This window comes from Cognatishimia coralii, from assembly GCF_037478305.1.
Taxonomy (GTDB): Bacteria; Pseudomonadota; Alphaproteobacteria; order Rhodobacterales; family Rhodobacteraceae; genus Cognatishimia; species Cognatishimia coralii.
On sequence record NZ_JBBGAZ010000005.1, the window covers coordinates 1 to 56045 of the forward strand.

At 57.3% G+C, this 56045-nt stretch carries 58 protein-coding genes and 1 riboswitch (1 of these 59 running past the window's edge); of the genes, 28 read left to right on the top strand and 30 right to left on the bottom strand.

The window, feature by feature from the left end; all coding sequences use genetic code 11:
• On the bottom strand, window positions 1-124 hold a 124-nt coding region (locus WG622_RS10215; RefSeq protein ID WP_231704078.1), incomplete at its 3' end, for a GTP-binding protein.
• A gap of 151 nt (window positions 125-275) precedes the next feature.
• Window positions 276-854: an HIT family protein gene (locus tag WG622_RS10220; protein WP_339403488.1), complete on the bottom strand. Its 579-nt coding sequence runs from the start codon at window positions 852-854 to the stop codon at window positions 276-278.
• A gap of 202 nt (window positions 855-1056) precedes the next feature.
• On the opposite strand from WG622_RS10220, the gene WG622_RS10225 reads away from it, so the two are divergent.
• Entirely contained in the window at window positions 1057-2373 is a 1317-nt protein-coding gene (locus WG622_RS10225; RefSeq protein ID WP_339403712.1) for a cytochrome P450, read from the top strand.
• Between the two features lie 67 nt (window positions 2374-2440).
• On the opposite strand, the gene WG622_RS10230 is transcribed toward WG622_RS10225, so the two are convergent.
• Entirely contained in the window at window positions 2441-4750 is a 2310-nt protein-coding gene (locus WG622_RS10230; protein WP_339403489.1) for a DNA topoisomerase IV subunit A, read from the bottom strand.
• 191 nt (window positions 4751-4941) lie between these two features.
• On the opposite strand from WG622_RS10230, the gene WG622_RS10235 reads away from it, so the two are divergent.
• The 6 genes from WG622_RS10235 (at window position 4942) to WG622_RS10260 (ending at window position 9086) form a co-directional block, all read left to right on the top strand.
• Window positions 4942-5475: an SH3 domain-containing protein gene (locus WG622_RS10235; RefSeq protein ID WP_339403490.1), complete on the top strand. Its 534-nt coding sequence runs from the start codon at window positions 4942-4944 to the stop codon at window positions 5473-5475.
• A 55-nt stretch (window positions 5476-5530) separates the two neighbouring features.
• Window positions 5531-6361, top strand: coding sequence for an SDR family NAD(P)-dependent oxidoreductase (locus tag WG622_RS10240; RefSeq protein ID WP_339403492.1), 831 nt, complete (start codon window positions 5531-5533; stop codon window positions 6359-6361).
• 71 nt (window positions 6362-6432) lie between these two features.
• The gene (locus tag WG622_RS10245; protein WP_209355348.1) at window positions 6433-6636 is read left to right on the top strand and encodes a twin transmembrane helix small protein; all 204 of its coding nucleotides are present in this window, start codon (window positions 6433-6435) and stop codon (window positions 6634-6636) included.
• Window positions 6636-7214, top strand: coding sequence for a cob(I)yrinic acid a,c-diamide adenosyltransferase (locus WG622_RS10250; protein WP_339403493.1), 579 nt, complete (start codon window positions 6636-6638; stop codon window positions 7212-7214). Before WG622_RS10245 ends, WG622_RS10250 begins: the two co-directional genes overlap by 1 nt.
• A gap of 184 nt (window positions 7215-7398) precedes the next feature.
• Window positions 7399-8157 carry an electron transfer flavoprotein subunit beta/FixA family protein gene (locus WG622_RS10255; protein WP_209355346.1) on the top strand — a complete coding sequence of 253 codons (759 nt, stop codon included), beginning with the start codon at window positions 7399-7401 and terminating at the stop codon, window positions 8155-8157.
• Window positions 8157-9086 (top strand): electron transfer flavoprotein subunit alpha/FixB family protein, encoded by a 930-nt coding sequence (locus tag WG622_RS10260; protein WP_339403494.1) that lies wholly within the window; start codon window positions 8157-8159, stop codon window positions 9084-9086. The genes WG622_RS10255 and WG622_RS10260 overlap by 1 nt, the downstream gene beginning before the upstream one ends.
• A gap of 33 nt (window positions 9087-9119) precedes the next feature.
• On the opposite strand, the gene WG622_RS10265 is transcribed toward WG622_RS10260, so the two are convergent.
• A complete protein-coding gene (locus tag WG622_RS10265) occupies window positions 9120-9965 on the bottom strand; it encodes a DUF6473 family protein (RefSeq protein ID WP_339403495.1) in 846 nt (281 codons plus the stop codon).
• A gap of 156 nt (window positions 9966-10121) precedes the next feature.
• On the opposite strand from WG622_RS10265, the gene WG622_RS10270 reads away from it, so the two are divergent.
• On the top strand, window positions 10122-10997 hold the full coding sequence (locus tag WG622_RS10270; RefSeq protein WP_339403496.1) for a 3-hydroxybutyryl-CoA dehydrogenase: 876 nt from the start codon (window positions 10122-10124) through the stop codon (window positions 10995-10997).
• A 118-nt stretch (window positions 10998-11115) separates the two neighbouring features.
• Here the strand turns inward: WG622_RS10270 and WG622_RS10275 are convergent, their stop codons facing one another.
• Genes WG622_RS10275 through WG622_RS10305 form a run of 7 tightly spaced genes read right to left on the bottom strand, consistent with a single transcriptional unit; the run spans window position 11116 to window position 16495 of the window.
• Window positions 11116-11991: a lysophospholipid acyltransferase family protein gene (locus WG622_RS10275; protein ID WP_209355342.1), complete on the bottom strand. Its 876-nt coding sequence runs from the start codon at window positions 11989-11991 to the stop codon at window positions 11116-11118.
• Window positions 11992-12029: 38 nt separating this feature from the next.
• Entirely contained in the window at window positions 12030-12308 is a 279-nt protein-coding gene (locus WG622_RS10280; RefSeq protein ID WP_209355341.1) for an HPr family phosphocarrier protein, read from the bottom strand.
• Between the two features lie 26 nt (window positions 12309-12334).
• Window positions 12335-12727, bottom strand: coding sequence for a PTS sugar transporter subunit IIA (locus WG622_RS10285; protein ID WP_339403497.1), 393 nt, complete (start codon window positions 12725-12727; stop codon window positions 12335-12337).
• A 15-nt stretch (window positions 12728-12742) separates the two neighbouring features.
• On the bottom strand, window positions 12743-13642 hold the full coding sequence (gene rapZ / locus WG622_RS10290) for an RNase adapter RapZ (RefSeq protein WP_339403498.1): 900 nt from the start codon (window positions 13640-13642) through the stop codon (window positions 12743-12745).
• Window positions 13639-14094 carry an HPr kinase/phosphorylase gene (locus tag WG622_RS10295; RefSeq protein ID WP_339403499.1) on the bottom strand — a complete coding sequence of 152 codons (456 nt, stop codon included), beginning with the start codon at window positions 14092-14094 and terminating at the stop codon, window positions 13639-13641. Before WG622_RS10295 ends, rapZ begins: the two co-directional genes overlap by 4 nt.
• Before the next feature lie 5 nt (window positions 14095-14099).
• Window positions 14100-15791 (bottom strand): sensor histidine kinase, encoded by a 1692-nt coding sequence (locus WG622_RS10300; RefSeq protein WP_339403500.1) that lies wholly within the window; start codon window positions 15789-15791, stop codon window positions 14100-14102.
• Window positions 15791-16495 carry a response regulator transcription factor gene (locus WG622_RS10305; protein ID WP_339403501.1) on the bottom strand — a complete coding sequence of 235 codons (705 nt, stop codon included), beginning with the start codon at window positions 16493-16495 and terminating at the stop codon, window positions 15791-15793. The genes WG622_RS10300 and WG622_RS10305 overlap by 1 nt, the downstream gene beginning before the upstream one ends.
• Before the next feature lie 346 nt (window positions 16496-16841).
• Here WG622_RS10305 and WG622_RS10310 point away from each other — a divergent pair, with 346 nt between their 5' ends.
• Window positions 16842-18440: a phosphoenolpyruvate carboxykinase gene (locus tag WG622_RS10310; protein WP_339403502.1), complete on the top strand. Its 1599-nt coding sequence runs from the start codon at window positions 16842-16844 to the stop codon at window positions 18438-18440.
• A gap of 156 nt (window positions 18441-18596) precedes the next feature.
• The gene (locus WG622_RS10315) at window positions 18597-19376 is read left to right on the top strand and encodes a HalD/BesD family halogenase (RefSeq protein WP_339403503.1); all 780 of its coding nucleotides are present in this window, start codon (window positions 18597-18599) and stop codon (window positions 19374-19376) included.
• A 62-nt stretch (window positions 19377-19438) separates the two neighbouring features.
• Here the strand turns inward: WG622_RS10315 and WG622_RS10320 are convergent, their stop codons facing one another.
• Genes WG622_RS10320 through thiD form a run of 11 tightly spaced genes read right to left on the bottom strand, consistent with a single transcriptional unit; the run spans window position 19439 to window position 27487 of the window.
• Window positions 19439-20176 carry an ABC transporter permease gene (locus WG622_RS10320; RefSeq protein ID WP_339403504.1) on the bottom strand — a complete coding sequence of 246 codons (738 nt, stop codon included), beginning with the start codon at window positions 20174-20176 and terminating at the stop codon, window positions 19439-19441.
• Window positions 20173-20826, bottom strand: a complete 654-nt coding sequence (locus WG622_RS10325) for a TenA family protein (RefSeq protein WP_339403505.1) — start codon at window positions 20824-20826, stop codon at window positions 20173-20175. The genes WG622_RS10320 and WG622_RS10325 overlap by 4 nt, the downstream gene beginning before the upstream one ends.
• A gap of 10 nt (window positions 20827-20836) precedes the next feature.
• Complete coding sequence (locus WG622_RS10330) at window positions 20837-21565, bottom strand: ABC transporter ATP-binding protein (RefSeq protein ID WP_339403506.1); 729 nt, start codon at window positions 21563-21565, stop codon at window positions 20837-20839.
• Entirely contained in the window at window positions 21562-22230 is a 669-nt protein-coding gene (gene tenA, locus WG622_RS10335) for a thiaminase II (RefSeq protein WP_339403507.1), read from the bottom strand. Before tenA ends, WG622_RS10330 begins: the two co-directional genes overlap by 4 nt.
• A complete protein-coding gene (locus WG622_RS10340; RefSeq protein WP_209355329.1) occupies window positions 22227-23162 on the bottom strand; it encodes an ABC transporter substrate-binding protein in 936 nt (311 codons plus the stop codon). Before WG622_RS10340 ends, tenA begins: the two co-directional genes overlap by 4 nt.
• 16 nt (window positions 23163-23178) lie before the next feature.
• A complete protein-coding gene (locus WG622_RS10345; protein ID WP_339403508.1) occupies window positions 23179-24159 on the bottom strand; it encodes a ThiF family adenylyltransferase in 981 nt (326 codons plus the stop codon).
• Window positions 24156-24752, bottom strand: coding sequence for a thiamine phosphate synthase (locus WG622_RS10350; protein ID WP_339403509.1), 597 nt, complete (start codon window positions 24750-24752; stop codon window positions 24156-24158). The genes WG622_RS10345 and WG622_RS10350 overlap by 4 nt, the downstream gene beginning before the upstream one ends.
• The gene (locus WG622_RS10355; RefSeq protein ID WP_339403713.1) at window positions 24752-25522 is read right to left on the bottom strand and encodes a thiazole synthase; all 771 of its coding nucleotides are present in this window, start codon (window positions 25520-25522) and stop codon (window positions 24752-24754) included. The genes WG622_RS10350 and WG622_RS10355 overlap by 1 nt, the downstream gene beginning before the upstream one ends.
• 2 nt (window positions 25523-25524) lie before the next feature.
• Window positions 25525-25722: a sulfur carrier protein ThiS gene (thiS, locus tag WG622_RS10360; protein WP_339403510.1), complete on the bottom strand. Its 198-nt coding sequence runs from the start codon at window positions 25720-25722 to the stop codon at window positions 25525-25527.
• Complete coding sequence (locus WG622_RS10365; protein ID WP_339403511.1) at window positions 25719-26693, bottom strand: FAD-dependent oxidoreductase; 975 nt, start codon at window positions 26691-26693, stop codon at window positions 25719-25721. The genes thiS and WG622_RS10365 overlap by 4 nt, the downstream gene beginning before the upstream one ends.
• Entirely contained in the window at window positions 26690-27487 is a 798-nt protein-coding gene (gene thiD, locus WG622_RS10370; RefSeq protein WP_339403512.1) for a bifunctional hydroxymethylpyrimidine kinase/phosphomethylpyrimidine kinase, read from the bottom strand. Before thiD ends, WG622_RS10365 begins: the two co-directional genes overlap by 4 nt.
• A 65-nt stretch (window positions 27488-27552) precedes the next feature.
• Window positions 27553-27657: riboswitch (TPP riboswitch) on the bottom strand.
• Window positions 27658-27769: 112 nt separating this feature from the next.
• Here thiD and WG622_RS10375 point away from each other — a divergent pair.
• Together WG622_RS10375 and WG622_RS10380 are read left to right on the top strand one after the other, a co-directional pair.
• Entirely contained in the window at window positions 27770-28456 is a 687-nt protein-coding gene (locus WG622_RS10375) for a DUF1045 domain-containing protein (RefSeq protein ID WP_339403513.1), read from the top strand.
• A gap of 113 nt (window positions 28457-28569) precedes the next feature.
• Window positions 28570-29754 carry an alpha-D-ribose 1-methylphosphonate 5-triphosphate diphosphatase gene (locus tag WG622_RS10380; protein ID WP_339403514.1) on the top strand — a complete coding sequence of 395 codons (1185 nt, stop codon included), beginning with the start codon at window positions 28570-28572 and terminating at the stop codon, window positions 29752-29754.
• 1 nt (window position 29755) lies between these two features.
• Here the strand turns inward: WG622_RS10380 and WG622_RS10385 are convergent, their stop codons facing one another.
• On the bottom strand, window positions 29756-30853 hold the full coding sequence (locus tag WG622_RS10385) for a THUMP domain-containing class I SAM-dependent RNA methyltransferase (RefSeq protein WP_339403515.1): 1098 nt from the start codon (window positions 30851-30853) through the stop codon (window positions 29756-29758).
• 98 nt (window positions 30854-30951) lie between these two features.
• Window positions 30952-31908 carry a GlxA family transcriptional regulator gene (locus WG622_RS10390; protein ID WP_339403516.1) on the bottom strand — a complete coding sequence of 319 codons (957 nt, stop codon included), beginning with the start codon at window positions 31906-31908 and terminating at the stop codon, window positions 30952-30954.
• Between the two features lie 80 nt (window positions 31909-31988).
• Here WG622_RS10390 and WG622_RS10395 point away from each other — a divergent pair, with 80 nt between their 5' ends.
• The 4 genes from WG622_RS10395 to WG622_RS10410 are packed head-to-tail and all read left to right on the top strand — an operon-like array spanning window position 31989 to window position 36464.
• Entirely contained in the window at window positions 31989-32699 is a 711-nt protein-coding gene (locus WG622_RS10395; protein ID WP_339403517.1) for a GntR family transcriptional regulator, read from the top strand.
• A gap of 7 nt (window positions 32700-32706) precedes the next feature.
• Window positions 32707-33624 carry a dihydrodipicolinate synthase family protein gene (locus tag WG622_RS10400; protein ID WP_339403518.1) on the top strand — a complete coding sequence of 306 codons (918 nt, stop codon included), beginning with the start codon at window positions 32707-32709 and terminating at the stop codon, window positions 33622-33624.
• A 3-nt stretch (window positions 33625-33627) separates the two neighbouring features.
• Window positions 33628-35127, top strand: a complete 1500-nt coding sequence (locus tag WG622_RS10405) for an aldehyde dehydrogenase (RefSeq protein ID WP_339403519.1) — start codon at window positions 33628-33630, stop codon at window positions 35125-35127.
• On the top strand, window positions 35124-36464 hold the full coding sequence (locus WG622_RS10410) for an NAD(P)/FAD-dependent oxidoreductase (RefSeq protein WP_339403714.1): 1341 nt from the start codon (window positions 35124-35126) through the stop codon (window positions 36462-36464). The genes WG622_RS10405 and WG622_RS10410 overlap by 4 nt, the downstream gene beginning before the upstream one ends.
• Before the next feature lie 78 nt (window positions 36465-36542).
• Here WG622_RS10410 and WG622_RS10415 read toward each other — a convergent pair whose 3' ends face one another.
• From WG622_RS10415 to WG622_RS10425, 3 genes are all read right to left on the bottom strand, one after another.
• The gene (locus tag WG622_RS10415) at window positions 36543-38093 is read right to left on the bottom strand and encodes a trimethylamine methyltransferase family protein (protein WP_339403520.1); all 1551 of its coding nucleotides are present in this window, start codon (window positions 38091-38093) and stop codon (window positions 36543-36545) included.
• A 127-nt stretch (window positions 38094-38220) separates the two neighbouring features.
• Window positions 38221-39327 (bottom strand): Gfo/Idh/MocA family protein, encoded by a 1107-nt coding sequence (locus WG622_RS10420; RefSeq protein ID WP_339403521.1) that lies wholly within the window; start codon window positions 39325-39327, stop codon window positions 38221-38223.
• Between the two features lie 8 nt (window positions 39328-39335).
• A complete protein-coding gene (locus tag WG622_RS10425; protein WP_339403522.1) occupies window positions 39336-40043 on the bottom strand; it encodes a GntR family transcriptional regulator in 708 nt (235 codons plus the stop codon).
• Window positions 40044-40145: 102 nt separating this feature from the next.
• On the opposite strand from WG622_RS10425, the gene WG622_RS10430 reads away from it, so the two are divergent.
• Genes WG622_RS10430 through WG622_RS10455 form a run of 6 tightly spaced genes read left to right on the top strand, consistent with a single transcriptional unit; the run spans window position 40146 to window position 45722 of the window.
• The gene (locus tag WG622_RS10430; RefSeq protein ID WP_339403523.1) at window positions 40146-41300 is read left to right on the top strand and encodes an LLM class flavin-dependent oxidoreductase; all 1155 of its coding nucleotides are present in this window, start codon (window positions 40146-40148) and stop codon (window positions 41298-41300) included.
• Window positions 41300-42190, top strand: coding sequence for an aldo/keto reductase (locus WG622_RS10435; protein ID WP_339403524.1), 891 nt, complete (start codon window positions 41300-41302; stop codon window positions 42188-42190). The genes WG622_RS10430 and WG622_RS10435 overlap by 1 nt, the downstream gene beginning before the upstream one ends.
• Window positions 42191-42195: 5 nt before the next feature.
• Window positions 42196-42711, top strand: a complete 516-nt coding sequence (locus tag WG622_RS10440; RefSeq protein WP_339403715.1) for a flavin reductase family protein — start codon at window positions 42196-42198, stop codon at window positions 42709-42711.
• 39 nt (window positions 42712-42750) lie between these two features.
• A complete protein-coding gene (locus tag WG622_RS10445) occupies window positions 42751-43341 on the top strand; it encodes a TRAP transporter small permease (RefSeq protein ID WP_339403525.1) in 591 nt (196 codons plus the stop codon).
• Window positions 43341-44630 (top strand): TRAP transporter large permease, encoded by a 1290-nt coding sequence (locus WG622_RS10450; RefSeq protein WP_339403526.1) that lies wholly within the window; start codon window positions 43341-43343, stop codon window positions 44628-44630. Before WG622_RS10445 ends, WG622_RS10450 begins: the two co-directional genes overlap by 1 nt.
• Before the next feature lie 33 nt (window positions 44631-44663).
• The gene (locus WG622_RS10455; protein WP_339403527.1) at window positions 44664-45722 is read left to right on the top strand and encodes a TRAP transporter substrate-binding protein; all 1059 of its coding nucleotides are present in this window, start codon (window positions 44664-44666) and stop codon (window positions 45720-45722) included.
• Here the strand turns inward: WG622_RS10455 and WG622_RS10460 are convergent.
• Complete coding sequence (locus WG622_RS10460) at window positions 45719-46573, bottom strand: AraC family transcriptional regulator (RefSeq protein WP_339403528.1); 855 nt, start codon at window positions 46571-46573, stop codon at window positions 45719-45721. The genes WG622_RS10455 and WG622_RS10460 overlap by 4 nt on opposite strands.
• Before the next feature lie 77 nt (window positions 46574-46650).
• Here WG622_RS10460 and WG622_RS10465 point away from each other — a divergent pair, with 77 nt between their 5' ends.
• The gene (locus WG622_RS10465) at window positions 46651-47373 is read left to right on the top strand and encodes a phytanoyl-CoA dioxygenase family protein (protein WP_339403529.1); all 723 of its coding nucleotides are present in this window, start codon (window positions 46651-46653) and stop codon (window positions 47371-47373) included.
• 61 nt (window positions 47374-47434) lie between these two features.
• Here the strand turns inward: WG622_RS10465 and WG622_RS10470 are convergent, their stop codons facing one another.
• Complete coding sequence (locus WG622_RS10470; protein ID WP_209355306.1) at window positions 47435-47905, bottom strand: tetratricopeptide repeat protein; 471 nt, start codon at window positions 47903-47905, stop codon at window positions 47435-47437.
• Here WG622_RS10470 and WG622_RS10475 point away from each other — a divergent pair.
• The 5 genes from WG622_RS10475 to WG622_RS10495 all read left to right on the top strand — a co-directional run bounded on the left by WG622_RS10475 (window position 47894) and on the right by WG622_RS10495 (window position 55387).
• Window positions 47894-49234, top strand: a complete 1341-nt coding sequence (locus WG622_RS10475) for a cytochrome-c peroxidase (RefSeq protein WP_339403530.1) — start codon at window positions 47894-47896, stop codon at window positions 49232-49234. The genes WG622_RS10470 and WG622_RS10475 overlap by 12 nt on opposite strands.
• A gap of 98 nt (window positions 49235-49332) precedes the next feature.
• A complete protein-coding gene (locus WG622_RS10480; RefSeq protein WP_339403531.1) occupies window positions 49333-52539 on the top strand; it encodes a reductive dehalogenase in 3207 nt (1068 codons plus the stop codon).
• A gap of 122 nt (window positions 52540-52661) precedes the next feature.
• Window positions 52662-54347, top strand: a complete 1686-nt coding sequence (locus tag WG622_RS10485) for an acyl-CoA dehydrogenase family protein (RefSeq protein ID WP_339403532.1) — start codon at window positions 52662-52664, stop codon at window positions 54345-54347.
• A gap of 90 nt (window positions 54348-54437) precedes the next feature.
• Window positions 54438-54995, top strand: coding sequence for a TetR/AcrR family transcriptional regulator (locus tag WG622_RS10490; protein WP_339403533.1), 558 nt, complete (start codon window positions 54438-54440; stop codon window positions 54993-54995).
• The gene (locus tag WG622_RS10495; RefSeq protein ID WP_339403534.1) at window positions 54992-55387 is read left to right on the top strand and encodes an META domain-containing protein; all 396 of its coding nucleotides are present in this window, start codon (window positions 54992-54994) and stop codon (window positions 55385-55387) included. The genes WG622_RS10490 and WG622_RS10495 overlap by 4 nt, the downstream gene beginning before the upstream one ends.
• Here the strand turns inward: WG622_RS10495 and recO are convergent.
• On the bottom strand, window positions 55365-56045 hold the 3' portion of the coding sequence (gene recO, locus WG622_RS10500) for a DNA repair protein RecO (RefSeq protein ID WP_339403716.1). 48 nt of this gene lie beyond the right edge of the window; 681 of the gene's 729 nt are visible here — the last part of the coding sequence; its start codon lies beyond the right edge, outside the window; it ends in the stop codon at window positions 55365-55367. The genes WG622_RS10495 and recO overlap by 23 nt on opposite strands.

The following is a 56045-nucleotide window of genomic DNA, read 5'->3' on the forward strand; positions in this document are numbered from 1 at the left end:
ACGCTTTGAAGTCACCGAATTGCTTGGTGATCGCTGCGGTCAGAGTGGTTTTACCGTGGTCAACGTGGCCGATGGTGCCGATGTTGCAGTGCGGTTTGGAACGTTCAAACTTTTCCTTTGCCATAATAGAGGCGCCTTCTGTGTTTGGGGGCCTCTCATTGGCCCAATTACTCTTCGGGCGCGATGTATTGGGTTCAGGAAGAAAAATCAAGCGCCAGTTTTGGGGCGCTTGAAATGGCGCATTTTATTGCGCTTTGAGGCGGGATCAGTGCGACTCAGTTCGCCTCATCCAAAGGCCAGCACTCGGCAAGTTGCTCTTCGGTCGCGTCGTCGGTCATACAGATCGCATTCTCCGCCAAATAGGCCTCGATTTTGCGGGCAGTATTGTTGGCCAGCGTCGCGATTTGTTGATCCCGAGAGCGGGTGTAACCGGTGCCAATCACGGCCCCGTCGCCGAAATTCTCAAAGATCAGCAATTGCTTGGGTTCTTTGGTGAATTTCTCGCCAGCGCGATCATCCCAGACGGTGACAGTGACAACGAAGGCAGATTTCGGTGTGTAAATCAGAGGAATACCGCGCCGCCCCAATGCATAGCCGCCAATGTTGATGCCAAGATGCACCAAGCGGTCCCCATCGTATTTCCCGAGCCGAGCCGCAACGGCCCCTTGCACCGCGGCAATCAATTCTTCGGGTTCGGCATTTCGAGACGTCGGCCCCTTTTGCAAATCAGGCGCGACAACGACATTGTGACCGAGCACAAAGTCGCCAAGATCCAAACGTTCAGCCGTTTCCTCGGGCTGCGAACATGCAGCGACCAAGCCTACCAAAGCCGCAAGGGCGATCCAGCGTTTCATGGTTTTTCCCCGTTGTTTGGTTAACTGACTTAGCCGATCGCCCGCATTTCGACAATCTACAGGGCTGATTAAGCAAGGTTCCGCTGTCAAAACCCAATTTTCGACATAGATTGTTTCTAGCCAAACCAAGTGGAGACCCGTGGTGACAGCCAAAGCCTCGTCAGAAAAGCTGCCCGTTCACATCGACTTAGGTCGCGAACCGATGGGCGTATGGGCCTCTTTGCAAGCGGCGCGGCGCAATGTGCTGAGCATCTTGCCATGGCTCGCCGTGAAGCAGCCGATGGTCTCTGGGCGCACGGGCATTCGATGGCATATGGTGATGGATCCGGATGCGATCCGGCAGATGTTGCTTGAGCGGCTTGAGGATTACCCGAAATCCAACACGACCAAATCTTTGCTCCGCCCTGCCATCGGAGAAAGCCTGTTCATTGCTGAGGGCGCCCATTGGCGTTGGCAACGGCGAGCTGCCGCTCCGGTGTTTTCGCACCGAAATGTTATGAACCTTGCGCCCATCATGACCCGGGCCGCAGAAAACGCATGCGCGCGGATCGAGGCGCAGAAACCCAAAGCGGTGAACCTCTATACCGAGATGGTGCGGGCGACCTTCGACGTGACGTCCGACGTCACATTCTCCGGCAAAAGCGATATCGATTCCCAAAACGTGCACCGCGCGATTGATGCTTATATTGCCGAGGCCGGAAAGGTCTCGCTGTTTGACATTCTCGGCTTTCCCAATTGGGTGCCTCGTCCCGGTCGGCTAATGTCGGGCGCGGCGCTGCGCGAGATGAAACAGATCGCCGATGACTCAATCGAGGCGCGACGCGAACAGGGGCAAGGAGACATTCCTGACCTCTTAGACCTTCTGCTCGCAGGCGAGGACCCCGAGACCAAACGCTCAATGAACATCGCCGAGCTGCGCGACAATCTGTTGACCTTTATCGTGGCGGGTCACGAAACCACGGCACTAGCACTCAGTTGGGCGCTCTATCTCTGCGCCTTTGATCAGGACGTTCAGGATCGCGCCCGTGCTGAGGCGCAGTCTGTCCTGAACGGCTCAGCGACCGGAGAGGACGTCGCGGAGCTACCATTCATCCGCGCCATCATAGATGAGACCCTGCGCCTCTATCCCCCTGCTGGCATCGTCAGTCGTACGGCTCAGGCCAAGGACACACTATGCGGACGGGAGATTTTGCCCGGGGATACTGTCATGATCCCGATCTATGCGTTGCATCGCCATGAGATGCTTTGGGACGAGCCTGACGCTTTCCGTCCTGATCGATTTATGGGAGAGAAACCAGACCGTTACGCCTATTTGCCTTTTGGCGACGGCCCACGCATTTGCATTGGTGCAAGCTTTGCCTTGCAAGAGGCGGTGATAATATTGGCAACCCTCTTGGCGCGGTTCAAGTTCACTCCAATCGAGGGCAAAGACCCAGAACCTGTCATGATCCTGACCCTACGCCCGGAGGGGGGTGTGTGGTTGAATGTGGAGGAAGTTGAGGCGGATAAGGCGGGCTGAAGCCCGCCCTACCCTCGATACAAAAACCCGTAGGGCGGGCTTCAGCCCGCCTCAACCGCCACGTCCATCAATTGAACTTGTTATCCCGCGGGAATCCCCGAGGTGCCATACGGCCCGTGCCAGCGCGTTTACCCGTCCACTCAGCCAGTTCGACTTCGGTCCGCGTGCGACCGGCTGGATCCTTCCAGCTTAGCCCCTCAGACCGCGTAAAGGTCGCTGCATCCGACAAACCGCCATCTTTGTATTTCTGCAACCGAACGCCCTTACCGCGCGCCATGACGGGCAATTCATCCAGATCAAACACCAAGACTTTGCGGTTTTCACCGACACAGGCAACAGAGTCCCCGTCGACGGGCTTACACACCAATGCCTGCGACGGAGCCCGTACGTTCAGAACCTGTTTACCCGTCCGCGTTTGCGCGAGGATCTCGTTTTCCTCGACCACAAACCCATCGCCTGCAGAGGACGCCACCAGCAGCTTCCGATCTGGCTGATGCGCAAAGATATCAACGATATCGGCCTCATTTGGCAGATCGACCATCAGGCGCAGAGGTTCCCCCATCCCGCGTCCTCCGGGCAGGTTCGCCGCGGACACGGTATAGAAGCGCCCGTTGGTGCCAAAGACCAACAGCCGATCCGTGGTTTCCGCGTGGAAGATGAATTTTGGTCCGTCGCCATCCTTGAACTTGAGCTCTCGGGTCAGGTCGATGTGGCCTGACATGGCGCGGATCCAGCCCATTTGGCTGCAAACCACAGTGATCGGCTCTTTGTCGATCATGGCTTCGATCGGCACTTCTTCGAAATCACCAGCCTCGGCAAAGGCCGTACGACGCGCACCGCCATCGAAATCCTTGCCGAATTTCTTCTTGGTCTCGCGCAGCTGTTCCGTGATGCGGCCCCATTGCAGGTCCTCAGAGGCCAACAGATCCTCTAGTCCCGCACGCTCCTCCATCAAGGCGTCGCGTTCCTTGACCAGTTCGATCTCTTCCAACCGGCGCAAGCTGCGCAGGCGCATATTCAGGATCGCTTCGGCCTGAACCTCGCTCAGCTCTCCCTCATCTTTGGCAGGCAAAGGCGAGACGTAATCCGCCTCAGACGTCGCCCGCGCAAAAGCGCCACCCCAGGTTTCAGCCATCAAGGCCTCTTTGGGTTTGTCGTCATAGCGAATGATGTCGATCACACGGTCCAGATTGAGGAAGGCAATGATGAAACCTTCGAGCACCTCAAGACGGTGATCGATCTTCTCCATACGGTGCTTTGAGCGCCGCCCAAGCACTTCGCGCCGGTGATCAAGGAAGGCGCGCAGCACTTCCTTCATCGAGCAGACCTTCGGCGTCACCCCGTCAATCAATACGTTCATATTGAGGCTAAAGCGCACCTCAAGATCGCTGTGTTTGAACATCGTGCCCATCAGGATATCGGGCTCGACGTTCTTAGATTTCGGCTCAAGGATCACGCGAATATCGTCCGCGGATTCATCGCGGATATCGGCAAGGATCGGAACCTTCTTGTTCTGGATCAGCTCGGCGATCTTTTCGATCAGTTTGGATTTTTGAACCTGATAAGGGATCTCAGTGACAACGACTTGCCATTGACCGCGCCCCAGATCCTCGACCTCCCACTTACAGCGCAAGCGGAAGGACCCGCGCCCGGTGGAGTAAGCATTCGCGATGCTTTCCTTAGGCTCGACAATGACGCCGCCGGTTGGGAAGTCTGGTCCCGGTACGTAGTTCAAAAGCGTGTCATCACGCGCATCGGGTGTTTTGATCAGGTGGATACAGGCATCCACTAGTTCCGCAATATTGTGAGGCGGGATGTTTGTCGCCATGCCCACGGCAATGCCCGCAGCGCCATTGGCCAAGAGGCTCGGGAATTCCGCCGGAAGAACCACCGGTTCCGTAAGACGCCCATCGTAATTGTCACGGAAATCAACGGCGTTTTCATCGAGGCCCTGCAGCATCGCCTCAGCGACAAAGGTCATCCGTGCCTCGGTGTAGCGCGAGGCCGCCGGGTTGTCTCCGTCAATGTTGCCGAAGTTGCCCTGCCCATCGACCAGTGGATAACGCACCGCGAAATCCTGCGCCAAACGCGCCATCGCGTCATAGATCGCAGCGTCCCCATGCGGGTGGAAATCCCCCATGGTGTCGCCTGAAATCTTAGCCGACTTCAGAAACTTACCGTTTGAGGCCAGCTTCAGGCGGTTCATCGCATAGAGGATCCGCCGATGCACCGGTTTCAGCCCGTCCCGTGCATCAGGCAGCGCCCGGTGCATAATCGTGCTGAGCGCATAGGTCAGATACCGATCGCCAATGGCCCGGTGTAGCGGTTCTGCAACTTCGTAGGATTCGAATTCGTCGTCGTCTAGGATTTCACTCATGTCACCGTGATATAGTGAGGATGGAATCGCGACAAGCGAGCTGTGGTCAACATAGCCCTTTTTTCTGCATCACGCGGAAAACGTCTAAAAGAACGGTCGCTCGCATCGGGGAAACCCGGGGACAATGCGCTGTATTCTCGAGCAGTCAGTAAGGCCAATTGGTGGGGGCTGAACTGCGTGGAGTAACGAGCGTGAGCCGTTTCATTTTTTTAAGTTTCGCCTTTCTTGGGTGGGCATTTTATGAAGTAAGTGGTGGTCCAGATTTTCAGCCACGCATCTCCGCAGCGATTGCGGCGACCGAAAGCGCTGTTCCATCCAGCTCTACAAGACGCCTCGAACAGCCCACGGCAAGCCTGCGGGAAAACAGGTCGGAAACTTCTGAAACAGGATTGATCGTGACCCGCATGGTGATCGCAGATGAAACTGTTCCAGGACGCGGCATCACCACCTACACCATGTCTGCGACAGATGTTCCCAATGACCGGAAATTGGTGTTTAGCCTCTCCACGGCTGAACCGTCACCGGAAATTCGTCGCATCAAAGCCGACAACGTGAACATGCGCACGGGTCCTGGAACTGAGTTTGTCGTGGTAGACAATCTTGCGGTGGACACACGCGTTAAGTTGCTCGACGGCTCGGTGCGCGGGTGGGTGAAACTCCGGTCTTTAGATTCTGGCCGTGTTGGGTGGGTCAAAAGACGGTTCCTTTCTGCGTTCACCAGCTAGTCATTGCGAAGGCTCCAGCTTGCTTGCATAAAACCTCAAGCGAGCGGAGGGGCACATGGCGCAGAAATCTATATTGATAACAGGCTGTTCATCTGGAATCGGCGCTGACGCGGCGCGTGGCATGCGCGACGCGGGCTGGCGCGTTTTTGCCAGCTGTCGCAAACCAGAGGACTGCGCGGCCTTGCAAGCCGAAGGCTTTGAAAGCCCGTTGATTGACTACGAAGACGAAGCCACAATCACCGCAGGCCTTGCCGAGGTCCTCGCCGCAACCGGCGGCACCTTGGACGCCCTCTTCAACAACGGCGCATATGCGGTTCCAGGCGCGGTCGAAGACCTGCCCTCGGGTGCCTTGCGTGCCATCTACCAGGCCAATGTCATCGGCTGGCACGAATTGACGCGACAGGTCATCCCCGTCATGCGCGCGCAAGGCCATGGGCGCATTGTGAACAACTCCTCGGTCCTAGGATTGGTCGCCGCGCGCTGGCGTGGGGCCTATGTGTCGTCTAAGTTTGCCCTAGAGGGTCTAACCGATGTGATGCGTTTAGAAATGCGCGACACGCCGATCCATTTCATCCTAATCGAACCTGGCCCCGTGACGTCAAAAATCCGTGTCAACTCGATCCCGCATTTTGAGAAATGGATCAACTGGGAGGGCTCTGCACGCGCCGAACATTACCGTCGCGGCCTGCTGAAGCGACTTTATGAGGATCGCGGCAAGGACATGTTCGAGCTGCCAGCCTCGGCCGTCACCGCGAAACTCTTGCGTGCGGTGACCGCAAAGAATCCGAAGCCACGCTACTATGTGACCACGCCGACCTATTTCATGGGGGTCCTGCGACGCATTCTGCCAACGCGCGCATTGGACAACATCATCCGCAGGGTGTGACACAGAAAACCCTCGCAAATTACGCGCCACACTCTAAGTAAGGGGAAACCCGCCCGAACAGGAGCGCATAAATGCTGCAAGACCCTCTTTTTATCATCGCGGCCATCGCTTGTTTTGCGGTGCTGATCGTCCTTATGATCGGCGTCGGAGGCTTCGCCCGCGGCGGTGACTTCAACCGCAAATATGCCAACAAACTGATGCGTTTGCGAATTGCCGCGCAGTTCGTAGCAGTGATCCTGATCCTTGTGTTTGTCTGGTTCGGAGGAGGTCGCTGATGGTTGTTCTTAGCAAAATCTACACGCGTACTGGCGACAAAGGCACCACAGCGCTTGGCAATGGTGATCGCGTCGCCAAACATGATGCGCGCGTCTCGGCCTATGGCACGAGCGATGAGCTAAACTCGCATGTTGGGGTCGCGCGGCTGCATGCCGAAGGCGACATGGATAAGCGGCTGTCCCTGATCCAAAACGACCTCTTTGATCTGGGCGCAGACCTTTGCCGCCCGGACATGGCCAAAGACGCCGAGGCAGAATACCCACCCCTGCGCATGATCGAGGCTCAAGTGAAACGCCTAGAGGCCGAGATCGACGAGATGAATGCCGATCTTGAGACCCTGCGCAGCTTCATCCTGCCCGGTGGATCCCCGCTGGCGGCCTATTTGCACGTCTGCCGCACCGTCGCGCGCCGTGCCGAGCGTTTGGCAACAGAACTCGCGCTTGAAAGCGATGTAAACACTCATGCGGTGACCTATCTCAATCGCCTGTCTGATTGGTTCTTCGTGGCCGCCCGCGTCGCAAATAATAACGGAAAAGACGATGTTTTGTGGGTGCCTGGCGCCACACGCGAGAGCTGACCAAAGGTCAGGTTCCTTTAGGAAATTCTTGCCCCTTTAGCGCAGAGATTCCTAAGAACGCGACGTTCCGGAATACAAACATGACGATTTTGCACTGTTTTGCGGTGCAGCATTTGAGTAAAACCGCCGAGAAAGAGTTTTCCGCGAGTCTTTTTGGCTCGTTAACCTAAGGAGTAAATCGCCCATGAAGGTCCTCGTACCTGTCAAGCGCGTGATCGACTATAACGTGAAAGTGCGCGTCAAAGCGGACGGCAGCGGTGTAGATCTCGCCAACGTTAAGATGTCGATGAACCCTTTCGACGAGATTGCCGTCGAAGAGGCGATCCGTCTGAAAGAAGCAGGCAAGGCAGACGAAGTCGTGGCCGTGTCCATCGGTGTGAAACAAGCTCAGGAAACCCTGCGCACCGCCCTCGCAATGGGCGCTGACCGCGCGATCCTGGTTGTGGCGGCGGACGACGTACACCAAGACATCGAGCCTCTGGCCGTTGCCAAGATCCTCGCAAAAGTTGTCGAAGAAGAGCAGCCTGGTCTGGTCATCGCCGGCAAGCAAGCCATCGACAACGACATGAACGCAACCGGCCAGATGCTGTCTGCTCTGCTGGGTTGGTCCCAAGCGACTTTTGCGTCCGAGCTGGACATCGACGGCGACAGCGCGAAAGTGACCCGTGAAATCGACGGCGGCCTGCAGACCATCTCTGTGAAAATGCCTGCGATTGTCACCGCTGACCTGCGTCTGAACGAACCTCGTTACGCGTCTCTGCCAAACATCATGAAGGCCAAGAAAAAGCCTCTGGATGAGAAAACCGCAGCGGACTACGGCGTTGACGTGACCCCACGTTTGGAAATCGTCAAAACCTCCGAGCCAGAAGCGCGTTCTGCTGGTATCATCGTTGGCTCTGTTGATGAGCTGGTTGAGAAACTCAAAGAGGCGGGAGCTGTATAATGGCTGTTCTTGTACTTGCTGAAATCGCAGGCGGCGAACTGGCCGTTGACGCAACCGCCAAAGCCGTCGCAGCAGCGGCGTCGTTGGGCGATGTTACCGTTCTTTGCGCAGGCGCATCCTGCGGTGGCGCAGCCGAAGCGGCTGGCAAAATCGACGGTGTTGCGAAAGTTCTTTGCGCAGACGACGCCTCTTATGGCAACGGTCTGGCGGAACCAATCGCAGCGCTGATCACCTCTATCGCAGGTGACTACAGCCACATCGCAGCGCCAGCGACCGCATCCGCCAAAAACATCCTGCCACGCGTCGCAGCTCTGCTCGACGTCATGGTGATCTCTGATGTGACCGCGGTTGTCGACGGCGACACATTCGAGCGTCCGATCTACGCGGGCAACGCGATTCAGACCGTCAAATCCTCTGACGCGACCAAAGTCTTCACCGTCCGTACCGCGTCCTTTGACGCAGCTGGCGAAGGTGGCTCTGCTGGTGTTGAGGCGCTGGCTGCTGCTGAAAACCCAGGTCTGTCTGAGTGGGTTGAAGACAAGGTTGCCGAAAGCGACCGCCCAGAGCTGACCTCTGCTGGCGTTGTCGTCTCCGGTGGTCGTGGTGTTGGCTCTGAGGAAGACTTCGCCATCATCGAAGCGCTGGCTGACAAGCTGGGTGCTGCTGTTGGTGCGTCCCGTGCCGCAGTTGACTCTGGCTTTGCGCCAAACGACTGGCAAGTTGGTCAAACTGGTAAGGTTGTTGCTCCTGAGCTTTATGTCGCTGTCGGCATCTCGGGCGCGATCCAGCACCTTGCGGGTATGAAAGACTCTAAGATCATCGTTGCGATCAACAAAGACGAAGAAGCCCCGATCTTCCAGGTGGCTGATTTCGGTCTGGTGGCTGACCTCTTTGCAGCGGTCCCAGAGCTGACCGAGAAACTCGGCTAAGCGATCTCGCAAATCACGATTTGGCAGGCCCCCTCAGTGGGGCCTGTTCTTTTTTGCGATCATGGGTTTCAAAGTTTCTACTAAGGCCTTGGCCGCCTCGGCATGCGCCATAGGGCCGAACATGTGCTGGGCGGCCGGCCATTCCACCGGGCTGAAATGTTTGCCTTTGCAACCCTGTTCCAGTGCTTTCTTTGTGACGCGCACTTCGACGATCCCATCCACATGATCTCGCAACCGGTCGATCATGCCCTTGTCCACAAACCATGGGTCTTTGCCCGGTAAGATCTGGGACTCTTTTGGAGGGCGATGGTCTGAAAACCATAAGAGGACTTTCTTGCCCGGCAATGCGTCAAGCAATTGCAACATGCGCGCGCTCCAGGCGGTGCGCAGTTCTCCGGTGACAAAGGAAAACCGGTCGCTGGCCTGTGCCGCGATATCCTGCAGCATATGGCGCGTGAAGTTGTATTCGGTGAAATCCACCTCGCGGAAGACGGATTTCATCATCGAAGACGCGGTCAGGAACCGGTCATTGCGGCGCGGATGCACGCGATAAAGCCGATTGGACATATTCTGTGCGCCCATCAGTTGAATGACGGTGATTTCGGCACCAGCAGCGAGGGACAGCACTTCGGCCTCGTGGATAAAGGCATCCACGCCAGCGTTCATATAGCCAAGATTGACACAGGTCATACCCAAGGCACGTTCGACAAGATCGGGAAAGGGATCTTGAATGAATTTGCCATAGGTTTCCGAGCCCCCCAAAAAGGCCACATAGCGCCCTGATAGGTCCTTCTTTGGCCCCCTAAACGAAATGCGAGACGTCCCGTAGCGCACGGGATCATAGTTTAACGATCTTTGAACCGAATGATGAAACGACATATTACCCCCAATTTATCACCCATCGGTCACTCTGCGTGATTCCTGTTAGCAATTTGCTAAGGGGACAATTCGACTCGGTTTTTTGACATCTCCGCCCCTTGCAGCCAGCTCTTGCCTATGCGTAAAGTCGCCTCACAGGCGAAGGGGTATTCCAGCATGAGTGTGACATCAGTCGGCATCATTGGCGCAGGTCAGATGGGCAACGGGATCGCGCATGTGATGGCCCTGGCGGGCTATGATGTCGTGCTGAATGATATCTCTGCCGAGGCTCTTGAGGCTGCGATTGCACGCATCGACAAGAACATGGCGCGGCAGGTGAGCCGTGATTTGATTTCCGCGGACGACATGCAAAATGCACTTCGCCGCATCAAGTCGTCTCAGGACGTGGTCGAAGTTGGCCAGACCGATCTGGTCATCGAAGCGGCCACCGAAAACGAAGAGATCAAATACAAGATCTTTGAGGGGCTGGTTCCGCATCTGAAGCCCGACACGATCCTGACCTCAAACACCTCTTCGATTTCGATCACCCGTCTGGCAAGCCGCACGGACCGGCCCGAGAAGTTCATGGGGTTCCACTTCATGAACCCGGTGCCTTTGATGAAGCTCGTCGAGCTGATCCGAGGGATTGCGACCGATGATGCGACTTATCAGACCTGTCTGGGCATTGTGAATGCGCTTGATAAAACCGCCGCCTCAGCCGAGGATTTCCCGGCCTTTATCGTGAACCGTATCCTGATCCCGATGATCAATGAGGCCTGCTATACGCTTTATGAAGGCGTGGGCAATGTGGCCTCCATTGATGCGGCGATGAAGCTGGGTGCGAACCACCCGATGGGACCGCTGGAACTGGCGGATTTCATTGGCCTGGACACCTGCCTTGCGATCATGAACGTGCTTCACGACGGATTGGCCGACACTAAATACCGCCCTTGCCCTCTGTTGACGAAATACGTTGAAGCCGGGTGGTTGGGTCGTAAATCCAAGCGCGGGTTCTATGACTACCGTGGCGAGGTTCCGGTTCCGACACGCTAAGAGGGGCATTGCCCCCTTGGCCTGAGGCCTGGGCTCCGCCCGTTCGACCCTCAAAAGCTCCTCGAGCTTTCGCAGGTCGGGTCTCACCCCAAGAGTACTTAAAGCAAGATGAAACGGCTTATTTACCGAGGCCAAGCGTATGGTCGCGCAGCCAGCTCATGAAACCGCGCGGGTTGCTGTGGAGCGGCTCCATTTCCTCATCTGTCAGAACGGGACCGATGACCGGGCTTTGTGGCTTATTACAGGCTTTTACGATCTCATGAAGCAAGAGACCCTGACGCAGGATCGCAGAGACCCGATTGGCGACCTGATACCAACGCGAATTGGCACCGGGGAAGAAGATCGGCACAACCCGTGCACCAGAACGGCGAATGAGCTGAGCGGTAAAGACATTCCACTCGCGTTCAATGACAGGCCCAAAGGCAGTGTCTGACGACGAAACTACACCCGACGGGAACAGGGCCACGACACCTCCGTCCTTGAGGTAAGCCATAGCCGCCGCGCGCATTTCAACCATCTTGCGTTGCGCTTCCGGATCATGAGGAAAAGGCACCGGGATCATGAAGGAGGTCGCGGTTTCGTCCAGACCAGTCAAAACTGAGCGAGTCAGGATGCGGTAATCTTCGCGCACGCGACCGATCAATTCGGCCAGGATCATCCCGTCAACCATGCCATGTGGGTGGTTCGCAACCACGACAACGGGGCCTTCTTTGGGGATATTCGCCAGTTGTTCATTAGGCGTGGTCAGGTCGATGCCCATCACATCAAGAGCACCCTTCCAGAACCTTTGCCCACGGTGATTGCCGTTTTGACGCTCAAAGCGGCGCACCATGCGCAGGATGGTGATTTTGCCCGTGAACCACTCAATCACGCGGATCGCTGTGGAGGTCCACGGATCGTCAAAAGAGTTCGCATAGGTCAGCGTGCGACGGTCATAGACCTCGATGGTATTGTCGTCCGATGCGACTTTGATCTCAGAGGTCTTATCCAGCAAGCGTCCGTCCCCACACAGATCCCGCGGCCTATTGGCCCCTAGAACCCTTCTCCGAATTTGTCCGCGACCAAGGCTTCGATCGCATCTGCCAAGGCGAGTGCCTCAGGCCCATTAGTTTCCACGTCGATGGTGGTCCCCTTAGAGGCCGCCAGCATCAGAAGCCCCATAATACTGTCGCCCCCAGCACTCAAGCCATCTTTACTGACTTCGGCCGCAGCATCAAAGCCCTCGACCAGCTCGACCAGCTTCGCCGACGCGCGTGCGTGCAAGCCCTTTTCGTTGACAATCGTCAGTGTCCGAGAGGTTGCGTCCGCCATTCTGTCCCTTACAGTCGCCGCTTATTTTAGCCAACTGACATATTCTTGCTGTCAATATACTTGCGCCCTGCCGCCATAGCACGGTCCACTGCATCCGCCAGAGGCAACCGGCGGGATTTGGCCAGTTTGATCAACATAGGCAGATTCGCACCGTAAAGAATGCGCCTGTTCACGGGGCGGCAGGCCTGCAGGCTAAGGTTGCTCGGAGACCCACCGAACATGTCGGTCACCAGAACAACTCCCTGCCCTTCGTCCACGGACTCCGCCGCATCGCAGATCTCGATCTGTTTGGCTGAACGATCGTCCTCGGCCTGAATCGTAATCGCGCGGATGCCGGCCTGTTGGCCAACCACATGTTCGATTGCTGCGAGATACTCTCTCGCCAATCCTCCATGCGCCACGATGACTATTCCAATCACGCTTTTGCTTCTCCGCTACAGGCCGGTTGCGGACTTGGAGTCGGCTGAGTGCGTCCGATCCAGTTCGCGATGCCTAATTGACACTTGCCAGTTATGGTCTGCAAAGGCCTCGGCCAGTTTTTCCGTCACAAAAACCGAACGGTGTTGCCCGCCGGTACACCCGATCGCAATGCAAAGATGGGCTTTTCCCTCTTTTTGATAAGCAGGCAGGAGGAAAAGCGTGATGTTAGTGAGTTTCTCAAAGAATTCATCAAAATGAGAATCCTGTGAAATATATTCGCCGACGGCTGAGTCGCGTCCGTTCAGTGCCCTCAGGGTTTCGTCCCAATATGGGTTCTTGAGAAACCGACAGTCATGCACAAGATCGGCGCCCTGAGGCAAGCCGCGCTTATAGCTGAAACTGGTGAGCGTCACCGCCAAAGGCATCTTGCCATGCGCTGCAAAGCGCGCCTCAAGACGTTCGCGCAACCCATGAACTGACAATTCCGATGTGTCGATCAGTGTATCCGCGCGGTCCCGGATCGGAGACAAAAGATCACATTCCCGGTCGATACCAACGATTGCTTCTTCTTGTGGGGCCAAGGGGTGGCGGCGTCGGGTTTCACTGTAGCGGCGCTGCAATACAAATCGCGCACAGTCTAGGTAAAGGAGCTCTGGGTCATGTTCCTCGAGTTGGTCGAGCAAATCCAAAAGCGCTTGAGGCGAGAAATCACGATTTCGGGTATCAAGACATAGGGCCAGCGGGCGCGTAAGTTTTTGCCCATCCAGTAATGGCGTCACCCAGCGGATCGGCAAATTGTCTATGGTTTCAAAGCCGAGGTCCTCAAGCACCTTGATCGCAGAGGATCGGCCAGCGCCAGACGGCCCTGTGACAAGCACAACGCGATGCGGAGTTTTGGTGAAGTTCAGGGTCATAGATGACCTCGCCCAGCCTTGAGAAATTGCAGGATTGCAGGTGCAAAATGTGGATACGGAACTCGGTACAACAAGGGTACTGTGACCCCAAATCGCGTAAATGTGTAGTGATTTGGCAGTCTCGTGGTTTCTTCTTTGTTTAAATCAATGGCCAAAGCAAGGGGCATGGGCCCTTTGGGCGTTGCCCTTAGGATGCCAACGCCCCGCGCTTCTATGAAGCCGGCGATCGTATTCACTGCGTCCGCCTCAAGGCGATCCGCTCGTAATGTTAACTGCGTACGATCATCTGCAACCAACTCTGCGCCGCGGCTCATGAGGTCCAAGGCCAGCGCGGATTTTCCAGCGCCGGAGGCGCCGAGGATCAAAACGGCCTTGCCATGGGCGGCAACGCAGCTGGCGTGAAGAATGGTTTGAGGCAAAGGCCCGGCGCCGGAAAGATCGTCACCGGGCATGAAGTTTAGACGGGTAGACCGACAACAAAACGTGCGCCCAGAGGCTCTGACGTAATATCGGCGTCGGTTGGGCGAATGTTTTCGGCCCAGATCACACCACCATGTGCCTCTACGATCTGCTTAGAGATCGCCAGACCGAGGCCCGAGTTATTTCCGAAATCATCGGCGGGACGCTGCGAATAGAAGCGGTTGAAGATCTTACCCAACGCTTCTTCAGGAATACCCGGCCCCGTGTCTTCGACAACGACCAACACACGGTTCTGACGTTGACGTGCCCAGACACGGATCGCATCGCCATCTTCACAGAAGCTGATGGCATTGGTGATCAGATTGACAAAAACCTGCGCCAAGCGCGCCTCTAGCCCGTTGATTTCAATAGGTTCACGCGGAAGATCAGAAATAAAGTCGATACCTTTGCCCTTGGCATCTTCACCCAGATACTGACCAAGGTTGTCGATCATTTCGAGCAGATTAAAGGCTTCTTCTTCTTCCTTAACCAACTCTGCATCCAGACGAGACGCATTGGAAATATCGCTGACAAGTCGATCCAAACGGCGTACGTCGTGGTCGATCACATTCAACAGTTTCTCACGATGGTCATCACGTTTCACCATGCGCAAAGAGCCAACGGCAGAGCGCAGGCTCGCCAGAGGGTTCTTGATCTCGTGGGCGACATCGGCTGCGAATTGTTCGTTGCCATCGATGCGCTCGTAAAGCGCACTCACCATGCCACGCAAAGCACCACTCAGGCGGCCAATTTCATCAGGGCGCGCTGTCAGATCAGGGATACGCACGCGACCCGGATTGGCCTTTTTGCGCGCGTCTTTGTCACGACCAATCTCGGCTGCGGCGGCCAAATCGCTGATCGGGTTGGAAATCGTAGAGGCCAGAACCATGGAAAGGCCAATCGAAACCAGCGTCGCAATAAGGAACATCTGCAACACTAATTCGCGCTGGCCACGCACGATCTGATCCACTTCGCCAACCGCGCTGGTCATCACCACCGTGCCCAATTCAGTCCCGTTTTGTTGCAAAAGGGCTGAGGCCGCATAAACACTTTCGCCGTTATCTGCGGTCAGGGTCGCCAGGGCATCTCCACTTGCGGCAAATGAAACAGCCAGCTCATCTAGGTTTGAGGCCGTGGCAAGCGCCTCATCGTCCCCCGCGATTTGCGCCCAAACCCAGGCAATTGCATCCGTCAGGGGGGTCGCTGGGGCATCATCACTGGCAATGCCCATAGGGCCTTCTTTCGCAGCGATCAGATTGCCGGATGTGTCCACAACAAAGACTTGCACACCCGCGCGCAGGTCCATTTTGTCGAGTGTTCCGGCCACATCAACGCCATCCCCAGTCACCAGATTGACTGGCGCACCAGAGGGCATTTGAACCTGCAAAGCGCCGGAAATCAAAGAGGCGCCACTGGCGAGGCTCGCCTTGCGTTCTTCAACGAAATTATCGCGCGCAGAATTCAGATACAGAACCCCCGCAAGCAGCATCACCAAAGCGATCAGATTAAACGTGATGATTTTGCGCGTCAGCGGCGAGCGGCTCAACGGCAGAATACGCCGACGCTCACGACGTCCGCGCATTTCCTTTTCGACCGTAGCTTCAGGGGCCACCCAGTCGTCCCCGAGAACGACTTCCCCCTCGCGACCTTGCGACATGCGTCCCACGCTTATCTGTTCGGCGAGTGCCATTACTCTTCGTTGTATCTATAGCCGATGCCGTAGAGCGTCTCAATTGCAGAGAACTCTGAATCGGCCATGCGCATCTTTTTGCGAAGCCGTTTGATATGGCTGTCGATGGTGCGGTCGTCGACATAGACCTGATCGTCGTAGGCCACATCCATCAGTTGATCGCGCGACTTCACAAAGCCCGGACGTTGCGCCAATGCTTGCAACAGCAGGAATTCTGTGACCGTCAGCGTCACGTCCTGACCTTTCCAGGTCACAGCATGGCGCAGCGGATCCATCGTCAGTTCGCCACGTTGCAGAACCTTGGTTTCCTCGGTCTCGGTCGCGGGCACCACGCCATTCTCGGCGTCCTGACGACGCAAGAGCGTGCGGATACGTTCGACCAACAAACGTTGGCTGAAAGGCTTTTTGACATAGTCGTCGGCCCCCATGCGCAAACCCAGCACCTCATCGATCTCATCGTCCTTGGACGTGAGGAAGATCACGGGCATCGTGGTTTTCTGGCGCAGGCGTTGCAACAGATCCATGCCATCCATGCGCGGCATCTTAATGTCGAGCACCGCCATATCGGGCAATTTGCGATTAAAAGCGTCCAGCGCTTGCTGGCCATCATTGTAGGTTTCGACCTCAAAGCCTTCTGCTTCAAGAGTCATGGATACCGACGTCAGGATATTCCTGTCGTCGTCCACCAAGGCAATCTTGGACATCGGATTATTCCTTATACTGCTCTTTGTGCCTATATTTTGCCTTATTATGGGCCTGTTTTGGCCAATCAATCAATCCCAAACCGCGAATCACCCCTGTCAGGACACTATTTTTTGCGAAATGTGTTAATCTGGCGCTAATGGTTTCCGATGATTTCCGAATGCTTCAATGCGTTTGCGATAACATTGCATTGATTGCGCTAACGACCCGTTTGTGACCTGTTCATCCCCTAAAACGCCATGATAAGAGCTTTCTGCGGCTGCTAAATACGCGCTCTCAGAAGCGACTAATTAACGGCCCGCGTTTTACTTTAATCCCCGCATCGCTTGCGGAAACAGGAGCTGAAAGATGACATTTGGACGGGTAAACCCGCAATTCCGCCTCGAAGATCAAGGGATCGAAGGTCTGGGGAATGTCTATTATAACTATCTGGAACCAGCCCTGATCGAATCCGCACTCGCGCGCGACGAAGGTACGCTGGGCCAAGGTGGCGCATTTCTGACCACCACTGGCAAGTACACCGGCCGGTCTCCTAAAGATAAATTCGTGGTCAAAACGCCAAGCGTGGAAGACACCATCTGGTGGGACAACAACGCACCGATGGATCCAGAGGGATTTGATGCGCTCTACGAAGACATGCTCGCCCATATGAAGGGCAAAGAATACTTCGTACAGGATCTCGTCGGTGGTGCAGACCCGCGCCACTCGATCAACGTCCGTATGGTCACAGAGCTCGCCTGGCACGGGTTGTTCATCCGCACCATGCTGCGGCGCCCAGATGCCGAAGATTTGCAAGACTTCATCGCGGACTTCACAGTGATCAACTGCCCGAGTTTCCAGGCCGATCCGGCCAAGCACGGCTGCCGTACTGAAACCGTGATCGCGATGAACTTTGATCGCAAGCTGATCCTAATCGGCGGCACGGAATACGCAGGCGAAAATAAGAAATCCGTCTTTACCCTGCTGAACTATCTGTTGCCGGAAAAAGGCATCATGCCGATGCATTGCTCGGCCAACCACGCGAAGAACAATCCAGTTGACGCCGCGGTCTTCTTTGGCCTGTCTGGCACCGGCAAGACAACGCTTTCTGCAGATCCGGATCGCGTGCTAATCGGCGACGACGAACACGGCTGGTCTGATCAGGGCACCTTCAACTTCGAAGGCGGTTGCTATGCGAAAACCATCAACCTGTCTGAAGAAGCAGAGCCAGAGATCTACGCGACAACGTCCAAATTCGGCACTGTGATCGAGAACATGGTGTTTGATCCAGACACCAAAGAGCTCGATTTCAACGACGACAGCCTGACCGCAAATATGCGCTGCGCCTATCCGTTGCACTATATTTCCAACGCGTCCGAATCCGCGATGGGCGGGCACCCAAAGAACATCATCATGTTGACATGTGATGCCTTTGGCGTTCTGCCTCCGATCGCACGTCTGACACCGGCGCAGGCGATGTATCACTTCCTGTCTGGCTTCACCTCCAAGGTGGCAGGCACCGAGCGCGGCGTCACAGAGCCAGAGCCAACCTTCTCGACCTGCTTTGGCGCGCCATTTATGCCGCGTCGCCCAGAGGTCTATGGCAACCTGCTGCGCGAAAAGATCGCCCGCCACGGCGCGACCTGCTGGCTGGTCAACACCGGCTGGACTGGCGGAGCCTATGGCACCGGCTCCCGTATGCCGATCCGTGCGACCCGCGCGCTGCTGACTGCGGCTCTGGATGGCTCTCTGGCCAACGCAGAATTCCGCAAGGACGCAAACTTTGGGTTTGAAGTGCCTGTACAAGTTCAAGGCGTCGCAGAACTGCTGCTCGACCCGCGCCGGACGTGGGACGACAAATCGGCCTATGATGCGCAAGCGGCGAAACTGGTACAAATGTTCAGCGACAACTTTGAACAATACCTGCCTTACATCGACAGCGACGTGAAAGCCGCCGCCATCGGCTAAGCGCACCGCACTTTGCGAAAGTTTTCGGGCCGGTCTCTGCGCAAGAGGCCGGCCCGTTTTCTTTCATCGAAATCGTCCCGTCGTGCCGCAATTAGACGTGATTTGCGGGGGATCACGTGCAAATCTGACGTCACTACACATGTCAGGAGGCAAGCCATGTCCATAGAAGAGATCGTTCAAACGGCCGAATATCCGCTCGCAGATCCGTCCTTCTTAGACCGTTGCAAAAAGGCTTTGGACAGCGCGGGCGTGCTTGTTCTCCCAGACTTCATCACTTCGTCGGCATTGGAAGCTATGCAGAATGAGGCCACGCAAGGCCAATCCAAAGCCTACTTCTGCAAACAGAGCCATTCGGTCTATCTGACACCGGAAAATCCATTATTCGGCGCTGATCACCCGGCGAACCGTCAGGTCGTCTCATCAAAGGGATGCATCTGCGATGATGATGTGGCGTCAGAGTCCCCTCTCCGCGCGCTCTATGACGCACGGTTGTTTCGTGACTTCGTCAAACATGTCACCGGGGAATCCGCGCTGCACCCTTATGCGGACGGCTTGTCCTCAATAAATATCCACTACGCGGAACGGGGTCAGGAATTGGGCTGGCATTTTGACAACTCGTCCTTCGCGATCACGCTCCTGATCCAGAAACCCGACGCCGGCAGCGATTTTGAATACATCAAAGACCTGCGTAACGCAGACGCCGGAGAGATGAACTACGACGGCGTCGCCGCACTTCTGGATGGCAAAACCAAACCCAAAGTCCTCAATATGGATCCCGGCACGTTGGTGTTATTCCGAGGTCGCAATTCGATCCATCGCGTATCCCCAAATGAAAGCGACAAAACGCGTATGTTGGCCGTGCTCGCCTATAACTCCGAACCCGGCATAGAGCTCTCCGAAAGCGCTCGAATGACGTTCTACGGCCGCCTAAGCTGACAACTTTCTCTTGCTAGAAATATCCTGGGTGAATTGGCGCAGCCAAGGGGGCAAAGCCCGACTTAAGCGGGACGATCCAACACCTTACGACAAAACTGATCCACCGCCGCGTGCAAACACAGTGTCAGCACGGCCAAGACAATCAAAGACGCAAACATCAAATCAATCTTGGCACGCCCATTGGCCAACAACATCAAATAGCCAAGCCCTTTGCTGGCCCCAACCCACTCGCCGATAATTGCCCCAATCGGCGCATAGACCGCCGCCAGTCGCAGCCCCGAGGCAAACCCAGGTAAGGCCGAGGGGATCCGAATACGCCACATCACGCGAAACGGCGTCGCGCCCATCACACGCGCCAATCCCAGCCAGTCCTTGTTGGTGCGCATCAAAGCGTCAAAAAATGACGAAGTTACCGGAAAATAGATGATGATCAAAGCCATCGCCACCTTGGACCAAAGCCCATAGCCTAGCCAAAGCGTCAGGATCGGCGCCAAAGCAAAGACCGGAACCGCCTGGCTAAAGACCAGCATCGGCCGCACCAAGGCCCGCGCCATCGGCGACGCTGCTAAGCCAATCGCGGATAGCCCGCCAAGTATCGCGCCAAGCACCAGACCAACAAGCACCTCACTCAATGTCACTAGCGCATTTTCAGCGATCAGCGCGCGGCTTTTCCACAGAGTTTCCGCCACCAAACCGGGGCTCGGCAAAATAAACTTCGGCAGGTCGAAGGTCCAAACCACAGCCTGCCAGATCGCCAAACCCAAGACGGTCGAAGCTATGCCGGCCTGCCAAGGTTTCATGTCGCGACCTCAAAACCGGCCCAGGCCGCGTCAAAAAACGCGCGCTCACAGGCCACAGCCGCAGTAAACATCTCGACAACATCAGACTTTGCGGCCGCATCCAGCCCGTCCCAAACCTGATCCAATTGCCCGCGCAGATGGGCCACGACACCTTCAAAACCCGCACCACAGTGCAACGTAATCCATTCGCCAAAATAGAATGGCAGCGCGTCTGCGCGATCTTCAAAGGGGCGCGCCCACTCCAGATAGACCCACTCTGCCACGACCAAAACCGAGAGCATCACCTCGTAGCGACCAGACCGTGCCGCCTTGCGCATCAGGTTCTGAAACGCAACAGTTTCTTCAGCGGCTAGCGCGTCGCTTTGGGCGCTCAACGCCTCAAAGCTGCGTAGAAAGTAGGTGTTCTCCGGCCCAGAGATCACACCCATGAACTGCGCCGCTGGGATGGCATCCGGCAAGGTCGGCGCATGCGCAATGGCTGACGCCAGAAGTCGGACGAAATCCTCAATGAACAGATAGTCCTGCTGCAGATACCCGACCATTTTTTCCAGGTCCAAACTGCCATCGGCCAGAGCGTCGGTAAACGCATGGGTCGTGGCCGCGGTCCAGTCGCTCTGGCATTGCTCTTTAAGGTAGTCGGTCGCGCGCATATGGGTCTCTTTAGTCAGGGGTTTCGGCACAGAGCAAAGCCAGCATGTCACCCTGCGCGCGCAGCACGTCAGGATCAGTTGCAGCACGGGGTGCGTCGCTTTGTGGAGGGGTAATTGCTTGGGTGCTTTCTTCGGTCATCAAAATGATCTGATGGCCCAATCGCGCGGCTTCAGCAGGGTCATGGGTCACCAAAAGCACAGTGCGGCCCGCGAGAAGCTCGCAAGCCAGATCCTGCATTTGTGCGCGTGTCTTGGCGTCAAGCGCAGAGAAGGGCTCGTCCAGCAATACAATCGGACGATCCTCCATCAAGGTCCGCGCCAGCGCGACGCGTTGACGTTGCCCGCCTGAAAGCTCAGCAGGTTTTTGACCCGCCTTTTCCGACAATCCAACGCGCTCAAGCACGCCCAAAGCACGCATTGTGTCAGGCTTATCGCCCCGCAAACGCGCCCCGAGCAGCACGTTTTCAAGGGCCGTCAGCCAGGGCATCAACAGATCATCCTGCGCCATCAGGGCGACTGATCCATCCAAACTCATCCCCTCGGCACCCAATTGCCCTTTAAAGTCTACCTGATCCGCCAGTCCAGCAAAGAGTTTGAGGATGGTAGATTTCCCAACACCGCTAGAGCCCAGCAAACAAGTCCATCGCCCCGCCGCGACCTTCAGATCCAGCCCCGAGAACACGGGCGTATCCTCAAAAGAGGCTGATCCAGAAAGATAGAGCGCCGGGGCCTCGCTCATGGTTTCAGCCCCATATCCCAAAAGCTGACCTCAAGCTTGGTCGCCATTGTGAAATGCTGGCAGAGCCGCGCCCAGCGCGGGCTTTGTTCGGGAGTCTCTCCCAAACGCCGCGCCACAGCCGCGTCAATCAACGCGCCAACCTCATAGCAAACGCCCTGATAGTCCTCGGCCCCATAAGTGCCGATCCACTCGGCATAATCAGGCGCATGATCCTTGATCAACCGCGCACCGATCTCACCATAGCCCATGACGCATGGCGCAAGAGCTGCCATCAGATCAAGAAAGTCTCCGGAATGCCCCGCATCCAGCACATAGCGCGTATAGGCGAGGTTTTCGGGACGTTCTTCTGCGGCGAAAAGCTCCTCCTCAGAGATCCCAGCCTCAGCACAGGTCTTGATATGCAAAGCGATCTCTTCGTTGATCAGCGCATTCACAGTGCCCGCACAAAGCCGCATTTCCTCGGGCGTTTCCGCTTTGGTGATCGCCAAAGCCCAGGCACGCGAGAAATGGATCAGAAACACATAGTCCTGCACCAGATAATGCAAGAACGCCGCGCGGGGCAGTGAGCCGTCCTTTAAGCCACGCACGAAGGCGTGGTCGGTGTAGGCGGGCCAAGACTGACCCGCCGCCTCACGCCATTTTGGGAAAATGACGCCGTAGCTCATTCTGCACCCAGATCGACGGCCAGATCGGCAACCGGACGTGTGCCTTCGACCAGACCGGACGCTGCCAAGAACGCCTCAAAACGGGTGTACCGCCCCTCATCCAGAGCCTCTGGGCGCAGTGCAAACCGTGGCAGCGTGTCAACCCATGCCATCGCGTTCAGACGGTCTTGCAGTTCTGGGGACGTACCCGAGAAGATCTCCCAGGATTTCTCTGGGTTGTTGACGATGTATTGGGTCGCAAGCTCAGTCGCGCGCAGGAAACGGCGGGTCATGTCAGCGTCCATGGTCGCAGGGTTTGCCACATAGATCAGCTCGTCATAGGTCGGCACGCCCTCTTCTTCGATGTAGAAACACTTGCCGGGCACCTCTTCGATTTCCATCTGGTTCAGCTCGAAATTCCGGTAGGCGCCGATCACGGCGTCCACTTGGCCGGACATCAGGGATGGCGACAGAGACCAATTCACATTGACCAGTTCCACTTCGTCAAAACCAACGCCGTATTTCTCAAGGATCGCGACCAGCAGCGCTTCTTCAACACCCGCGACCGAGAAACCGATCTTGCCGCCTTTGAGGTCCGCAGGGGTTTTGATCGGGCCGTCTTCAAGCACCAAAAGACAGTTCAGAGGCGTCGCGACCAGTGTACCAACGCGCTTCAGCGGCAGGCCTTCCGCAACCTGCAGGTGCAGCTGTGGCTGATAAGAAATCGCGAGGTCTGCTTTGCCAGCGGCGACCAGCTTTGGTGGATCGGCTGGGTCCGCAGGCGCGATCACCTCAACCTCAAGGCCTTGGTCCGCGAAATAGCCGAGTTCTTGCGCGACAATGATCGGGCCGTGGTCGGGGTTCACAAACCAATCCAGCAAAAGTGTCATCTTGTCGGCGGCGAAAGCAGGCGTCGCGGTCAGAAAGGCCGCTGCCATCAAGAGTTTCTTCATGAATTCTATCTCCTGGTTAATCTACAGCGCCGCCGCCCAGGGCGACCAGCGCGATGTTCTCATGTCCGTGTTTCGTTAAAGCGTCCGCGGCCTTCCAAGCCCGCTGGCCTGATCGGCAAGCCAACACAATCCGCGCGCCCTCAGCCGTAGCGGAGGCTCCGTTTTCGGTCAGATCGGCAACGGTGCGGCGTTCGGTTTGAGGGATGGCCGGGCCGTCTTCGTCCTCACCGCGCAGATCAATGACGTGATCTATCGGACTGATCTCTTGTGCGCCAATAAAGCGATACCCGGCTTCGGGTTCAGGTGCCTTATCAAAGCGGAACTGGCTAAAGCGCAGGTTCAGCGCGTCATATCGGACGAGCTGACCCAGCGGGCTTGGCTGGGCTTTGGTTAAGACCCCCAGCGCCATCTGCGCCTGCAGACTGCCGACGACGCCCACAGAGGGGCCAAGCACGCCGTCCGTGTCGCAACTGCCCAAAGTCTCTGGCAAATCCGGGAACAACGCTCGCAGGCTCGGCGCACCTGCACTGAAACCACCCGCGTAGCCTTCGGTCCCCACAACCGAGGCACTTATCAGAGGCAGGCCTGCTTCAAGGCAATAATCACTGGCCCCATAGCTCGCCGCGAAACTGTCGGCGCAATCGATCACAAGGTCGACATCCTGACACAACGTCCACGCCAAAGTCGGATCAAATCGCGCTTTCACCGCATCAATCTCGACCTCGGAATTCAAAGATCCCATATGCGCTGCAACCGCCGTCACCTTAGGCGCGCCAATGTCGTCCTCTCGAAACAAAGTCTGCCGGTGCAGGTTGCTCAGGTCCACGCGATCCGGATCCACCAGCCGGATAAACCCAACGCCAGCCCCCACCAAATACTGCATCACCGGAGCCGCCAACCCGCCCGCGCCAATCACCAGCACGCGTGCTTTGCGCAGGGCCGCTGTGCCTTCAGGCCCAAAGCTGGGCACCGCGGATTGACGCGCGTAACGGCTCATGGGCAGACCTCAAGCCAGGCCTTGATCCGCGCTTCGGGATCTTCGTTTAAGGTAATATCGGTGACCGCAGATACGATATCGGCCCCTGCCTCAAACGCGCCCGTCGCGCGCTCGACCGACATGCCGCCGATGGCCACCAAAGGCACATCACCGACCAGATCTTTCCATTCCGTGACTTTGCCCAGCCCTTGTTGATGCCACTTCATCTTTTTCAGAATGGTCGGATAGACAGGCCCCAAAGCCACATAGTCGGGCTCTTGTGCCAAGGCGCATTCTAGTTCAGGCCCATCATGTGTGGACAGCCCAAGCTTCAGACCCGCCGCTTTGATCGCGCCGACGTCTGCGTCATCCAGATCCTCTTGGCCCAGATGCACCCAGTCGCACTTAAGCTCGATCGCAAGCTGCCAATAGTCATTGATCACCAAGGCACAGTCGTGCGCGCGACAGATCTCTTGCGCTTCAAGGATCTGAGCGCGGATCACGTCCTCAGGCTGATCCTTGATCCGCAATTGCACCAGCTTGATACCCAAAGGCACCAGCCTTTTGATCCAGGCTACATCATCAAAGATCGGATAAAACGCATGCAATCCCATCACAAAAACGCCTTTCCCAACACCGGCGTCGAGGGTGCCGCCATATCGCGCGGCTCCATCGGATCCGCAGCCGCTGCCAGAGCCCCTGCCTCCACGGCCAAAGCAAACCCTTCGGCCATCGCCGCAGGATCTCCGGCTTTAGCAACGGCCGTGTTCAACAAAACCGCGTCATAACCCATCTCGATGGCCTGAGCCGCTTGGCTCGGCACGCCAAGGCCCGCATCAACCACCAAAGGCACATCGGGATAATGGGACCGCAGGGACCGCAGACCGTAAACGTTATTTAATCCCAACCCCGTGCCGATCGGAGCACCCCAGGGCATCAAAACCTCGCAGCCCGCGTCCAGCAGTTTGTCACAGAGCACCAGATCCTCAGTGCAGTAAGGAAAGACCTGAAACCCGTCCTCAGTCAGGATCCGCGCGGCCTCGACCAGCCCGAAGGGGTCGGGTTGCAACGTGTCCGCATGTCCAATGACCTCAAGTTTGATCCATTTGGTGTCAAACAGTTCGCGCGCCATATGGGCGGTGGTGACGGCCTCTCGCACGGAATGGCATCCGGCGGTATTGGGCAGGAGCGCCACGTTCAGCTCTTTGATCAGCTCCCAAAAGGCCTGCCCTGCCTGATCCTCGCCTGCCTCACGCCGCACGGAAACCGTCGCAATGCCCGCACGCGACCGCCGAAACGCATCCGCCAAAATCGCAGGCGAGGGATATTGCGCGGTGCCCAGCATCAAACGCGAGGCGATCTCTGTTCCGTAAAAGACTGGCATCATTACCCCCCTTGCCGCGGCGCGACGATTTCGATCCGGTCGCCGTCACTCAATGCATGTCCGGCCCGCAAGCCGGCTGGCACGAAATCCTCATTCACAGCCGTCGCGACTTTGGCCTCGCCATAGCCCAGCACATCCAGAGCCTCGGCCAGCGTCGCCGCCGCAACCTCTTGAACCTCGCCATTCACAATGAGCTTCATGCCACATCCTTCCAAAGTTCCGGCTGCTTGCCGTCCATCACCAAATCCGCCGTCATCTGCGCCATCGCTGGCGCCAATAGATACCCATGCCGAAAGAGCCCGTTCACGTAAATAACCCCACCCCGCGAGGTGATCCTTGGCAGGTTGTCCGGAAAGGCTGGACGCGCATCAACGCCGATCTCGAGCAACTCTGCCTCGCCAAAGGCAGGGTGCAACGCATAGGCGGTGTTCAAGAGTTCCATCACAGAGCGCACCGTCGCGCGGCTCCGTTCGCCGCTTTCGATCTGCGTCGCGCCCAGCATAAAGATCCCATCGCCGCGCGGTACGATATAGAGCGGAAACCGTGGATGCAGCAGGCGGATCGGGCGGCCCAGCGTCACGTCGGGCGCACGCAGAACCACCATCTCGCCCTTTACGCCACGCAGATCAGCAAGGCTGTCGCGTGCGGAAAGGCCCCGGCAATCAATGACCTGCCCCTCAGGCTCTCCGGAGGTGATTTCTATGCCTCGCTGCGCCAGATCAGACACCAAATGTCCTAACGCCTTTCGAGGGTTCAAATGCGCCTCGGCCTCCATATAAAGCGCGCGGGAAAATCGCTCGGCAAGATGCGGCTCAAGCGCGGACAAAGCCGCTTTGTCGATCATCTCATGATTTTCCGTGCGCCGCGCGAAGCGATCCAGCTCTTGCCGATCGCGACCCAACGCCAATACCAGCGAGCCTTTGTAGGTCACATCCACGCCTTGCGCAGCCCACCACTCGGCAGCCCCCCGCCCCAAACGCACCACAGGCTCCTCGGCCACTTCGCCTTCGCAATCGGGCGCGAGCATGCCGCCGGCCCACCAGCTGCAACCGTGTTCACCGGGAGCGCCATTCGGGTCCAACACGCGCACGGTTGCCCCGCGCCGGGCAAGCTCGGTTGCAACGCAAAGCCCGGCCACCCCGGCGCCTTTTATGGTGAAATCAACACTCACGACCAAAGCGCATGGAAATGGTGAACAGGGCCATGGCCTTTGCCGATGTCGATATCATCGGCAGCAAGGATCGCCTGATGGAGCCAGCTATGGGCCGTGCCAACCGCATCTGTCAGCGCCGACCCTTTGGCCAGCTCTGCCGCAATCGCAGAGGACATAGAGCAGCCCGTACCATGTGTGTTGCGCGTCTCAATACGAGGCGCTTCGAAGGACACCGCATCATCCTGCGTGATCAGCCAGTCGCGACAGATCTCGCCCTCGGCATGACCACCTTTCATCACGACAGCCTGCGCCCCGAGATCCAGAATACGCCGCCCCTGCGCCTGAGTTCCCTCATCCGTGCTGGGCACGTCTTCACTCACGATCCGCGCCGCTTCAGGCAGGTTTGGCGTCACGACCGTTGCGCGCGGAACCAGCACCGAGACCAACGCGTCGACTGCGTCATCCGGCAACAAAGCCACGCCCGATTTCGAGAGCATCACCGGATCCAGAACCACTGGCCCGTCAAACCCCTCAATCGCGCGCGCCACGGTCTCAATCAGCGCCGGAGATCCCAGCATCCCGATCTTGATCGCATGGATGTCGATGTCATCAAGAACCGCCGCAATCTGAGCTGCAATCACCTCGTTAGGCAGGACTTCGACCGCCGTAACATCCACCGTGTTCTGCGCTGTAATCGCTGTAATCGTCGAGGTCCCAAACACGCCCAAAGCAGAAAACGTTTTGAGGTCGGCCTGAATGCCAGCCCCGCCGCCGCTGTCAGATCCCGCAATCGTCATCGCCGCACGTACCATGCGCGTCCTCCAAATATCTTGGGGTCTTATCGGCGGTTTGGGGAAACGGGTGCGGGTTTGGCCGCTATCATCAAGTCTCCGTTTCCTACGCCGGTGCTGACCCCGGATCAGGTTCGATGGGTTGGTCTCTGACCTCTCAGCCTTATGCAAAGGCACCCCAACGGATGCACAGGGCCTACCAAGAGGCAGCACGCTTTGCAAGCCGCCCCATTGAGGATATGTCATCCCTTTGTCACGCAAACCTGCAAGAGCGGGCGTCACAAAACCTATGAGGCCCTCAAGATGTTCAAACGCTACGCCATCTATTTCACCGCAGAGCCAGGCCCCTTGGCAGACTTTGGCGCGGCTTGGCTGGGCTGGGATCTTGAGACCGGCAAGGCAGTGCCACACCCCGACTTGGCCGATCTGCCCATTGCCATTTCGCAGATCACCGCGACACCGCGCAAATATGGGTTTCACGCGACGATGAAGCCTCCGTTTCGCTTGGCGGAAGGCTATGATTTTGAGACACTTAGAGATCAGACAGCCCAGATTTGCACCGGATTAGATAGCGTCACTCTAGAAACGCTTTCCCTGCAACGGATCGGACGATTTTTGGCGCTGACGCCGGTTGGGGAGGAAACCAAACTGAACGCATTGGCCGCGTCCGTTGTTGAGGCTTTTGATCCGTTTCGTGCCCCTGCCCCAGAGGCCGAGATCGCCCGTCGCCGCGCTGCGGGCCTCACGCCAAGTCAGGAAGACAACCTCATGCGGTGGGGCTACCCCTATGTCATGCAAGACTTCCATTTTCACATGACACTCAGCGGAAAACTGGCGAAATCCGAACTGCCTGCTGTCGAGTTACAGCTTGCCAAAGCGATAAAACCTCATCTGCCCCACCCGTTTGAGATTCGCAGCCTAACACTTGCTGGCGAGGCCGAGGACGGTCAGTTTCATGCGATAGAGCGGTTTGCCCTTGGAAGTAATTGAGAAAGTCTCAACAACTATTGCAGCACTGGTTTCGCTTATAAAAACAAGGGTTTTTGTCATGATGAGTTCATAAAACTGGTGTAACTCCGCCTCAAACAGTGGCGAGCAGTTTAATGATTTCTCATCTTTCCCCTTTGCGCCTGACAGGCGCGACTGTCCTGCGCGACGGATCTTTGCAACAGCGTTCGGTAGCAATTGCAAATGGGCTGATCTCTAAAGGCCCATTCCCGGCCGTCGATCTGACCGGTTATCTGATCCTACCTGGCATCATTGACCTGCATGGGGATGCGTTTGAACGGCATATGGCCCCGCGCCCTTCAGCCCCTTTCCCATTGGAAACCGGGTTGCGCGCCACAGACCGGGATGCCGCGGCCAATGGCGTCACAACCGCATGGATGGCCCAAAGCTGGAGCTGGGAGGGTGGACATCGCGGCCCTGACTTCGCCGAAGAATTTCTTGCGGCAGTCGCAGCCTACCGTCCCCGCATGTTAACCGATCTGCGCGTCCAAATTCGCTGTGAAACCCATACAGTGGGCACGCGCGAGCGCCTGTTGGCCGCAATCAAAAAATTTGGCGTCGATTATGTGATCTTTAACAATCACCTCGATGAGGCGATTGAAATGAGCCACGCCCGCCCTGAAGACATCGCCCATTGGGCCAAAAAGAATGGCCGCACCTCTGAAGAACATATGGCTATGGTTTGGGCCGCCCGCGATCAGGACAAGGACGTTCCGCGTCACCTGTGCAAACTGGCCGAGGCCTTTGACCAGATGGGCGTTACCTATGGCAGTCACGATGACCCAGATGGCACCACGCGCGAGACCTATTCTTTGATCGGCGCAAAAGTCTGTGAATTTCCGACTGCGCGCACCCCAGCGGCTTTGGCAAAGGCTGTGAATGACCCAGTGCTGATGGGCGCACCCAATATTGTTCGGGGCGGAAGCCAATCAGGCAATATTGCAGCCATAGATTTGGTAAAGGCTGGACTTTGCGACGTGCTGGTCTCTGACTACTATTATCCGGCCTTGGCGCAGGCAGCTTTTAAACTGGCCGAGGACGACGTCATGCCTCTGGAAAAAGCTTGGGCTATGATCTCGACCAATGCAGCAGACGTGCTGCGCCTGAGTGATCGGGGCGTCATAGACTATGGGAAACGCGCAGACCTTGTGGTGGTGAACGCGGACACCAAGGCGATTGAGGCGACGATTTCAGGTGGACGGATCACGCATATGATGGGCGAAGCCGCCAGCCGTTTTACACAGATGCTCAGTTCCGAAGTGCCGGTCGCGGCTGAATAACCTATAGTTGAGACTGAAACAGCCGCACCTTTAGACCTCCATGCGGCAGAGGCGCGCCGTTTTTCAGGCGCGGCAGACCAGTGGCGCGCGCAAGGCTAGTGTCAGACGTCACAATCCCAACACGCCACCCCTGAAATTGGTCCATCAAGACCTGCCCCATGGATCCATAGAGACCATAGAGAAGCTTCTTGTTGCCGATACGCGCGCCGTACGGTGGGTTGATCATCACAAGTCCCGGCGCTGTGTCCGGCCGTTTTAGATCGCTGATCGCCGCCTGCTCAAAAGACGTAACTGATTGAACACCCGCGCGTTGGGCATTGGCCTGCGCCATCTGGATCGCGCCTGCATTGCGGTCAGATCCAAAGAACCGCAGCGGGATTGGAGTTGGAGATAACGCACGCATATCCGCCAAGGTCTCTGCCTCAAAACCTGCGAGCTGTTCAAACGCAAAGCTGCGCGCACGCCCCGGCGCCAACCCCATAGCCCATTCCGCAGCTTCAATGGGGAAGGTGCCAGACCCGCACATGGGATCCAGCAAAGGTTCCTGTCCGTCATACCCGCAAGAGCGCATAAAGAGCGCCGCAAGCGTTTCACGCATCGGAGCTTTGCCAACCGCTTCTTTATGGCCGCGTTTATGCAAGCTTTCGCCAGAGGTATCGAGGCTGATGGTGACAAGGTCATCCTCAATTCGAACTTTGATCCCAATCGCGTCGTCTCCGCCAATTGGGGCCCCAATCGTTTCAGAGATCGCGCGTTCGACACGTTGTTTGGCGGCCCCCGCATGATAGATTTTGGAACGGCGGCTTGTTGCTTCGACCTTCACCGGAACGTAGGAACGCAGAACCGACGCCCAGTCAAATTTCCGGGCACGTTTATCAAGCTGCGCGAGGTGGAAGGCGCGAAAAGACCCCAGACGCGCTAAAATGCGGGTTGCACCGCGCAGCCACATATTGGCCCGCCACACATCCTGCCAATCACCTGCAAATTCTACACCACCGGGTATGGCTTGCGCACCGGACCAGCCGAGTGAGGTAACTTCCGCAAGCAGGACGTCTTCAAGCCCGGGCGGGCAAACAGCAAAAAGGGTCATTTTGGTCATAGGCTGTGCCTAAGCCTTCGACCACGGGAAAGCTAGAGGCCACGATTTCTTTGAAAGAAATCGCCGACGGAAACTTTCAGAGTTTCCGCCCACTGGCCCTAAGTGAGTTTTGACTTTTGCAGCGAGGGCGCATGCCCAAAAGCCGTGCGATACGCCCGCGAAAAATGCCCCGAGTTCTCAAAGCCGCAGGCCAGCGCAACATCCGTTATGGATTGATCGGTCTGCACCAAAAGATTCCGCGCTTTATCCAATCTAAGTTCCATATAATATTTCTTAGGAGACGTGTTCAGGAACTTGCCAAACAGACGCTCAAGTTGGCGTGTCGAAATACCCAGATCTTCGGCGATGACGGTCGGCGAAACTGGCGTCTCTAGCCCCTCTTTCATCATCGTGATCGCCTTCACCAGGTGGGCATTTCGGATGCCATTGCGCGACTGCAGCGACACTTTCTGCTCGGCGGTCGCCGCGCGCACAGCGTTGTAAACCATCTGGTCCGCCACGGCGAGCGCCAGCTCTTCTCCGTGCTCCGCCTCAATCAGATGCAAAATCAGATCCGCCGTCGCGGTTCCCCCAGAGGCTGTCAAAAAGGGCGCATCTGCCACAAAAACATTGCGCACCAGATTCACGTCCGGAAAGGCTTCGCTGAAACTGTCGTGATACTCCCAGTGGATCGAGGCTTCTTTGCCGTCCAAAAAGCCCGCCTCTGCGAGGATCCACGCCCCGGAGCACAAAGCCCCCAAAGGCGTGCCCATGGCTCTGAGTCGACGCAAGGCCGCCAGCAGGCTTGAGGTCACGTGGTTTTTCATGTGGATACCAGACAGCACAAACAGCCGCGCACTGCTTTGTATGTCCTCAAGCCCACCATCCACCAGCGAAACAGTGCCATTTGAACAGGTCGCTGTCTCTCCGTTTTCGGAAATCAACTGCCAGTCATAGAGCGTCTTGCCGCTGACCAGATTGGCAATTCTCAACGGCTCCACGGCGCAGGAAAACGCGAGATGAGAGAACTCTTCAACAAGGATAAAGGTGAAACGTTGAACAGGCGTGTCGGTCATTTCTGGAACGGGGTCGCAATTTTGTATACATATTGTATATTTCTCAAATACAAGATTCGCAACCTAAGACGAAATGCAAGATGCCTGACACAGACAAAAGCCCCAAACGCGCGCTCGCGGATCACATAAGGTCTGCGGTCCTCACGACGTCGCTCGCGCCGGGTGCGGATTTGGATGAGGCGCAGCTCGCGCAAGAATTCGGCCTGTCGCGCACCCCTCTGCGCGAAGTACTGCGTGAACTGGCAGGCGAAGGGTATCTAACGCTGCAACCCAACCGAGGTGCGCGCGTATCGGACATGTCCTTTGCGACGATGCGCGGCTTCTTTCAGGCCGCCCCCATGATTTATGGTGCGATCCTGCGTATGGCTGCACTCAATGCCACGCGCGCTCAGATCACCGCGCTGAAAGACGCGCAATCCGCGTTCAAACACGCGCTCGACGTAGGCCATGCGGCCGATCGCGCTCTGGCCAACAATCGCTTCCATGAAATCACCGGAGAGATGGCCGCCAATATCTATCTACAGCCCTCCTTCAATCGGCTTCTGATCGATCACGCGCGCCTGAGCATCACCTTCTACAATCCCTCCGCCAGCGCCCTCAGCAAAGAGCGTGAACTGGCCAGCCGCCAACATGACGCCATTATCGAGGCCATCGAGGCGCGGAACGCTGACACCGCCGCGCAACTGGCCATCGACCACTGGAACCTGTCGCGCAATCAGATCGAGCTCTTCGTTTTTCCGGACGCTCTGGACATGCCGCTTGGCAGTCTTCCCCAACATATGCCTGCATGAGGACCAAATGACCCCAATATTCCGATTTGACGGCATCTACACGCCCGTCGTCACCCCCTACCACGCCGATGGCACGCCCAATTGGGACGCTCTGGCTGAGGTGATCGAATTTCTGATTTCTAACGGTGTACACGGCATGATTTCCGGCGGCTCTACCGGCGAGAACTATGCCCAGACGGTGGCTGAACGTGTCGAGCTGGCGCAGTTCACCAAAGACCGCATCAACGGCCGCGTGCCGCTGGTCGTGGGCACAGGCGCGATGCTGACTGCGGATTCCATCGCCCTTGCCACCGCCGCGCGCGAGATGGGTGCCGACGCGATCCTCTTGGCCTCGCCGCCCTATGCCGTGCCGACCGATCGCGAAAACGCGCTGAACGCTTTGGCGATTGACAAGGCTGCGAACCTGCCCGTGATGCTCTACAACTACCCACACCGCACTGGTACCATGATGGGCGAAGAGTTCCTTGACCGCGTGGTCCGGTCTCGCAACTTCTGCGGCATCAAGGAAAGCTCGGGCGACATCAACCGCGTCCACCTTTTGGCACGCGACTACCCGCATATCCAGCTGGGCTGTGGCATGGACGACCAAGCGCTCGAATTCTTCGCCTGGGGTGCGCCTTTCTGGGTCTGCGGTGGGTCCAATTTCCTACCCGAAGAACATGTGGCCCTCTATGAGGCCTGCGTTGTCGAAGGAGACTTTGCCAAGGGGCGCAAGATCATGTCCGCCATGATGCCTCTGATGCGGGTGCTCGAGCAGGGCGGCAAATTCATTCAGACCATCAAACATGGCGTCACCATGAACGGCATCGACGCCGGTGCCATGCGCGCCCCTCTGAAGGGGCTGAACAAAGACGACAAACGCGCGCTGGAACAGGTGACACGCGTTCTCAAATCCACAATCGCAGATATTAAGGCGGGGAAATAAGCTATGGCCGACTTGCTCACACATGCAGAATACAAATCCATCGCCGACAATCTGACCCTGCCGAATGCGGGCTTTGTGGATGGCGGCTATCGACCTGCGGCAACGGGTGCGACCTTCACCACGACCAACCCCGCCAACGGAGATGTCCTGACCGAGATCGCGGCCTATGGATCCGAGGACGTGGATTTCGCCGTCACCAAGGCCCGCGAAGCCTTTGACGACGGGCGCTGGTCTAAAATGCACCCGTCCGAGCGCAAAGACGTTTTGATCCGGCTTTGCAAACTGATGACGCGCAATCAGAACGAGCTGGCGGTAATCGAAAGCCTTGATAGCGGCAAAACCATCTATGACTGCGCCACCGTGGACATCCCTGAAAGCATCCACTGCATCAAATGGCACGCCGAGGCGATTGATAAGATCTACGATCAAGTCTCCCCTGCCTCTGATGACCACATCGCGATGGTCATCCGCGAACCCATCGGGGTCGTTGGATTGGTGCTGCCCTGGAACTTCCCGCTTCTGATGCTGGCTTGGAAAATCGGCCCCGCGCTGGCAGCGGGGTGCTCTGTGGTCGTCAAGCCTGCTGAGGAAACCAGCCTGTCCGCCTTGCGCTTGGCTGAACTCGCGTCTGAGGCGGGCATTCCTGCGGGTGTCCTCAACATCCTCCCCGGCGGCGGCGCTGAGGTCGGCGAGCCCATCGGCCGCCATATGGACATCGACATGGTGTCCTTCACCGGCTCCACCGCCACCGGCAAACGCTTCCTGACCTATGCGGCGGAAAGCAACGCCAAAGAGGTCGTGCTGGAAATGGGCGGCAAGAACCCAGCCATCGTCATGGATGACGCCGAGAACCTCGACCGCGTGGCGCAGCACATCGTCAACGGCGCCTATTGGAACATGGGCGAAAACTGCTCAGCCATCTCACGCCTGATCGTCCACAAGGACGTCAAAGCCGAACTGTGCGAGCGCATCACGCATCACGCTCAGCAATGGAACATCGGAGACCCGCTGAACCCGGAAACCCGCATGGGTGCTCTGGTCAGCAAGGCGCATTTTGACAAGGTCTGCAGCTATTTGGGCGAAGGCGAGGTCATTTTCGGAGGCACATCCCATGATGGCGCCTTCGTCGAAGCCACGATGGTCGAGATCTCTGGCAACGATCAACGTCTGGCGCGTGAAGAGATCTTTGGCCCGATCCTTTCGGTCATCGAGATCTCGGGTCTGGACGAAGCGATTTCTATCGCCAATGACACCGACTACGGGCTCTGTGCGTCGATTTTCACTGCGAACTCCAAACGCGCCATTCGCGGCGCGCGGCAGTTGCGGGCGGGCACGGTGACGGTCAACAGCTTTGGGGAAGGCGATATTTCGACCCCCTTCGGTGGCTATAAACAGTCAGGATTTGGCGGGCGCGACAACTCTATTCACGCCCATGACCAATACACGCAGCTCAAAACCATCTGGATCAACCTGTCTGACGACGACGACGAAGCTGTCGACTGATGGCGTATCGCGCTAAACGCCTGCCGGTCCACCTCGGCCCGGCGGCGTGGAACACCATTCTCGGCCCGCAAACATACGGATCCGTATTGAGCGGATCATACACCGCGGATTTCGTGATTGTCGGCGGAGGCTTTGCCGGCCTGTCCGCCGCGCGCCGCCTAATGCAACTTGCACCAGACGCCTCAATCGTCGTGCTGGAAGCCGGGCATATCGCTGAAGGCGCGGCGGGGCGCAACTCTGGCTTTATGATCGACCTGCCGCATGATCTGACATCAGATGATTATGCTGGCAGCGGTGATGACAAGGCCATAATCCGGCTGAATCGTCAGGCCATTTCCTTTGCGCGCGAGGCCGTTGCAGACTACCAAATCGACCGCAATTACTTTGACGAATGCGGCAAAGTAAACGGAGCCGCCAGCCCGCGCGCCAAGGCCCACAACGACAGCTACGCAGCGCATCTGGCGTCTTTGGGCGAAACCTCAGAAGCACTCGATGCGCAACAAATGAAAGAACTGACTGGCAGCGCGCACTATCAATCAGGTCTCTACACACCGGGCACAGTCGTGCTGCAACCGGCGGGCTATATCCGAGGCCTTGCAGTCGGCCTGCGCGGCGACGGCGTTGACATCTATGAACAGTCCCCCGTGGTGGAAATCGCAAAAGACGCCACCGCTTGGGTGGTCAAAACGCGGAACGGCTCGGTCTCGACCGGCAAAGTCATTCTGTCAGTGAACGGTCATCTAGAAAGCTTTGGCGTTGAAAAAGGACGCCTCATGCAGCTCTTCCTGTATGCTTCCATGACGCCGGATCTGGATGACGAAGCCCTCGCGAAACTTGGTGGTCAAAGCCGATGGGGTATCACTCCTTCAGACCCTATGGGCACCACCATGCGCCGGATCGATACCGCCCAAGGCGGCAACCGCATCGTGACACGCACCTGCGCGATTCTAAAGCCCAACACCAAACCCTCGCCGCGCGACATGGCCCGCGCCGCGCGCGTCATGCAGCGAAAATTCGACAGCCGCTTTCCACAACTTGCAGGCCTCCAAATGGAGCACGTCTGGGCTGGGCATCTCTGCCTCTCCATGAACGGCGTGTCCGTCATGCGCGAGATCGAGAATGGGGTCTATTCGGCCTGTGTGCAGAATGGGCTAGGCACCGCTCGCGGCACGCTGACCGGCATGGGTGCAGCGGAATTGGCCTGTGGAGTCACATCGGACATCACCAATCATTTCACATCAGAGTCGCGCCCGAGCCGCCTGCCCCCGCAGCCTTTCCGCCAGATCGGAGGCAATGCCGTGTTGCGCTGGCAAGAACATCGCGCGCGCAGCGAATAGCCGCCCGCAAAGATGAGTATTTTGGGCAAGATGAAACCAATCTTTCTCTTGCCCAAAATATCCCCACCGGAGGCGCACCTAGTAATCTTGGTTCAGCGCATCCTCTGCTGGGATCTCGCGTTCGCGCCGCGCGATATAATCCAGCAGCTCTTCGTTCTTGGCCACGTCAAGCGTCGGCTCCTGGTATTCGCTCAAGAGCTTTTTCGCGTGCCCCAAGGCCCGTTCCGTGATCTCGATCTCGCCTTCGGCCACCCATTGCTCGATCGAGTTGTTGTCAAAGAGCTCTGGCATGAAAAAGGCTTCCTGGAAGTTGTCCTGTGTGTGCGGATGCCCAAGGTAATGCCCGCCTGGCCCGACGTCTGGAACCGCTTTCAAAGCCGCATCAAAATCACCCCATTTAGGGCCTTCTGCCATGCGATAGGCCATTGCGCATTGCTCCGCATCCACGATGAATTTCGCGACAGAACAGTGCATCCCCGCCTCGTTCCATCCGGCGGAATGCCAGATGTAATTCGCGCCCGCGTGGATCACCGCTTGCAGAGTCGTGGCGCTTTCGTACCCCGCCTGCGCGTCAAAAGTCTTCGCACCGCCAAGCGTGTTGGACGTGCGCCAAGGCACATCATAATAGCGCGCCATCTGGCCGATCATAAAATTCATCAGGCTGATTTCGGGCGTCCCTGCCATGGGGGCGCCGGACTTCATCGAAACCGTGGACAGGTAATGCCCATAAATCGCAGGCGCGCCTTTGCGGATGACCTGCGTATAGGCCAACGCGGACAAAGCCTCCGCGTTTAGCTGTGCCACGGTCGCAGGCACAGAGGCCGGCGTATTCGCGCCGCCCAAGACGAAAGGCGAGCAGAGCACGGGCTGGTTGCGTTTACAGAATGCCCGCATCGCGCCCAGCATGGTTTCATCCCAAACCAGCGGGCTATTGCCGTTGCAATTGCCTGTCGTGACCGGATGGCTGTCGATAAAGTCCTCACCAAAGAGGATCGCGCACATGTCCATGACGTCTTCGGCGTTCTTGGGGCTGGTGGTCATGCCCATGAACATTTTGTCGGAATGCTTCATCGAGGAATAGGTGATCCGTAAATGCCGGTGGCTGATCGGGTGATCATATGGCTCGACAATATGATGCGCCGAGGAATGCAGCGCTGGCAGCATGTGGCTGAGCTTGTGGAACATCGCCAAGTCATCCAGCGTCGGATTGCGGCGCACGTCTTCCAGATCGCGCAAGAACGGCGCGCCGGTCATCGGCACAAAGACCGAGGCATTGCCGCCCAACGCAACGTTCTTTTGCGGATCGCGCGCGTGATAGGTGAACTCAGACGGGATCGTCGCGATCAATTCACGCACCAGGCCGCGATCCAGATAGACCAACTCTCCTTCAACCTTGGCGCCCACGCGTTTCCAATCCGCCAAGGCGATCTCGTCGCGAAACTGAACGCCCACGTTCTCAAGGATATCCATCGAAGCCGCATCAATTGCTTCGACCTGCGCGCCGTCCATCACTTCGCAGAGCGGAATTTTGCGGGTCAAACCCGGCAGCATGTCGAAATTCACGGCTGTGCGCAGCGCCCTGCGGGCGGCACGTCCGCCGCCGCGGCCTCGTTGAAGTGGTGCGTTCATATGGCTCTCCTTTTCACAGAGATCATGCGAACAAGCGGTGCCCAAAGCCTGCAGATTCCCGAAATCTGATTGCAGAAAGCGACACTTCATAAAGGAAAAGAGGCCCCGCAGGGCCTCTGAACTTTGTTTAGAGCAGCTCGCTCATTTTCACGACCCGCTGTTCTGCAATCGAGAGCTGCGCCGCCATGCCCATCAGCACGGCCATCTTGCCGTCGTTGAAGCTGACCTCCGGTTCAGAGCGCTCTCCGCGCACCAGTTCGAGGAACTTCTGGTGCTGGTAAAAGGTCGAGCCATTGTGATCGCCGGCCTCAAGGATGTCAGGATCAACCGGAATATCCCGTACTTCGGGCCCCTTGGGGTTACGCGGACTGATGACAAGCTTCGGCACAGGGGCATCGCCAAGATGCGCTGGCCAGAACCGACCCGGCCCCGGAACTTGTGCCTCGACCTTGCCTTTGGGGCCGACGGCAAAGACCTCTTCCTGATACTCTGCCCCTTCGGCAAACATGCAGAGCTCCAGCATCGCGCGCGCGCCATTGTCGAAATCGACGATGACATAGCCGTTGTCCTGAATATCGCTAGCCACGCCGTCATAGGTTTCCGTCAGATGGTTCACATCCTGCCCGCCTGAGGCCATGACCCGCACGGGCTCGGCCCCAATGGTCAGGCGCATCAGGTCAAAGAAGTGACAGCATTTCTCAACAAAGGTGCCGCCGGATTTGGCGTTAAAGCGGTTCCAGTTGCCGACCTTTGGCAAAAACGGGAAACGATGCTCGCGAATGGTCAGCATTTTGATGCCGCCAGTCGCCTCATCGGCCGCCTCCAGAAAGGCAGCAATCGGCGGCATATAGCGGTACTCCATCGCAACCCAGACCGGTGCCGGGTAGGTCGTAATAAACGCATCCATCCGAGCGACATCCGCCGGATCCGTGAAGAGCGGTTTTTCCACCAGAACCGGCAAAGCGCGTTTTTCGGCCATTAGCTCCAGCTGTTCCACATGGCGAAAGTTCGGGCTGGCGATAAGCACGCAATCCAGGTCCTCAAAGGCCAGCAGATCCTCGATGCTGTCGGCAAAATTCACGTCTGGCTCAACATGCTGTGCCGCCTGACGCATCCCCGCGTCGGGCTCAAAAATCACAGAGACTTTGGCATCCGGCAACAGCGCAATATTGCGCATATGTTCGTTGCCCATCATGCCACAGCCGATGATTCCGTAATGTGTCGTTTTAGACATTCTTGCTCCTAAGTCAGACGCTGCACGTAGAGTGCTTTGTCTGGGTCATACCAAGTGCGGGAGAACTCTATGGGGGCGTCATCCTTGGCCCAGCTCAACCGCTCTACATATCCTGTAATGTCACCGTGGGATTTCCCGAAAGCTTCGGGTGCCCAGTCAGGGACGGTTCCGATCGCTACTCGATCCTCGGCGCGGCTGATCCAGACATCCAGCGCCAAGCGATAGTAGCGGTACATCGAATCCTGCACCTGTTTGGGATCCACGTGACCGGCGGATCCATCGAGCCAAATCTCCTCGACCGCAACCGGAATCTTATCCATGAACCGCAACCGGCGGAATCGCGTGCCCCAGCCTTTGCGTCCGAAGTCCGGCAGGTCCGAGGGTTTCCGGAGTTCATCGACGGAAAGGAACTGCGCCGTCGGCAGCCCGCCGCCCTCATGCAGCTCCAGACGCAGCATCGAATAGATGCTGAGGACTTGATCCTTACTGCGCACATAGTTGCCAGACCCTTGGATCCGCTCCAAAAGGCCTTTTTTCTCAAGCTCTGACAGAGCTTTGCGAAGCGTGCGCACGGTCGTGTTGAACCGCACGGCCAACGCACGTTCTGGCGGCAAACGCGCGCCATCCTCTAGTCGGCCAGAGCCGATCTCGCGGATCAGAGTCTCGCTGATCTGCAAGTAAAGAGGGATCGCTGTTGCTTCGCCGATGGACGTCATGTGACCGCGCTACCGCTAACAAAAAAAATTGATACACCATTGATCTACATCAAAGCGCTGGTTATGCAAGATGAAAATGCCTGCTCGCCTTCGGAGGAATCAATGACCGTCGTTCCAATCACGTCGCCAGACCTAGACGCCGCAGAAGTGTCTTGGTTTTCAGCACTTTGCTCGGACGATTATCAGTTTCTGGGCGTGCCGAATGGCGATCTGCGGTCGTCCTGGAAACATTGCTCTGACATCGTGAAAACCGCAGAGGCGCAGGGCTTTCGCAACATCCTATGCCCCTCTTCCTATCAGGTTGGCCAGGACACGCTGAGCTTTGTGGCCGGCTGCGCGCCCATCACTGAAAAGATCAACCTGCTCGCCGCTGTACGTTGTGGTGAGATGCAGCCGATCATGCTGGCGCGCACCATCGCGACGCTCGATCACATGCTTGAGGGGCGACTGACCGTTAACATCATCAGCTCGGATTTCCCCGGCGAAGTGGCCGAAAGCGGCTTCCGCTATCAGCGCTCTCGTGAAGTGGTTGAGATCCTGAAACAAGCCTGGACGCAGGACGAAATCAACTACAAGGGCGAAGTCTATAATTTCGAAGGCCTCACTACCGATCCGGCCAAGCCCTACCAAACCGGCGGCCCGCTGCTCTATTTCGGTGGCTACTCCCCTGCGGCGCTCGACCTCTGCGGTCAGCACTGCGACGTCTATCTAATGTGGCCCGAGCCCAAGGAAAACCTCGCCCAGCGCATGAAAGACGTGAACGCGGTGGCCGAGAAGTACAACCGCACGCTGGACTATGGGTTGCGCGTTCACATGATCGTCCGCGACACCGAGGCTGAGGCCCGCGAATACGCAGAATACATCGTGTCCAAGCTGGATGACGAATACGGCAAACTGATCCGCGACCGCGCGCATGACAGCATCTCGCTGGGCGTGGCGCACCAAGCGAAAGCGCGCGAGCTGGCGGATAAATTCGGCTACGTGGAACCAAACCTTTGGACTGGCGTCGGTCGCGCGCGTTCGGGCTGTGGCGCGGCCCTCGTCGGCAGCGCAGATCAGGTTCTGAGCCAGATCGAAGAGTACCAAAAGATGGGCATCCGCGCCTTTATCTTCTCGGGCTATCCACACATTGACGAGGCCGAATATTTCGGCAAACTCGTCATGCCACATTTGAAAACCTGTTCGATGCCAGAGGCTTATGGCCGCGTTCCGGCATCAACACCTGCAACGCCACTGGGCGTAGGAGAGCGCAAATAATGGATCGCGTATCCCTCACTTCTGATCTCAGCTTCAGCCGTCTGGTCTATGGCATGTGGCGCATTGGCGATGTCGAAGACACCTCGCCAGCCCATGTCGAGGCAAAAATTCAGGCATGTCTGGACCAAGGCATCACCACCTTTGATCAGGCCGATATCTATGGCGATTATGGCGCCGAAGAGATCCTGGGCGGTGCCCTGCGCGCCAACCCTGCGCTGCGCGACCAGATGGAGATCGTCACCAAATGCGACATCATCGCGCCAATCGGTCGCTGGTCCCATGCGCCGGTGAAATATTACGATACATCTCGTGCCCATATCGAAGCCTCTGTCGACCAGTCGCTCAAAGGCATGGGCATTGATCACATCGACCTGCTGCTGATCCACCGCCCGGATCCACTCATGGATCACGAGGAAACCGGCGCGGCGCTGGATGATCTGGTAAAATCAGGCAAAGTGCGCAGCGTCGGCGTATCGAACTTCCGCCCGTGGGACTGGGATCTGCTGCAATCGGCGATGAGCAATAAGCTTGTCACCAACCAGCTGGAAATCTCTCTGTCAGAAATCTCACCTTTCACCAATGGCGACATCGCGTTCCACCAGAAGAATGGCCAGCCAATGATGGCATGGTCGCCTCTGGGCGGCGGCGGACTGATGACGCAGGACAGCGATCTGGCGAAACGCATGGACGCGATTGCTGCCGAGTTCGGCGTAGATCGGGCGGCCGTTGCCGTGGCCTTCCTCTTGCGCCACCCTGCGAACATTCTGCCGGTGCTGGGTACGAACAATCTCGATCGCATCAAGACCATTTCTGACGCGATGAAAGTATCTTTGAGCCGCGAAGCATGGTTCACTCTCTATGAGGCCGCGCTCGGCAAGGAGGTTCCGTGAACGTCATGACGCAAACCGAAACTCAGGAAAGCTTTGTTCCAGACGCGGACAACACGCGCCTTCTGCGCGATGCTTTCGGTCGGTTTGTCACCGGAGTCACCATCGTGACCGCTATGACCGAAGACGGCCCCATCGGGATCACCGCCAATAGTTTCTCGTCCGTCTCTCTGGACCCTGCCTTGGCGCTTTGGTCGCCGGACAAGGGATCTCGGCGGGCGGTGCATTTTCTGAATGCAAAACACTATGCCATTCACGTTCTGGCCGCAGATCAAGCTGATCTGTGCTGGGCGATTGCGAAAGACGCCTATGGGCTGCGCGATATGGATTTGACGCTCAATCAGGGAGATGCGCCCCTGATCGACGGCTGTCTGGCGCGGTTCGAATGTACCCAAGTCCAAACCATCGATGCTGGAGATCACACGATCATTCTGGGATCCATCGACCGCGCCACGATGCGCAGCGACGGCGAGGCTCTTGGGTTTTTTAAAGGAAAAATGGGAGTCTTCTCGACAAACGACTAAGGGCCGCGGTCCCCTCAAGACCGCGTGGGAGGTAAAAATATGAATTTCTTGCTGGCTTTGGCCACGGTGTTTAAGGTGATCAACGACCTCTTGCTGCGCATTGGTCGTGGCATCGGCGTTGTCGCAGTGGCGGCGATGGTGGTGGCCATCCTGATCCAGGTCTTTTTCCGCTATATTCTGAACAATGCGTTGCCGTGGCCCGATGAGGCCGCGCGGTTCTGTATGCTTTGGATGACCGGCCTCATGGCACCCACAGCCTTCCGCAGCGGAGGATTTGTGGCGATTGATGTGATTGACTCGCTCTTGCCCTCTAAAGCCCTGCAACTCTTGCAGATCATCCTTTTGGTGGTCTGTCTGGTCGTGCTTATCTTTGCCGTCCAGATCGGCTGGAAAGAGGTCAACGGCCTCGGTGGCCGCTTCGCGACAGCGTCGCTTTATGTCCCAACCTCGCTTGGTTTTGACGAATGGTTCCGCGTGCCACGCAGTTGGATGATGTTGTCCTTGTTCATCGGTGTTGTGCTGCTGATCCTCGTAAATGTCGAGCTGATCCTGCGTCGTGTGATTTCCCTGTTCGGCGGAGGCGCGAGCCTGCCCGTCATTGGCGGCCCTGTGTCTGGAGGTGCTGAATAATGTTGCTCTGGTTCCTACCCGTCTTCCTTTTCCTCCTCCTGATCGGTCTGCCGGTGTTCTTCTGCCTCTTGGCAGCCCCCGGCGCGCTTTTGTGGCTGGCCGGTCAGGAACGGGATATCACGCTGCTGTATCGTAACCTCTATAACGGTATGGACAGCTTCCCGCTGATGGCCATCCCCTTCTTTATGTTGGCAGGGGAACTGATGAACCGCGGTGGCATCACCCTGCGTCTGGTCGAATTCGCCCAGGCCCTCATGGGTCACTTCCGCGGAGGCCTTGCCCACGTCAACGTCCTGTCTTCTATGCTCTTTGCGGGGCTGTCGGGCTCGGCGGTTGCGGACACCTCGGCACTTGGCTCCATGCTGATCCCTGCGATGGAGAAACAGGGCTATACCACCCGTTTCGCAGCCGCGATCACCGCCGCGAGCTCGGTCATCGGCCCGATCATTCCGCCTTCGGGCATTATGATCATCTATGCCTATGTGATGGGCGAAAGCGTCGCAGCTCTGTTCCTTGCAGGCATTGTCCCCGGCATTCTCGTGGGTGTTGGCCTTATGCTGATGATCAAAGTCATGGCAGACCGCTATGACTTCCCTGTAGCAACTGAAAAATACACGTGGAAAGCACGGGGTCAGGCTTCGCTGAAAGCCTTCTTCCCTCTGATGACGCCTGTCATCATTCTGGGCGGCATTCTAGGCGGAGTCTTCACCCCGACAGAGGCCGCAGCCGTTGCAGTAGCCTACGCACTGGTCATCGGGCTCTTTGTTCTGAACACGCTAAAAGTCCGTGAGCTGCCAGACGTCCTGACCCGCGCGGGCATCACCTCTGCTGTTGTTTTGTTGCTGGTTGGCGCGGCGATGTCGTTTAAAACCGTCGTCAGCCTCAGCCACGCACCGGAGCTCTTGGCGCAATGGATCCTGACGCTCACAGAGAACCCGCTGCTTCTGTTGTTCCTGATCAACCTTCTGCTGTTCGTCGTTGGTATGTTCCTGGACGCAGGCCCCGCGATCATCATCCTTGGCCCAATCCTCGGCCCCGTGTTCCTGGGCCTTGGTGTCGAGCCGATCCACTTTGCGATCATCATGTCCGTTAACCTGACCGTTGGCCTCGCCACGCCGCCCATGGGGCTGGTGCTGTTCGTGGCCGCGGCGGTGTCCCGAGAAAAGGTGGCCACCATTGCAAAGGCGATCCTGCCTTTCCTTGCGGTGGAAATCTTCGTGATCTTCTTGATCACCTTTGTCCCCGCGATTTCGCTGACTGTTCCGCGTCTGACCGGGTTTTTGAATTAACAAGTAGAAAAGAGCCTATGGGAGGTACCTTAAATGCTCAAAACTATGATCAAATCCGTCGCGATTTCGGCCCTTTTGGCCGGTGCCGCGATGACGGCGACGGCCGCAGACTACAAGCTGCGTGCAACAGCCAACTCCAACGAAAACGACGAAGACTATGACGGTCTGATCGTCTTTAAAAACTATGTCGAAGCCGCATCCAACGGCGCGATTGAAGTCGAGCTGTTCATCGGTACGCAGCTTTGTTCCAACGGTGCGGAATGTCTGCAGGGTGTTTCTGACGGCACCATCGACATCAACATCTCGACCTCCGGTGGTGCAGCAGGCCTGTTCCCATATGTTCAGGTTCTCGACCTGCCTTACCTGATGGCAGACGACCGTGTTGCAGAGCACGTCATGTCTGGCGATTTCACACGCACAATGCGTGACATGGCGCTGGAAGATTCCGGTGGAACCATCCGCCTGATGACCATCGGCAACACCGGCGGCTGGCGTAACTTCGCAAACACGCAGCGCCGCATTCAGAATCCTTCCGACATGGAAGGCCTGAAAATCCGGACTGTTGTGGCCGACCTGCCGCAAGAACTGGTACGTGCCTTGGGTGCATCCCCAACGCCGATCCCATGGCCAGAGCTCTTCACCTCTTTCCAGACCGGCGTTGTTGAAGGTTCCAAGAACGGCATCACCGACATCATGGGTATGAAATTCCCAGATGCGGGTCTGCAGTACGTAACTCTGGACGGCCACGCCTACATGGGTGCGCTGTGGTGGATGAACAACGAAACCTTCATGGGCATGCCAGATGATCTGAAAACTGTTATTGTTGACGGCTTCTATGCACTGCAACAGGCGACTTTCGCGTCTCCTAAGCGTAAGTCCATTCAGGCGTACTCTGACTTTGTTGCCGGTGGTGGTGACCTTTACGTTCCAACCCCAGCAGAAAAAGCTGCATTCAAAGACGCCGCGGCACCTGTTTACGACTGGTTCAAAGCGAACGTTCAAGGTGGCGAAAAAATCTTTGACGCTCTGACCGCAGCTGTTGCTGAAGCAGAAGCAGACATCAACGGAGGACGTTCGAAAGACCTGAACTAATCGTTCACATCTTTTGACAAAATCTCGTGTCGCCCCGGAGCATAATAGCTTCGGGGCGACATATTTCTAAGGTCTCGAAAGACGCGAAAAAACTGAGAGTAGCTGCCGAAGCCAACATCAAGGCAGGCCGTCAACAAGTCCGGCGGGTTGGTCAAGTTCATAAGATCGTCTACGCGCTGCAACCGCCGCTCATTACGAAATTCCAAGGGTGATTGCCCGGTCTGCTGTTTAAACAATCGCGCCAGGCGACCCGGGCTGAGCGGGATAGGTTTGCAAACCTCCTCCCAGCTTTTGGTCACATCCGTCTCTATCGATAAAACGGCTTGGTCCACGGCAGGATGCACAGCGCGCCGTTTGCCCGTCGATGCATTTTGCCAGGCAGTCCAGGCGCGCGTCATCCACCATTGAAAGCCAACCCTTTGCGCCTCGGGATCCGCCGTCTCTTTCACAAGACCGGCTAATCTCGTCAACGCGTCCAAATCTGCACCACTTAACACGCGCGCAAACTGCGCCCCTCCGCGATCATCTTCGGTCAAAGGCGGAAATTGGGGGGACTTGCGCAGCTCCTTGGTCAGAACTCGGTCAGAGATCAACAGCACCCACATGTCAAAATCACTGGAATCTTGCATCAGGAAATGCGCATGCCCCGCAAGCGCCCAGAGCAACGTGCCCGACGTCAGCTCTACTATATTTCCGTCGATGAAATAGCTGGCCTGTCCAGCCGTCGCCAAGAGAACCACAAGCTCAGCATGGCGTTGCGGACGGAAAGCATGGCCCGGCTGATCGGAGCGCTTCCAAATCGCAGCTCCTGGTTCATCAACGATAAGCGGGTGTGCGGCAATATCGACCATAAATGCAATGTAATTGGTTAAATTCGCAAAGAATACCGAAATTATTGCGATATTTTGCAATATAAGAGAGGAGAAACATGATGAACACTACACATCAGTCATTTCGCGAAAACGGATATGCGGTTTTCCCCAGCGCATTGTCCGACGCCGAGCTGTCAATGCTGCGTCAAAGCTGTCAGACGCTATTGGACGAACCAATCGACGACGGCGGGCACAGCGGCAAACATAAAATCGGCCTGGGATCGGCGCGTCGGTTTCTTGCACACCGCCACGAAGAGTTCCCCGAACTCGAGGCCTTTCTGCTGGGAAACACAATCGCAAAGATCAATGAAACTTGCCTTGGCGATTCCGGCACACTGTTTAACGAACAGTTCGTAGTTAAGGGATCGGGTACCGGCGCCAGCTTTGCGTGGCATCAGGATGGCGCCTATGTGGGGTTTGATCACAAAGCCTATCTGACGGTTTGGATCGCCCTTGATGACACGACCGAAGAAAACGGCTGTGTCTATGTTTTGCCAAGGAATCTTGATGAGTCTCCGGGGCTCGACCCTCATAAATGGCTTGAGGAAAGCAATGAGCTCAACGGCTATTCCGGCGAAGATCCGGGCAAGGCCATGACGTGCCCCGCGGGCACGATTGTCGCCTTCTCGTCAGAAACTTTGCATCGGTCCGGGCCAAACACCACCGACAAACCGCGTCGTGCATACATCTGCCAGTACTCGGTTGAGACCATTATTGACCCGGAAACCGGCAAACCAAAGCGCTATGCGAAGAAGGTTGGGAACTCGGTCGCTGCGTAAGTGAAAAAAGTACAGGCAAACACGCATATTTGCCTGTACATGAAGGCTTTTTCGTAAAGAATTAACGAAGTGGGTACATCCAACTTCTGTAATCTTCGACGAGTATATGCGCTTTATCGATCTCAGCTTGGGTCATCTTTTTGACCACCTCTTCAAGGCTAATCGCCGCGTCGGGATCGCCGCCGATGGCGGACAAAGTGTACCACATATAAGCGCGCACCAGATCCGGCGCAGGCATGCCGCGTCCGATCTCATAATACCATCCGATTCCGGATTGCGCGCCGGGATGGCCCTTGAGCGAGCTGCGCAGATACCATTCAAACGCCCGCTGATCGTCGCGCTCAACGCCCAGACCCATCGCATACATAACGCCGATCAATTCCTCGGCGTCCGCATTGCCAGAGCGCGCCAATGGCAAGAACATCTCGCGCGCCGCTTCAAACTCACCCGCTTCCATCAGATCCCGCGCGGTCTCCAGATCGGCAAAAGCGGGCCCCGCCAAAAGCATCAAAGCAAGCACATGTTTCTTCATCGTCTACTCCCAATTACGCTGTCAGCCCTTCTGGCAGGCCCGGTTTTATCCGCGGATCTTCCAGAGCCTCTGACCACGTCAGATTTCCTACCCCACTCGCCAGAAAAGGCCGAGATCGGTCGACTGTTATTTTACGATAAAATATTGTCGGGGAACAGAAATATTAGCTGTGGGACGTGCCACCATCCGGCATTTGGCACGTCGGATGGCCTGTCCCTTGGCCTGGGTGAAGGCGGGGTCGGATTGGGTCCGAAACGCGAGTCCGAAACCGGTGAAAACCCCGTCATCCGGCGCGTGCCACGCAATGCGCCAGCGCTTTGGAATCTGGGCCACAAAGACATCGATGTGGTCATGCATGATGGGCGTATCAGCGTTGACGACATTTACGGAAACGGCTTTGACACGCCCGCCGAAGAATGGTTGCCCATGGGGCTTGAGACCATCCTCGCGGCGCAAGCCATGTTCCCCGTGACCTCCAAGATCGAAATGGCAGGCAATACAGGCGAGAACGAAGTCGTCGGTGCTCGGTTTGATCGCATCGACAATGTCTGGCCGATCCTCGCCAAACGTGTGCGGACAATCCCGGCCTATGGCGAGGCTTTTGTGTCTGCCTATGACAACATCGACACCGCCGAGGACGTCACGATGGTCGAGATCGCCAACGCGATTTCTGCTTTTATTATCCAAGACTTCACCAGTTTCGACAGCCCCTTTGACGCCTATCTCGCAGGCGACTCCACTGCGTTGAATGATCTGCAGCGCGAGGGCATGGAGCTCTTCTTTGGCACCGCAGGATGCTCGAATTGCCACGCAGGCGAGCTGCTGTCTGACCAAGGATTCCACGCGCTTGGCTTGCCTGCCTTTGGCCCCGGGCGCACCCGTAAATTTGACCTGATCAACCGTGATGTCGGCCGCATGGGGGAAAGCGACAGCCTGGCCGACGCCTACCGGTTCCGCACGCCAATGCTGCGCAATGTTGCTTTGACGGGCCCCTACGGCCACAATGGTGCTTACCCAACGCTTGAAGCCATGGTGCGCCACCACATGAACCCGGAACAAGGCCGCGCCACATGGCAACGCAGCGATCTGGTCTTGCCCGATGTGCCCTGGTTCCGAGCTGCTGATTTCATGATCCAAAACGACCGATTTGAAATGGCGCGGCAGGCGGGTGTCCTCGACATTGCGCTCAAACAGGTGAGCGAAGACGATATCGACGCGCTAGTTGCATTTCTTGGCGCTCTGACTGGCGAAAAAGCCGCAGCACAGGCGTCCGTCGTGCCCGAAACGGTTCCAAGCGGGCTGCCAGTGGATCATCACCAGAACTTTTGACCAAAGGGTCTATTAAAGCGTTAATTTTCCACTAAAGTCGCTTCTGTAGCAGAGCCCACGCAACTTTGACGTGCGGCCCGTGAAGAAGGATATGCGGCATGACGGTTCGGTTTTTCTCTGACAAGAAACGGCCCGTCCATCTCGGCCCGTACCCGCTGGAAAAACTGACCCGGATCGAGGCCGCGGACTTCACCCAAGTCCCCGCGATGAGACCCCTATCCTTCGTGCGCCCCGACATGCCCGAGAGCATCGTAAACGCGATGGACGAATACCAAGCCATGCTGGATGCCCTGCGCGATGGCCTGGTGAACCCCGCCAAGAGCGGCATCCCTTCGAGCCCTGAAGAACGCGCGAACCATTTGAAATCTTTCGGCTATTTCAGCGACGCCTCGATGGTGGGGATATGCCGCCTACCGAGTGAAGCACACCTTGCCGAGACCCGCGTGAACCCCGGCGTGGCGCGCCTCTCTGAGGACCTGCGCACCCGCCAAACCAAGACGCTTGCGGCTGGCATCGACGCCATCATGGCGGATCTGCGCGACAGCATCGAGGCCAAACCCAGCTCCATCGACACCCATACCCACGCCATCGTTTTCCTCTATGAAAACCCCCGCGATATCCGCGAGGAACCGGGCGTCGATTGGCTCAAGGACGCTCTGCACCACCGCGCCGCTTTGCGTGCCAATGAAACCGCCAGCGTCATCGGAAACTACCTGCGCATTCTTGGCGTCTCGGCCAAATCCCATTCCGCGACGGCCTCGGACGTAGACCTCAACAGGCTCGCTGTCGCTGCGGGTCTCGGCTATGTCGACGGGGACGGCATTGCGGCCCCTTGGATCGGTAGCAATTTCGGCCTCGCAGCGGTCACCTGCGCGCTTGATCTGACCATCGATGCGCCCATCGCCCCTATGGAGGCCCAGCCCTATTGGTCTACCCAGGGCCCCGGCTGGTGGCTCGGCAAAGGTCACGCCAAGGGGGCTCTGAACGGCGACCCGTATAAGAAACGCAACTTCGCCAATGGCCCGCACCCGTTTGAACGGCTGAAACGCGTCGACGAGCCCACCACCTACATCGACCGCGTCAATGTCGCCCGCGTGCCTAAACGCGCCGATATGTTCGCCCGCGCGCAGTTTGGCGACATGGGCAAAACGCTGCAGGACAATGCCAAAGGCGGCTACTATGCCCGCAAAGCCGCGCCTTCTATTGCGCAACGCCGCGCGTTAGGGGCCTTTGTGCTGTTGCAAGACGGCCCCGCCAATCCTGACGGCGCCCGCCCGACAGACGCGCACCGCAACGCGGCCAATATCAAGGCCGCCAGCTATTTCCTTGGCGTGGACGCCGTCGGGATTTCCGAATGCCCCGATTGGACGTGGTACAGCCATGACGCCACAGGAGCCGAGATCCATCCGACCCAAGATCAAGCCATCTCGATGATCATCGACCAAGGCTATGAAACGATGGAAGGCAGTTCCGGCGACGACTGGATCGCCGTCGCCCAATCCATGCGCGCCTATCTGCGGTTCTCGCTTTTGGGCGGTGTCATCGCCAAACAGATCCGCAACCTCGGCTATCAGGCCAAGGCTCACACGGTGATGGACGGCGAGGTCCTCCAGCCACCCTTGCTCCTCTTGGCAGGCCTCGGAGAAGTCTCGCGTATCGGCGAGGTCATCCTGAACCCATATCTTGGCCCGCGCCTCAAGTCCGGCGTTGTCACCACCGACATGCCGATGGCGCATGACAAGCCCATCGACTTTGGCCTGCAGAACTTTTGCGAGAACTGCAACAAATGCGCCCGCGAATGCCCCTCGGGCGCGATCACCGCTGGTCCGAAACTGATGTTCAACGGCTATGAGATCTGGAAGTCCGACAGCCAGAAATGCGCGACCTACCGGATCACCACGCCGGGCGGGGCCATGTGCGGGCGCTGTATGAAGACCTGCCCCTGGAACCTCGAAGGCCTCTTTGCCGAGGCCCCCTTCCGATGGGCTGCCTCCAATATCCCCTCCGCCGCGCCGGTGCTCGCGAAGCTTGATGACCGCATGAAACGAGGCGGCCTCAATGACACCAAGAAATGGTGGTGGGACCTGAAACTCGGCGAAGACGGCGGGTATCATCCGACGGATGAGCCCGTGAACCGTCGCGACCTGCAGACTGATCTGGATCTGAAATATGAAGATCAAACGCTCGCGGTCTACCCGGCCATGCTCGCGCCGCACCCACACCCCTACCCTTTCCCAATGGACCGCGAGGCGGGCATCAAAGCCTATGAGGAGATGATTTCCGCGGACGACTACAAAGCGAAATCCGCCCAAGGCGAAACCGCCCATATCCACCGCTTCTCCATCGACTCCGACAGCCCCGTCGTCATGGCCAAAATCGCCAAGGTCGAGAAGATGACATCGGATGTCACCAAGTACGTCTTCACCGCCTTTGACGGCAGCCCTCTGCCCGAATGGAGTGCAGGCGCGCATCTGGATGTGGTCGTCGCGCCGGAGTTCCTGCGACAATATTCCATGTCCGGCAACCCTGCCGACCGCAGCACCTATGAGATCGGCGTCTTGCGTGAAGACGAGGGACGTGGGGGTTCGAAGTTCCTGCATCGCATCTTTACCGAGGGCCGCCGTGTCTTTGTCAGCAAGCCGATTAACCACTTTGAGCTGGACGAAACCGCCACAAAGACCTTCCTAATGGGCGGCGGCATTGGCATCACGCCCATGATCGCCTTTGCGCACCGACTGCATGCGCTTGGGGCCGATTTCGCGCTGCATTACTCCTGCAGCAGCCGCGCCTCGGCCGGATACCTCGACGATCTCGCAGGCTTCCCATGGGCCGAGAAAGTCCACTTTCATTTCTCTGACGAAGGCACCCGCGCCGATCTGGATGCGGTGCTGAAAGACTATCAAGAGGGCTGGCACGTTTATACCTGCGGGCCAGATCGCTTCATGGAGGGCGTGATGCAGGCCGCCGAACGCCAAGGGTTCCCAGAAGAGGCGCGTCATCTGGAATATTTCAACGTCCCAGAGCAGCCCGACTATGAAAACCACGATTTCACGCTGGAACTGAACGACGGCCGCCAGATCCTTGTGCCTGCCGACCGGATCGCCACCGACGTCCTGGCCGAAAACGGCGTGCATGTGGATGTGAAATGTTCCGACGGAATCTGCGGCGTCTGCAAATGCGGCTTGCTTGAGGGCGAGGCTGAGCATCGCGACTTTGTGCTCTCAAACAAACAACGCGAAAGCCAGATCATCCTCTGCCAATCCCGCGCCAAAGACCCGGGCGGCGTGTTGAAAGTCGATCTCTAACCGAGTGCTGCGAAATTTCGTCGCGTAACATTTTTATTCATTTAATGCTCTTGACGTATTTTAATTGCGCTGCAGATGCATAATAGATATGTCACACTGCAGCATAACAAAGGATATGATTCATGGCGCACGACGGACAGGACCTCGACATGACCCAATCTGCATTGATTTCTGATCTTCTGGATCTGACCGGCGCGGCGCTTGCCCCGGTGGATGCATTGGTCGACACCGCAACTGAAAAACTGCGCGGGATGGTCACGGTCGAAGGCCGCGTCTCTGGCGGCAAGATCGAGGAAAACCAGACGGCTGCCCATGCGTTGGCCTGGCTTGCAACCTACGCGCAATCGCTCAAGCAAATGCAAGGTTGGGCGGAAAAGCTGCAGTCCGAAGGTAAATTCGGCGAGATTGAACAGTTGATCCACCAGATCGCTTTCGGCGAATACCTCTGGCAGATCTATGGCGGCATCCCGATGAGCCAGGGCGAGATCATTCGCTTGCAAGACATGGGCCTGACCCAGGATGAAATGCGCGGGTTGATGATCCCAGCGGTCATGACGCTCTGTGACCAAGGCAACAGCCAAGCCGCGCGTCTGCGTCTGGTTGAGCTGATGCAAGAACAATCGGCCAACCTCACCGTCGGCGGTTCGGGTCTGGACGAAGAGCTCGAGATGATCCGCGAGCAATTCCGCCGCTACACTGTTGAAAAAGTCCTGCCACATGCCCACGAATGGCACCTCAAGGACGAGCTGATCCCGCTGGAAACCATCCAGGAACTGGCAGATATGGGCGTCTTTGGCCTGACCCTGCCCGAGGAATACGGCGGCTTTGGCATGTCCAAAGCGTCTATGGCGGTTGTCACCGAAGAACTCTCGCGTGGCTATATCGGCGTCGGCTCTTTGGGCACGCGGCCTGAGATCGCCTGCGAGCTGATCCTTTGCGGCGGCACCGAAGAGCAGAAACAACACTGGCTGCCGAAACTCGCGAGCGGCGAAGTGCTGCCAACCGCTGTTTTCACTGAACCAAACACCGGATCCGACCTTGGCTCGCTGCGCACCCGCGCTGTGAAAAACGGCGACGATTGGGAAATCACTGGCAACAAAACCTGGATCACCCACGCCGCCCGCACCCAAATCATGACCCTTCTGGCGCGCACCAAGCCTGACACCACCAACCATACCGGTCTGTCGATGTTCATCGCCGAGAAAACTCCGGGTACCGACGAAAACCCTTTCCCAACCGAGGGCATGACCGGCACCGAGATCGAAGTGCTCGGCTATCGCGGCATGAAGGAATACGAGCTGAGCTTTGATGGGTTTAAGGTCAAAGGCGAGAACCTCTTGGGTGGCGAAGAAGGTCAGGGCTTTAAGCAACTCATGCAGACTTTTGAATCCGCACGCATCCAGACCGCGGCACGCGCTGTTGGCGTGGCGCAATCGGCACTGGACGTGTCGATGCAATATGCGATCGACCGAAAACAATTCGGCAAGTCCTTGATCGAATTCCCACGTGTGGCTGGCAAACTGGCAATGATGGCCGTTGAAATCATGATCGCGCGCCAGCTGACCTACTTCTCGGCATGGGAAAAAGACAACGACCGCCGCTGCGACCTAGAGGCCGGCATGGCGAAACTCTTGGGCGCGCGCGTGGCTTGGGCGGCAGCTGACAATGGCCTGCAGATCCACGGCGGCAACGGCTTCGCGCTGGAATATACCATCAGCCGGATCCTTTGTGACGCGCGAATCCTCAATATCTTTGAGGGCGCAGCCGAGATCCAGGCGCAGGTTATCGCCCGCCGTTTGCTGGGATAATAGACACAGTCCCGCGCATCACACCGCTGATGCGCGGGTCGTAGTACTACGAGCCTTGCTGCAGGTGCAAAGAGCACTTATCCCTAAAGCATGGCCAAGAATCGTCTCTCTCCACAGGACTGGATCGCCGCAGGTGTTGCGGCGCTGACCTCAAAAGGTCCCAGCATGCTGCGTGCTGAGACGCTCGCGCGCGACTTGGACACCACCAAGGGCTCGTTTTACTGGCACTTCAAAGACGTCCCGACCTTTCACGAAGCTCTGCTTTTGGCCTGGGAAACCCATGCGACGGCCAAGCTGCAAGCGCTGCGAGAGTTGGATGCCAAAGCGGTCAGCAAGCTGCGCCTTGTGACCGAGATCAACGCTGAAACCGGCACAGGCTTGAACACACCGGGCACCGAAGCCGCCCTGCGGTCCTGGGCGCAAGAAAGCGATCTGGCGCGGGAAACGATCAAACGCATCGACGCACAGCGCCTGGACCTGATCAAAGACCTTCTTGCGGAAATCGACCTCACGAATACCGAACTGGCTCATTTGATCTATGCCAGCCACTTGGGTCTCGGAATGCTCGCGAAACAACAGCCTGATGTCTCTGGTCAGAGTCTTGTGACTTTGGTCGACCTCATTCTTGCCCTATACGAAGAGGCATGAAGTATTTTATTCCTGCGCTTTTCCTTGGCCTCGCGGCCTGCCAGACAGATGAAACTCTGACCGGCTACGGCGCCGCCGATAAAACATGGAGTCTGCGCAGCATTGACGGCGCGACGTACCCAGCCAGCGCGACCCTGATGTTCCCAGCCGAGGGCTCAGTCAGCGGCAAAGCGCCCTGCAACAGCTTCTCTGCCGAGCAAACTTCGCCTTACCCTTGGTTTTCACTTTCAGCTTTGCGTGCAACCCGCGCGGCCTGCGCAGATTTGGATCAGGAACAGGTTTTCTTTACCGCGCTCAAAAGCATGACTCTGGTCGAAATCGCAGGCGACGTATTGATCCTGTCCAACGACCAAGGCGGCGAGATGGTCTTCACCGCACAATCTGGCGGCTGAACCGATCCACAAACCGAGCACGCGCCTCGGGTAACGGTCGGTTGCCAAGACTAGCGGCCAGCTTGTGCTCAAGAAAATACCCGGTGACATAGAGGGCCTCTAGTATAGCCTGATCGCTGCTGTCCCCTTGCCCTTTGAGGCATGGTACAAGGGGCAAAAGCCGATCCGCCCAATCTCCGGCACCCTGTTTGGACACGGCACGCCCCGATTTGGGTGAGATATAAATCAGGTTTTCCGTTGTTCCCGTCACAGCGCAACTATCCAGATCCAGCCCGTAGCCCAGATCTTCGAGCAGCGCCATCTCCCAACGCAGATAAGCCAGAGGCCAGAGATCGTTTTGCCCCAAAAGGTCCAACAGAGGCTCCGTGCGCGCATAAAGCGCCTCATGCGGCTCGCGTTCTGGCAAAGCAAAGCTGAGGAGCGCTGTCACCGCATTCAACCCCGCAAGCGCCAAACGGTCGCTCAGAGCATCAGCCCGGCTGCGCAGAGGTTCTACTGAAAACGACCCGATATGTTCTTCAAGCCGCGCGCGCCAATGAAGATCGACTTGCCCTCCAGGCTGCAGGATCGGCGTCATCTTGCGGCTCACGCCACCCCGCACCACGCCCGCGTGACGCCCGTGCATGGGTGTAAAGACCTCTAGGATCACCGAGGTCTC

Excerpts from the sequence above, each read along its gene's own strand:
- WG622_RS10250 (WP_339403493.1), top strand. The coding sequence starts at position 6,636 with ATGGTTGTTCTTAGCAAAATCTACACGCGTACTGGCGACAAAGGCACC.
- WG622_RS10385 (WP_339403515.1), bottom strand. The coding sequence starts at position 30,853 with ATGACCAAAATGACCCTTTTTGCTGTTTGCCCGCCCGGGCTTGAAGAC.
- WG622_RS10450 (WP_339403526.1), top strand. The coding sequence starts at position 43,341 with ATGTTGCTCTGGTTCCTACCCGTCTTCCTTTTCCTCCTCCTGATCGGT.
- WG622_RS10240 (WP_339403492.1), top strand. The coding sequence starts at position 5,531 with ATGGCGCAGAAATCTATATTGATAACAGGCTGTTCATCTGGAATCGGC.
- WG622_RS10300 (WP_339403500.1), bottom strand. The coding sequence starts at position 15,791 with ATGGCACTCGCCGAACAGATAAGCGTGGGACGCATGTCGCAAGGTCGC.
- tenA (WP_339403507.1), bottom strand. The coding sequence starts at position 22,230 with ATGAGCTACGGCGTCATTTTCCCAAAATGGCGTGAGGCGGCGGGTCAG.
- WG622_RS10355 (WP_339403713.1), bottom strand. The coding sequence starts at position 25,522 with ATGCCAGTCTTTTACGGAACAGAGATCGCCTCGCGTTTGATGCTGGGC.
- WG622_RS10320 (WP_339403504.1), bottom strand. The coding sequence starts at position 20,176 with ATGAAACCTTGGCAGGCCGGCATAGCTTCGACCGTCTTGGGTTTGGCG.
- WG622_RS10430 (WP_339403523.1), top strand. The coding sequence starts at position 40,146 with ATGACCGTCGTTCCAATCACGTCGCCAGACCTAGACGCCGCAGAAGTG.
- WG622_RS10255 (WP_209355346.1), top strand. The coding sequence starts at position 7,399 with ATGAAGGTCCTCGTACCTGTCAAGCGCGTGATCGACTATAACGTGAAA.
- thiD (WP_339403512.1), bottom strand. The coding sequence starts at position 27,487 with ATGGTACGTGCGGCGATGACGATTGCGGGATCTGACAGCGGCGGCGGG.
- WG622_RS10260 (WP_339403494.1), top strand. The coding sequence starts at position 8,157 with ATGGCTGTTCTTGTACTTGCTGAAATCGCAGGCGGCGAACTGGCCGTT.
- WG622_RS10380 (WP_339403514.1), top strand. The coding sequence starts at position 28,570 with ATGATTTCTCATCTTTCCCCTTTGCGCCTGACAGGCGCGACTGTCCTG.
- WG622_RS10225 (WP_339403712.1), top strand. The coding sequence starts at position 1,057 with ATGGGCGTATGGGCCTCTTTGCAAGCGGCGCGGCGCAATGTGCTGAGC.
- WG622_RS10315 (WP_339403503.1), top strand. The coding sequence starts at position 18,597 with ATGTCCATAGAAGAGATCGTTCAAACGGCCGAATATCCGCTCGCAGAT.
- WG622_RS10390 (WP_339403516.1), bottom strand. The coding sequence starts at position 31,908 with ATGACCGACACGCCTGTTCAACGTTTCACCTTTATCCTTGTTGAAGAG.
- WG622_RS10445 (WP_339403525.1), top strand. The coding sequence starts at position 42,751 with ATGAATTTCTTGCTGGCTTTGGCCACGGTGTTTAAGGTGATCAACGAC.
- WG622_RS10425 (WP_339403522.1), bottom strand. The coding sequence starts at position 40,043 with ATGACGTCCATCGGCGAAGCAACAGCGATCCCTCTTTACTTGCAGATC.
- WG622_RS10325 (WP_339403505.1), bottom strand. The coding sequence starts at position 20,826 with ATGCGCGCGACCGACTACCTTAAAGAGCAATGCCAGAGCGACTGGACC.
- WG622_RS10375 (WP_339403513.1), top strand. The coding sequence starts at position 27,770 with ATGTTCAAACGCTACGCCATCTATTTCACCGCAGAGCCAGGCCCCTTG.
- WG622_RS10475 (WP_339403530.1), top strand. The coding sequence starts at position 47,894 with ATGTTTCTTCATCGTCTACTCCCAATTACGCTGTCAGCCCTTCTGGCA.
- WG622_RS10220 (WP_339403488.1), bottom strand. The coding sequence starts at position 854 with ATGAAACGCTGGATCGCCCTTGCGGCTTTGGTAGGCTTGGTCGCTGCA.
- WG622_RS10420 (WP_339403521.1), bottom strand. The coding sequence starts at position 39,327 with ATGTCTAAAACGACACATTACGGAATCATCGGCTGTGGCATGATGGGC.
- WG622_RS10455 (WP_339403527.1), top strand. The coding sequence starts at position 44,664 with ATGCTCAAAACTATGATCAAATCCGTCGCGATTTCGGCCCTTTTGGCC.
- WG622_RS10400 (WP_339403518.1), top strand. The coding sequence starts at position 32,707 with ATGACCCCAATATTCCGATTTGACGGCATCTACACGCCCGTCGTCACC.
- WG622_RS10310 (WP_339403502.1), top strand. The coding sequence starts at position 16,842 with ATGACATTTGGACGGGTAAACCCGCAATTCCGCCTCGAAGATCAAGGG.
- WG622_RS10340 (WP_209355329.1), bottom strand. The coding sequence starts at position 23,162 with ATGAAGAAACTCTTGATGGCAGCGGCCTTTCTGACCGCGACGCCTGCT.
- WG622_RS10485 (WP_339403532.1), top strand. The coding sequence starts at position 52,662 with ATGGCGCACGACGGACAGGACCTCGACATGACCCAATCTGCATTGATT.
- rapZ (WP_339403498.1), bottom strand. The coding sequence starts at position 13,642 with ATGACCCTGAACTTCACCAAAACTCCGCATCGCGTTGTGCTTGTCACA.
- WG622_RS10405 (WP_339403519.1), top strand. The coding sequence starts at position 33,628 with ATGGCCGACTTGCTCACACATGCAGAATACAAATCCATCGCCGACAAT.
- WG622_RS10280 (WP_209355341.1), bottom strand. The coding sequence starts at position 12,308 with ATGGCGGACGCAACCTCTCGGACACTGACGATTGTCAACGAAAAGGGC.
- WG622_RS10465 (WP_339403529.1), top strand. The coding sequence starts at position 46,651 with ATGATGAACACTACACATCAGTCATTTCGCGAAAACGGATATGCGGTT.
- WG622_RS10395 (WP_339403517.1), top strand. The coding sequence starts at position 31,989 with ATGCCTGACACAGACAAAAGCCCCAAACGCGCGCTCGCGGATCACATA.
- WG622_RS10230 (WP_339403489.1), bottom strand. The coding sequence starts at position 4,750 with ATGAGTGAAATCCTAGACGACGACGAATTCGAATCCTACGAAGTTGCA.
- WG622_RS10495 (WP_339403534.1), top strand. The coding sequence starts at position 54,992 with ATGAAGTATTTTATTCCTGCGCTTTTCCTTGGCCTCGCGGCCTGCCAG.
- WG622_RS10245 (WP_209355348.1), top strand. The coding sequence starts at position 6,433 with ATGCTGCAAGACCCTCTTTTTATCATCGCGGCCATCGCTTGTTTTGCG.
- WG622_RS10330 (WP_339403506.1), bottom strand. The coding sequence starts at position 21,565 with ATGAGCGAGGCCCCGGCGCTCTATCTTTCTGGATCAGCCTCTTTTGAG.
- WG622_RS10460 (WP_339403528.1), bottom strand. The coding sequence starts at position 46,573 with ATGGTCGATATTGCCGCACACCCGCTTATCGTTGATGAACCAGGAGCT.
- WG622_RS10480 (WP_339403531.1), top strand. The coding sequence starts at position 49,333 with ATGACGGTTCGGTTTTTCTCTGACAAGAAACGGCCCGTCCATCTCGGC.
- WG622_RS10305 (WP_339403501.1), bottom strand. The coding sequence starts at position 16,495 with ATGTCCAAGATTGCCTTGGTGGACGACGACAGGAATATCCTGACGTCG.
- WG622_RS10350 (WP_339403509.1), bottom strand. The coding sequence starts at position 24,752 with ATGGGATTGCATGCGTTTTATCCGATCTTTGATGATGTAGCCTGGATC.
- WG622_RS10265 (WP_339403495.1), bottom strand. The coding sequence starts at position 9,965 with ATGTCGTTTCATCATTCGGTTCAAAGATCGTTAAACTATGATCCCGTG.
- thiS (WP_339403510.1), bottom strand. The coding sequence starts at position 25,722 with ATGAAGCTCATTGTGAATGGCGAGGTTCAAGAGGTTGCGGCGGCGACG.
- WG622_RS10415 (WP_339403520.1), bottom strand. The coding sequence starts at position 38,093 with ATGAACGCACCACTTCAACGAGGCCGCGGCGGCGGACGTGCCGCCCGC.
- WG622_RS10295 (WP_339403499.1), bottom strand. The coding sequence starts at position 14,094 with ATGCCCGGTGACGATCTTTCCGGCGCCGGGCCTTTGCCTCAAACCATT.
- WG622_RS10345 (WP_339403508.1), bottom strand. The coding sequence starts at position 24,159 with ATGAGCCGTTACGCGCGTCAATCCGCGGTGCCCAGCTTTGGGCCTGAA.
- WG622_RS10470 (WP_209355306.1), bottom strand. The coding sequence starts at position 47,905 with ATGAAGAAACATGTGCTTGCTTTGATGCTTTTGGCGGGGCCCGCTTTT.
- WG622_RS10270 (WP_339403496.1), top strand. The coding sequence starts at position 10,122 with ATGAGTGTGACATCAGTCGGCATCATTGGCGCAGGTCAGATGGGCAAC.
- WG622_RS10435 (WP_339403524.1), top strand. The coding sequence starts at position 41,300 with ATGGATCGCGTATCCCTCACTTCTGATCTCAGCTTCAGCCGTCTGGTC.
- WG622_RS10490 (WP_339403533.1), top strand. The coding sequence starts at position 54,438 with ATGGCCAAGAATCGTCTCTCTCCACAGGACTGGATCGCCGCAGGTGTT.
- WG622_RS10440 (WP_339403715.1), top strand. The coding sequence starts at position 42,196 with ATGACGCAAACCGAAACTCAGGAAAGCTTTGTTCCAGACGCGGACAAC.